Below are 46,424 nucleotides of genomic sequence, written 5' to 3'. Positions count from 1 at the left end.
GAGAGTTTCTTCCTGGATCCGGTGCTGGCGGGGGAGTTGGCGTTGCCGGTGGGGGGTGCGGTGGAGCCGTTCGTGGATGCGGAGGACATCGCGGATGTGGCGGTGGCGGCGTTGACGCGGGCGGGGCATGCGGGGGAGGTGTACGAGTTGACGGGGCCGCGGTTGCTGTCGTTCGCGGATGTGGCGGTGGAGTTGTCGCGGGCGACGGGTCGTGAGGTGCGGTTCGAGGCGGTGTCGGAGGCGGCGTACCGGGGGGTGTTGGAGGAGGCGGGTCTGCCGGGGGACTTCGCGGAGTTGTTCTCGGTGATCCTGGACGGTCGTAACGCTTCGTTGGGGGACGGGGTGCGGCGGGCGTTGGGGCGTGAGCCGCGGGACTTCGCCGACTTCGCCCGCGAGGCCGCCGCGTCCGGGGTCTGGGACGTGTGAGCCGCCCACCGTGCCGCACAACCAGCAGTCCAGTCAGTCTCGTTGATCGTCGGTGCCGGGCCTCGCCGACTTCCTGACCGTCCATCCGGGTCGAACCCGGGAGCGGTACGGAAGCCGGTGCCCGGGCACCGTGGTGGCCCCCGCGCTGGGCGGGGGCCGGGGAGAAATCGAAGGATTACCGATGCGCTCGAACCAGACCGCGACTCCAGCTTCCTACTCCGCTCCATCCTCCTTCGGCGGCCTCGCGCCGGGCGCCTCGGCGGCCCCCGCCGCACGGAGCAAGGCCGCCGGGCCCGTCCTGGCGGGCGCCACCATCGCGATGGGCCTGATGGCGGGCCTGTTCTTCGCCTTCGACGTGTCCGTGATGCCGGGCCTCGCGGCGGGTGACGACCGGACGTACGTGACGGCGATGCAGCACATCAACAAGTCGATCGAGAACGGGATGTTCGGCCTGGTCTTCGTCGGCGCCTTCGTGGCGACGGGCGTGGCGGCCTGGCTCCAGCACAAGGCCGGGCGCCGGCAGGCGGCGCTGTGGGCCGCCGGGGCGACGGTGCTCTACGTGGTGGCCCTGATGGTCACCATGGGCGTCAACATCCCGCTCAACGACCAGCTGGCGCAGGCCGGTGACCCGTCCCAGATCACCGACTTCGCGGGCGTGCGCGCCAAGTTCGAGGGCACCTGGGTGGCCACCAACATGCTCCGCACGCTGCTCTGCACGGGCGGCCTGGCGGCCCTGACCCGGGCGCTGGTCCTGCATGGCCGCGCCTCGCGCTGAACGGCCTGCCCCCGCAACGGGGTTGCCGCCCCTGGTGGATCCCCACCGGGGGCGGTCGCCGTGCCCGGCCCGTTCCCGCTGCTGGTCAACCCACCGAGCGGCTGGCCGAATTCACCCCCGGCCGGTCGCGGCCGCGGCGCCCTCCGGCGCAGACTGGTCGGTACAGGGCGGTTCCGGCACCAGGGGCAGGGGGCAGGCATGGCCGTACATTCCGGCAGGCGCAGGGCGGTTGGGCGGATTCGGACCGCGATCGGTGCACTCGCCGTCGCCTTGGTGGCGGGAGCGGCGGTCGGGGTGCCGGCCGCGCCCGCCGAGGCGGCGGGCGCCAAGGCCGACAAAGGAGGAAAGGTCGTCTACCTCACCTTCGATGACGGCCCCAGCCCCACGTACACGCCGAGGATCCTCGGGATCCTCGCCCGCTACGGCGTGCGCGCGACGTTCTTCGAGATCGGGCAGAACGTCGCCGCCCATCCGGCGCTCACCGGGCAGGTCGCCCGGGCCGGCCACAGCGTGCAGAACCACTCCTGGTCGCACCCGGACCTGCGCCGGCTCTCCGCCTCCGCCGTCAACGCCCAGGTGGCGAACACGGACAAGGCGATCCGGGCCCAGACCGGCCGCACCCCGAGCTGCCTGCGCCCGCCCTACGGTTCGGTCAACGGCGCGGTGCGCTCGCGCGCGGCGGCGCTCGGCAAGCAGGTCGTGCTGTGGTCGGTGGACCCGACCGACTGGTCCCGGCCGGGAACGGCGGCCATCCAGTCCCGGGTGCTGAAGAACGTCCGCCCGGGCTCGGTGATCCTGCTGCACGACGGCGGCGGAGACCGCAGCCAGACCGCCGCCGCGCTTCCGACGATCCTCTCCACCCTCAAGGCGCGCGGGTACACCTTCGGGGCCCTCTGCGGCTAGGGCGTGACCCGCCCCGGATACGCCTTCGAACTCCCGCGCGCGTCGCGGGAGTTCGAAGGCGTATCCGGGGGCCCGGCCGGGCGCGGGGTCAGGACTGGCCGTGCAGGATCAGCGCCCAGGCGAGGCAGGCGACGGCGGCGGTGCAGAGCAGGGCGCGCAGCACGTTGAAGCGGACCCAGCGGGCTTCGAAGCGCCCCCGGACCGCGGCCGGGTCGGTGATGCGCCTGGGCTCGCCGCCGGCGGCGAGTTCGTCGTTGAGCGGGATGTTGACGGAGCGGGTGACGCCGATCGCGGCGATGTAGAGCACCAGGGCGGCGACGGTGGCGGGAAGCGCGCGGTGGCCGTCGGAGGGCAGGTGGAGGGCGACGGCGGCGCCGGTGGTGAGGAGGGCGCCGACGAAGCCGAGGACGAACCAGCCGTTCAGGATGGCCACGTTGATGCGCTGCATGACCTCGATGAAGGTGCGGTCCTCGACCCGCGCGAGCGCGGGCATGACCGAGCACGCGAACGCGTAGAACAACCCGGCGGTCAGTCCACAGGTGACGGTGGCCGCCACCAGTGCGAGTGTGCGTGCCAGTTCCATCTTCGTAGCCCCTCACTGTCTCTGCGTATCTGCGTATCGGTTCGTCCCCCGTGCGCCGATCATCCGGCATCCGGGCCGCTCGGGCCACCTCGACCACTCAAGACCCTCTCAAATGACGAACCGTCAAATGATGTCTTGCCGTCTACACTTGGGCCCATGGACACTCTGACGGGACTCCTCGACGGCCCCAAGGCCCGCGGCGCGTTCCTGCTGCGCTCGATCCTCACCCCGCCGTGGTCACTGCGGATCGAGGACCGGGCCCCGCTGTCGGTGGTGACGATGGTCCGCGGCGAGGCCTGGATCCTGCCCGAGCGCGGCACGCCGCTGCTGCTGCACCCCGGCGACGTGGCGATCGTCCGCGGCCCGGAGCCGTACACGGTGGCGGACGACCCCGACACCCCCGTGGACGTGATCGTCGGCCCCGGCCAGGTCTGCACGCGCGGCGGTGTGGACGTCTCCGAGGTGATGTCGCTCGGCGTCCGGACCTGGGGGCAGGGCCGGGAGGGCGACCAGGCGTCCTCGGTGGTCCTGTCCGGCACCTACCAGGCCGAGCACGAGATCGGCCAGCGCCTGCTCGCCTGCCTGCCCGCCCTGCTGGTCCGCCCGGCGGGCACCGGCGCCGACGACACCCTGGTGCACCTGCTGGCCGCCGAGATAGGGCGCAACGAGCCCGGTCAGGAACTGGTCCTGGACCGCATCCTGGACCTGCTGGTCGTCTCCGTCCTGCGCTCCTGGCTCGCCGCCCCCGACTCCGGCGCCCCGGCCTGGTACCGCGCCCAGCACGACGCCGTCGTCGGGCCGGTGCTGCGGCTGATGCACGACGACCCGGCCACCGCCTGGACGGTCGCCGACCTCGCCCAGCGGGTCGGGGTGTCGCGGGCCGGCCTGGCCCGCCGCTTCACCGGCCTGGTCGGTGAACCGCCGATGGCCTACCTGGCGGGTTGGCGGCTGGCCGTCGCCGCCGACCTGCTGCGCGAACCCGAGTGCACCGTCGCCTTCGCGGCCCGCAAGGTCGGTTACAGCAACGCCTTCGCCCTCTCGGCGGCCTTCAAGCGCGTCCGCGGCGTCAGCCCGCAGGAGCACCGCCGCCTCGCCGCGACCGGCGCCCCGGCCCAGCAGGCCGGCTTCTCCGGCCCGGCGGAGACGGTCATCCTGGCGGGCTGACGCTGTGGCCGCGGCCGCCGCCGACAGCCACGACCTGGGAATCCGGGACGGGGAATCCAATGCCGTAATCCCATTTGCCTAAACTCATTAGGCAATCCCATACTGGTTATAGCCGGACGGCAGAAAGCACATGGCACGGGCAGGGCCCGCACGGAACGCGATGGAACAGCGATGAACACCTCTTTCACCACCCCCGTCACCGAGGCCCTGCTGCACGGCCACCTCGACGTCGAGCACACCGGACGCGGCCTGCTGCCGCACCGCCTGCCCGCTCGGGCCCGCCGGCAGATCCCCGACGAGCAACTCGCGATCGCCGAGTCCCAGCCCACCGGCGTCCGGCTGGCCTTCCGCACCCGGGCCACCGCGATCGACCTGCACACCGTCCCGACCAAGCGGGCCTACGTGGGCGTGCCCACCCCGCCCGACGGGGTGTACGACCTCCTCGTCGACGGGCAGTTGGCGGCGCAGACCACGGTGTCCGGCGGCAACCTGCGCACCATCGACATGGTCACCGGCCGCGTCGAGCTGACCCAGGGCCCGCCCGGCACCGCCCGGTTCACCGGTCTGCCCGCACGGGACAAGACCGTCGAGATCTGGCTCCCGCACACCGAGACCACCGAACTCCTCGCCCTCGACACCGACGCCCCCGTCACCCCGGTCCCGGCCGGTACCCGCCGTCGCTGGCTGCACCACGGCAGCTCGATCAGCCACGGCTCCAACGCCACCCACCCGACCGGTACCTGGCCCGCCCTGGCGGCGGCCGCGGCCGGCGTCGACCTGGTCAACCTCGGCTTCGGCGGCAGCGCCCTGCTCGACCCGTTCACCGCCCGCGCCATCCGCGACGCCCCCGCCGACCTGATCAGCCTGAAGATCGGCATCAACCTCGTCAACGCCGACGTGATGCGCCTGCGCGCCTTCGTCCCGGCGGTGCACGGCTTCCTCGACACCGTCCGCGAAGGGCACCCGGCCACGCCGCTGCTCGTCGTCTCCCCGATCCTCTGCCCGATCCAGGAGGACACCCCGGGGCCCCTCGTCGTCGACTTCAGCACCGGGGCGCTGCGCTTCCGGGCCACCGGCGACCCGGCCGAGACCGCGGCGGGCCGCCTCACCCTCACCGTCATCCGGACCGAACTCGCCCGCACCGTCGCCGCCCGCGCCGCCGACGGCGACCTCAACCTGCACTACCTGGACGGCTGTTCGCTCTACGGCCAGGCCGACCACGACGACCACCCGCTCCCCGACGACCTGCACCCGGACCAGGCCGGCCACCACCGCATCGCCGAGCACTTCACCCGCCTCGCCTTCGGAGACACCGGCCCGTTCGCGGACTGACCCGCCCGCCGCCGCCCTCGTGCGCGACAATCATCCAATGATCGCGGGGCAACGGGCCGAGGGCCAACGACCGAGGGGGAGAAGGCAGATGAGGCACACCTGGAGCAGGACGGCCACCGGCCTGGCGGCGGCCGTGACGGCGCTGGCGCTCGCCGGCTGCGGATCGACGAGCGCACCGAGCAACGCATCACACACCGAATCCCGCGCGCCCGGCCAGGCCGGGGCCGAGGCCCTGGCCCGTCACGACCGGCTCTTCCCCGAGGTCGCGGCGAAATGCGCGGGCGTCGCCGCCACACCGCCGTCCGCCCCGGCCGCCGCCCCCACGGGCGACGGCGGTACCTGGGCCGACAAGTACGCGGAGAACCACGCCTACAAACAGACCGTCAGGCTCCTCGCCGACGCCCAGTGCCGCGGCGAGGCCCACGCGGCACGGATCGCGGACGCCCTGCGGCCCGCCGGCACGTCGGCCGTCCTCGACGAAGCCGGCCTCCGCGCGGCCCTCCAGCGCCTCGGCTACCCCGCCGAGCTGGTCAACGTCCGCACCTCCACCGGCGCCCCCGGATTCGACCTCGAAATCCCCGAAGCCATCTTGTGCGTCAGTGGCCTGCTGACCTCCCCGCCCGACGTCCACCCGCACGGCATGTACCTGGACGGCGGCTGCACCGAACCCAAGGGCGGCCACTGACCCGGCAGCAGAAGTCGGGCGGGGAGCAGCGGCCCGCGGGGGACGTTCCCCGGGCGTTCACCGTGCGGAGGCCGGCCGTCCGGTCGGTGGTCCGCGTCGTGCCCCTAACGTCGCGATCACCGCGCACGGCCCGAGGAGCTGCCCCGATGAACCACCATCAGAACGACCTGCCCCACGACGACCACGGGCCGAGCTGCCCGCGGACCGTCGGGTTCGACTCCGACGCGCCGGCGGCGGCCGGACGCCGCGCCTTCCTGCGCGCGACGGGTCTGGTCGGCGCCGGGCTGGCGGTCCTCGGGGCGGGCTCCACGGCGACGGCGGCGGCGGACGAGCCCGCCACGGCCGACGCCTTCGGCGCGCCCGCCGCCGCGGACGACGGCCGGGGCGCCTGGGATCCCGACCCGGACGGCCCCCGCTTCTCCCTGGCGGTGATGCCCGACACCCAGTACCTCTTCGACGACGACCGGATCCACCCCGCCCCGCTGGAGGCCTCGCTGCGCCACGTGCTGGACGGCAGCGACGAGAACTTCGTCTTCCTCGCGCACCTGGGCGACGTCACCCAGAACGGCAAGGCCGAGGAGTTCGCCGCCGCGGGCAAGGCCTTCACCCTCCTCGACCGCCACGGCGCGGCCTACAGCGTCCTGGCCGGAAACCACGACGTCGGCTCGGGCAGCGACGACCAGCGCGGCCGGACGGCCTACCTGGACACCTTCAACCCGGCCCGGTTCGCCCGCTCGGCGACCTTCAAGGGCGCCAGCCCGGACGGCTACAACACCTGCCACCTGTTCCGGGGAGCAGGCCGGGACTGGATGGTGCTCTCGCTGGACTGGCGGCTGTCCGACCGCGGCTTCGCCTGGGCGAACTCGGTCATCGCCCGGCACCCGACCGTGCCGGTCATCCTCACCACCCACGACCTCGCCTACGCCGACGACGGCGGCGCCGCCCAGCTGTCCGACCACGGGCACGCCCTCTGGGACAGGCTGATCAGCGGCAACGACCAGATCTTCCTCACCCTGAACGGCCACTACTGGCCGCCCGGCAGCACCACGCTGACCAACAAGGCCGGCCACGACGTCCACGTCCACATCACCAACTACCAGAACCGCTACTACGGCGGCGCGGCGATGATCCGCGCCTACCGCTTCGACCTGGACCGCAACACCATCGACGTGCGGACGTACTCGCCCTGGATCCAGCAGCTGGCCGCCGAGAAGGTCAACCGCCTCGCCAGCGAGGAGATCGAGCTGACCGGCCCGGTGGACAGCTTCTCGGTGCAGGTGGACTTCGCGCGGCGGTTCGCCGGCTTCGCCCCGGTCCCGGCCCGCCCGGCGCGCCCCGCGCGTCAGCTGACGATCCCGGGCACGGTCGCCTACTGGCGCTTCGACGGCGGACGGCCGGACGGCAGCGCCGTCGCCGACTCCCAGGTCGTCAAGGACCTGAGCGGTCACGGCAACGACCTCGTCAAGCAGACCGCCCCGGGCAGCCCGGCCGGGACGCTCACCTGGTCCACCGAGTCGCACCCCGACCAGCCCGGCCGCGGCAGCCTCTGCTTCGCGGGCCGGGGCAAGCCGGTCCAGGGCGCCTACCTGCAGACCGTCGCCAAGGCCCCGATGAACGCCGACACCTTCCAGCAGGGCTACACCTTCGAGGCGTTCTTCAAGCTGCCGGCCGACTGGGACGCGGGCCGCAACGCCTGGACGGCGCTGCTCAGCCGCTGGGGCACGAGCGGGGAGGCGGGCAAGAACGGCCCCGACACCGACCCGCAGGAGCCGGTCGCCACGCTCAGCCTGTCCGGCGGGCGGGAACTGCAGTGGTGCGTCTACCCGACCAACCTGAGCGGTCCCGTCACCAACTGGGGCCACGAACTCCCGCTCGGCGCCTGGTGGCACGTCGCGGTCGTCAACAACAGGCGGCTCACCCGGATGTACGTGAACGGCTGCGAGGTCGTCCGCAACCCCTCGACGCCGTCCGAGGGCCTCAGCACCCTCGGCCACCCCTGGCTGCTCGGCGGCTACGGGTACGGCGGCGCGCTCAACCAGGTCTTCCACGGCTGGATCGGCGACGTCCGCGTGGTCAACCGCCCCCTGCCGGTCCGGGACTTCATGATCTCCTGACACCCCCGCGCTCCGGGGCGTCCGTCCGACGGGCGCCCCGCCCGTCAGCTTCCCAGGGCCCGCAGCGACACCCACAGCGCCAGAACGGACAGCACCAGCGCCGGCGGGACGGTGAGCAGGCCGAGGCGGGTGAACTCGCCCAGCCGGACGGTGCTCCCGTGCTGCTGGACGATCTTGCGCCACAGCAGGGTGGCCAGGGATCCGGCGTAGGTGAGGTTGGGGCCGATGTTCACGCCGAGCAGCATCGCCAGCACCGCACCCGGGCCGGAGGCCGCCGTCAGCGGCAGGAGGACCAGGACGGCGGGCAGGTTGTTGATCACGTTCGCGAGGACGGCGGCCAGCACGGCGACCGCGAGCAGGGACGGCAGTCCGGTGCCGGCGGGGACCACGTGGCCGAGCGCGGCGGCGAGGCCGTTGTCGACCACGGCGCGGACGACGATCGCGAGGGCGACGACGAAGGCGAGGAACGGAACGTTCGCGGCCCGGACGACCGCCGTGGGCGTGATGCGGCGCCGGGCGAGCGCCCGGCCGGCCAGCACGAGGGCCCCCGCCGCGGCCGCCCACGCCGGATTGACGCCCAGCGCGGAGGTGAGGACGAACCCGCCGAGCGTGCAGGCCACCACGACGAGCGCGAACAGCGGCAGCTCGGGGGCCGCCTCGTCCGGTGGCGGCGGGGCCCCGCTGTCCAGGTCGGCGGCGAAGAACCGGCGGAAGACCACGTACTCGGCACCGATCGCCACCAGCCACGGCAGGGCCATCAGCGCGGCGAACCGGGTGAAGCTCAGGCCGCTGGCCGCGAACGCCAGCAGGTTGGTCAGGTTGGACACCGGAAGCAGCAGCGACGCGGTGTTCGACAGGTGCGCGCAGGCGTAGACGTGCGGCTTCGGCCGGGCGCCGAGCCGGGTGGCGGTGGCGAACACCACCGGGGTCAGCAGCACCACCGTCGCGTCCAGGCTCAGCACCGCGGTGATCACCGAGGACAGGGCGAACACCTGCACCAGCAGCCGTCCGGGCCGCGCGGCGGTCCGGGCCATCCACGCCCCGCAGGCGTGGAACAGCCCCTCCTCGTCGCACAGCTGCGCCAGCACCAGCACCGCGGCCAGGAACCCGACCACCGGCCCCAGCCGTTCGGCCTCCTCCAGCGCGTGCGCGGGCGATATGGCGCCGGTGGCGACCAGCAGGGCGGCGGCGGGCACCGCGACGGCGGCCTCGGGCCAGCCCCACGGCCGGACGACGGCGCAGGCCAGCACGGCCAGCAGCAGTACCAGTGCCAGGCCCTCCGCGAGCGGGGTGTTCAGTGCGGGCTCCCTTCGAGACCAGCCGAGTCCGGCTGACGGCCACCCGGACGGGTGCGCCGGCTTGCGTCCCTTCGAGCGACCTGCCCGGATCTCTGGACCGGCGGCCGGACTGAACTGCTGCTATGAATTTTTTGAGCCTATCTGTTCGGCTCCCGTTTTTTTGAGGAGGCATCCTCATGGGTGCGGTTGCAACAACTTCAGCCGACGCCGCCGTGGTGCACATTCTCTGGATCAATGCCGGTCTGAGCTGCGACGGGGACTCGGTGTCCCTGACCGCGGCGATGCAGCCCAGCATCGAGGAGATCGTCACCGGCGCGCTCCCCGGCCTGCCGAAGGTCGCCGTCCACTGGCCGCTGATCGACTTCGAGTGCGGTCCGGTCCAGGGCGCGGACAACTTCGTGGAGTGGTTCTTCAAGGCGGACCGCGGCGAGCTCGACCCCTTCGTCCTGGTCGTCGAGGGTTCCATCCCGAACGAGACGATCAAGGAGGAGGGCTACTGGTGCGGTTTCGGCGACAACCCGGACACCGGCCAGCCGATCACCACCAGTGAGTGGCTGGACCGCCTCACCCCCAAGGCCACCGCGGTGGTCGCCATCGGGACCTGCGCCACCTACGGCGGCATCCACGCGATGGCCGGCAACCCGACCGGTGCCATGGGCGTGCCCGACTACCTGGGCTGGGACTGGAAGTCCAAGGCGGGCCTGCCGATCGTCTGCGTGCCGGGCTGCCCGATCCAGCCCGACAACTTCGCCGAGACGCTGACCTACCTGCTGTACCAGCTGGCCGGTTCCGCGCCGATGATCCCGTTGGACGACAAGCTGCGTCCGGCCTGGCTGTTCGGCGCGACCGTGCACGAGGGCTGCGACCGCGGCGGGTACTACGAACAGGGCCAGTTCGCCACCGACTACGGCACGCCCGAGTGCCTGGTGCGCCTCGGCTGCTGGGGCCCGGTCGTCAAGTGCAACGTCGCCAAACGCGGCTGGATCAACGGCATCGGCGGCTGCCCCAACGTCGGCGGCATCTGCATCGCCTGCACCATGCCGGGCTTCCCCGACAAGTTCATGCCGTTCATGGACCCGCCGCCCGGCTCCCGGGTCTCGACGGGCGCCAGCTCGGCGTACGGGGCGGTGATCCGCCGCCTGCGCACGATCACGGGCCGGACGGTCGACCAGGAGCCCAAGTGGCGGCACACGGGGCGCCGCCTGACCACCGGTTACCGCCCGCCGTGGTGACCCCTTTCCCCCTTCGGCCCGCCCGCCCCACCCGGGGCGGGCGGGCCGTTGCAGAGCCTCCTCCCGCTGACAGAAGGGCATGACAGACGATGGCACCGACGACCAGGACGGCCGGCGACGGCAGCGGTCTGGTGGAGATGTCCTGGGACCCGATCACCCGGATCGTGGGCAGCCTGGGCATCCACACGAAGATCGACTTCAAGCAGAAGAAGGTTGCGGAGTGCTACAGCACCTCCTCGGTCTTCCGCGGCTACAGCGTCTTCATGCGCGGCAAGGACCCGCGCGACGCGCACTTCATCACCAGCCGGATCTGCGGCATCTGCGGCGACAACCACGCCACCTGTTCGGTCTACACGCAGAACATGGCCTACGGGGTCAAGCCCCCGCACCTCGGCGAGTGGATCATCAACCTCGGCGAGGCCGCCGAGTACATGTTCGACCACAACATCTTCCAGGAGAACCTGGTCGGGGTCGACTACTGCGAGAAGATGGTCCGCGAGACCAACCCCGGCGTCCTGGAACTGGCCGAACGCACCGAGGCACCGCACGCCGGCGACCACGGGTACCGCACCATCGCCGACATCATGCGCTCGCTGAACCCCATCGAGGGCGAGTTCTACCGCGAGGCGCTCCAGGTCAGCCGCTACACCCGGGAGATGTTCTGCCTGATGGAGGGCCGCCACGTGCACCCCTCCACCCTCTACCCCGGCGGCGTCGGCACCGTGGCCACCGTCCAGCTGTTCACCGACTACCTCACCCGGCTGATGCGCTACGTGGAGTTCATGAAGAAGGTCGTGCCGCTGCACGACGACCTCTTCGACTTCTTCTACGAGGCCCTGCCCGGCTACGAGGAGGTCGGCCGGCGCCGCGTCATGCTCGGCTGCTGGGGCAGCCTCAACGACCCGGACCACTGCGACTTCACCTACCGCAACATGACGGACTGGGGCCGGCGGATGTTCGTCACCCCGGGCATCGTGGTGGACGGCAAACTCGTCACCAACGACCTCACCGAGATCAACCTCGGCATCCGCATCCTGCTCGGCAGCTCCTACTACCAGGACTGGCAGGGCAAGGAGCTCTTCGTCACCCACGACCCGCTGGGCAACCCCGTCGACCCCCGCCACCCCTGGAACCAGCACACCATCCCGGCCCCGCAGAAACGCGACTTCGACGACAAGTACAGCTGGGTGATGTCCCCCCGCTGGTTCGACGGCAAGGACTACCTCGCCCTCGACACCGGCGGCGGTCCGATCGCCCGCCTGTGGTCCACCGCGCTGTCCGGACTGGTCGACATCGGCTACATCAAGGCCACCGGACACAGCGTGCAGATCAACCTGCCGCGCTCCATGACCAAGCCGGAGACCACCTTCGAGTGGAAGATCCCGCAGTGGAGCAACGCCATCGAACGCAACCGCGCCCGCACCTACTTCCAGGCCTACGCGGCCGCCGCGGCCCTGCACTTCGCCGAGAAGGCGCTCGACGAGGTCCGGGCCGGGCGCAGCCAGACCTGGGAGCGCTTCGAGGTGCCGGACGAGTCGATCGGCTGCGGCTTCACCGAGGCCGTACGCGGCGTGCTGTCCCACCACATGGTGATCCGGGACGGCAAGATCGCCAACTACCACCCCTACCCGCCGACCCCGTGGAACGCCAGCGTCCGCGACAGCTTCGGCACCCCCGGCCCCTACGAGGACGCCGTCCAGAACACCCCGATCTTCGAGGAGAACCCCCCGGAGACCTTCAAGGGCATCGACATCATGCGCGCCGTGCGCAGCTTCGACCCCTGCCTGCCCTGCGGCGTCCACATGTACCTGGGCGACGGCAGGACGGTGCAGACCATGCACGTGCCCACCGGGCTGAGCGGACTCACCGCATGACCCCGGAACAGGCGGGGGCCCGCATCCAGGAGGCCCTGGACCACCTGGCCGGCGCCGACGCGCAGGAGGCCGGCGAGCACCTCGTCCGCGAACTGATGGCCCTCTACGGCGACGCCCTGGCCCGCCTCGTCCAGGCCCTGCCGCCGGTCGCGCTGGCCCGGCTGCTGGACGAACCGTCACTGGCCGGGCTGCTCGTCCTGCACGACCTGCACCCCGAGGACGTCACCGCCCGCATCACCCGCGCACTCGCCACCCTGCCCGAACCGGTCGACCTGGCCGCCTTCGACCCCGCCACCGGCACCGCCCGGCTGCGCCGCACCCGCAGCGGCTGCGGGTGCGGCGAACAAGACATCGAGAACGCCCTGGCCTGCCACGCCCCCGAGGTCACCGCGGTCGAGCTCGAACGCCCCGCGGAACTGCTGCAGATCGGCGCCCGGCCCCCGGCGGACCCGCGATGACCTTCCGCCAGCTCGACCGGCCCGGCACCGCGCTGCTGCGCCGGCTGCGGGAGCCCGCACCCCCGCAGCCGCAACGCTGCGAGTTCTGCGGCCGGCACCTGCCCGCCGAGCACCGCCACCTGGCGGACACCGACCAGCAGGCGCTCACCTGCGCCTGCACCGCCTGCGCCCTGCTGTTCCAGCAGCCCGGCGCGGCCGACGGCCGCTACCGCGCCGTCCCCGACCGCTACCTGACCGACCCGGCCCACCCCCTCGGCGAGGACGCCTGGGCAGCCCTCGGCATCCCGGTCGCCACCGCGTTCCTGCTGCGCACCACACGCCTGCAGCGGTCCGTCCTGCTCTACCCCGGCCCGGGCGGCGCGACCGAGGCCGAACCCGACGAGGCCGCCTGGCAGGCCGCACTCGGCGCCAGCCGCCTCCACGCCGAACTGCGGCCGGACGTGGAGGCGCTGCTGCTGCGCCGCGACACCGACGGCATCCAGTGCTACCTGGTGCCGGTCGACGTCTGCTACGAACTCGTCGGCCGACTGCGGCGCTGCTGGAAGGGCTTCGACGGCGGGGCCGAGGCGCGCGCCGAACAGACCGCCTTCTTCGACCGCCTGGCCGCCCGGTCCCGCGTCCTCCCCGAAGGCGGCGCCCGGTGACCTCGATCTCCTTCGCCTGCACCGGAGTGCGGGCCGATCCCTACGCCGCCGGGCCCGCCCTGGTCTTCCGGCTGCGCATCACCGCCCCCGCCGACGTGCGGGTGCACGCGCTGGCACTGCGCTGCCAACTGCGGATCGAACCGGCCCGGCGCCGCTACGGCGACGCCGAGGGCGGGCGGCTGACCGACCTGTTCGGCGAGCGCTCACGCTGGGCCGGCACCCTCCACCCGGTCCAGTTCGCCCAGGTCCCGCTGCTGGTCGGCGCGTTCACCGGCGAGACCGAGACCGACCTGGTGGTGCCCTGCACCTACGACATGGACGTCTCCGCCGCCCGCTACCTCGCCGCACTGGACGACGGGGACGTACCGCTGCTGCTGCTCTTCTCGGGCACCGCCTTCGCCGGCCCCGGCGGCTTCCAGGTCACCCCGGTGGCCTGGGACCAGGAAGCCGCCGTGCGGATGCCGGTCAAGGTCTGGCGGGAGGCGATCGACGCGCACTTTCCGGGCTGCGGCTGGCTCCGGCTGCCCGCCGACCTGATGGCCGAACTGCTCGCCTACCGCTCCCGGCACGCCCTGCCGTCCTGGGAGGCCACCGTGCGCGAGCTGCTCGGCACGGCCCAGGCCGTGAAGCCGCCCCAGGCCGCAGTGACGACCGAGGCCGCAGCGACGACCCAGGCCGTGAAGCCACCCCAGGCCGTCAAGGCGGCCCAGACCGCGAAGGGGGAGCGGTGACCGCGCCCGCCCACGAGAGCGAGAACAGGTTCGCCCACGCCCGCCAGATCGCCGACGCCGTCCTCTTCGAGGGCTACGTGCTCTACCCCTACCGGGCGTCAGCGGCCAAGAACCGGCTGCGCTGGCAGTTCGGCGTCCTGACCCCGCCGCGCTACGGCGCCGACAGCGGCGAGCACTCCCACCAGCGCACCGAATGCGTGATGGAAGCGCGCCAGGGCGACCAGCTGGCCGTCGAGCTGCGGTTCCTGCGCCTCCAGCGGCGGACGGTCCAGGAGGCCGGCCGACAGGGCGGATTCCGGACCGTCGACGAGCTGGAGCTCGCCGACCGGGTGCTCGTCCCCTGGGACGAAGGGGTCGAGGAGCGGATCGAACTCCTCGTCCCGGTCGAGGAACTGGCGGCCGGTGAAGCCGTCCGCGGCTTCGAACTCGACGCGGCCGAGGACGAGGAACCGCTCGTCGAGGACGGTGCACTGGCCGGGCGGCTCCTGCGCCGCCGCGAACGGGTCCGGGGCCGACTGCGGATCACCGCCCAGGACGTACCCGGCCCCTACCGGGCGCAGCGGCTGACCGTCCTGGTGGAGAACACCTCCGACTGGGACCCGACGCCCGGCACCCGGCGCGAGGCCGCACTGGCACACGCCCTCGTCTCGGCCCACCTGCTGCTCGGCCTCGACCGCGGCTCCTTCCTCTCGGCGACCGACCCGCCCGAGTGGGCGGGCGAGGCCGTGCGAGCGTGCCGCAACGAACACACCTGGCCCGTGCTGGCAGGCCCGCCCGGCAGCGGCAAGGTGCTGCTCTCCTCGCCGATCATCCTGGAGGACCACCCGCACATCGCGCCCGAGAGCCCCGGCGCTCTCTACGACGCCACCGAGATCGACGAGATCCTCGCGCTGCGCACCGCGGCCCTGACCGAGCGGGAGAAGCGCGAGGCCCGGGGCACCGACGACCGGGCCGGCGCGGTGATCGACCTCGCCGACTCGATGCCCCCCGAGATCCTGGAGCGCCTGCACGGTGCCGTCCGGGGGCTGCGCGAACTCACCGACCCCGAAGCCGGGGCGGACCGGCCCTGGTGGGATCCGGGCAACGACCCGCAGACGGACCCCGGACGGGACCAGGTGGTGATCGACGGCCGCCCGGTCGCCGCCGGCAGCCGGGTGCGGCTCCGGCCCGGGCGCCGCCGCACCGACGCCCAGGACCTGTTCCTGCACGGGCGCACCGCGCTGGTGGAGGCGGTGCTGCACGACGTCGACGGTTCGGTCCACCTGGCCGTCACCGTGGACGACGACCCGGGCGCCGACCTGTGGCGGGCGCAGGGCCGCTTCCGGTACTTCCAGCCCGACGAGGTCACCCCGGTGGAAGGGCCGTGAGCGCCGACCGGACCGGGCGGGTCCTGGTCGCCGGGGTCGGCAACATCTTCCTCGGCGACGACGGCTTCGGGGTCGAGACCGTCCGGCGCCTCGCCGCCCGGGAGCTGCCCGCCGGCGTCGAGCTCCTCGACGTCGGCGTGCGCGGCGTGCACCTGGCCTACCAACTCCTGGACGGCTACCGGATGCTGGTGCTCGTCGACGCCACCGCGCGCGGCGGCGAGCCGGGGACGGTGTACCTGATCGAAGCGGACGCCGGACCGGTGGAATCGATGGTCCTGGACGGCCACCGGATGGGCCCGGACGCCGTGCTGGCCCTGCTCGCCACCCTGGCCGCCGGAACGGGCGGCACCGCGCCCGGGCGGGTCCTGGTGGTCGGCTGCGAACCCGCCTCGCTGGAGGAGGGCATCGGACTGAGCGCCCCGGTGGCCGCCGCCGTCGACGAGGCGGTCGCCGTGATCCTGCGCGTCCTCACCGCGGACGCCCACACCCACAGAGAGGCGGCACCATGCTGAAGAACCTCGCCGTCGCCGCCGCCGCGGCCGTCCTGGCCGCAGCCGCGGCGCTGATCTGGCAGAGCCTTCCCGACCTGAGGCGCTACCTGCGGATCCGGCGGATGTAGGAGCGGACGCGGTGGCGGAGCAGTACGCGCGGCGGGCACCATCGGCGTGCTGCGAACAGGTAGTCACGGATGCGGCGGCGGCGCGGCTTCGAGCCGTTCCCGCCGCCGCACCCTGTAATGGGGCCTGTTGCTCACGGGGCCTGTTGCTCACGGGGCCTGTTGCTCACGGGGCCCGGACCCCGGGCCCGCGCCCCCAGCGAGCCGGCGCCTCCAACGCGGGAAACGAGACAGATGCACGAGATGTCGATCGCGACGGCCGTCGTCGACCAGGTGGACCGGGCCGCCCGCGCACACGGGGAGAGCGCCGTGGCCAGAGTCCGGCTGCAGATCGGCGAACTGGCCGGAGTCGTCCCGTCGGCACTCGACTTCTGCTTCGAACTGGCCTGCGCCGGAACGCTGTTGGAAGGTGCGGTGCTGGAGACCGAGGCCGTCGCCGCACGGGCGAAGTGCACACCCTGCGGGGTCGAGTGGAGCGTCGGCATGCCGCCCGACCTGGGCTGCCCGCGCTGCGCCGGCGCCAGGGTCGAACTGCTGGCCGGGCGTGAGCTGCAGATCCTCGGCGTCGAGTGGTCCGAGCCCCCGGCGGGCGCCCGGACCGATCAAGGAGGCTGAAACCGATGTGTCGCACCGTCGATCTCCGGCAGGCGGTTCTCGCCCGCAACGACGACGACGCCCGGCGGCTGCGGGCGGAACTGGCCGCCCGGGGCACCGTCGTGGTGAACCTGCTGTCCAGCCCGGGCAGCGGCAAGACGGCGCTCCTGGAGGCCGAACTCGGCCTGGCCCGGGAGCGCGAGGTGCCCGTGGCGGCCCTCACCGCCGACCTCGCCACCGAGAACGACGCGCGCCGGCTGGCCCGTTCGGGCGCGCCGGTGAAGCAGGTCCTCACCGACGGCCTGTGCCACCTGGAGACGGCGATGCTGCGCGGGCACCTGGCCGGCTGGCTGCCGCCGGACACCCGGCTGCTGTTCGTCGAGAACGTCGGCAACCTGGTCTGCCCCGCCTCCTACGACCTCGGCGAATCGCTGCGGGTCGTTCTCGCCTCGGTCACCGAGGGGGAGGACAAGCCGCTCAAGTACCCGACCGCCTTCGGACTGGCCAACCTGGTTCTGGTCACCAAGGCGGACCTCGCGGTAGCGGCAGAGTTCGACGAAGCGGCCTTCCTCGCGAGCGTCGCGAGGGTCAACCCGGGGGTGGAGGTGGTCTTCACCTCGGCCCGCACCGGGCAGGGCGCCGGGGCGCTGCTGGACCGGGCGCTCGCGGTGCTGGCCGGCGCGCAGGTCCACCGGCCGGTGATGGCCGGCGCGCACGACCACGACCACGGCAATCACCACCACGGCAATCACCACCACGACCACGACCACGACCACGCGGGGGCCCACTCCCACCCGCACCCGGCCGTGGACCTGCCGTGACCACGGATCAGCAGCCGCCCCTGCTCCAGCGCCGCCGGGTAGCCGTGCGCGGACTCGTCCAGGGCGTCGGCTTCCGGCCGTTCGTCTTCACCCTCGCCACCGAACTCGGGCTGTCCGGCAGCGTCACCAACACCGGCGAGGGCGTGCTCGCCGAGATCGAGGGCACCGGCGAGGCGGTGACCGCGTTCTGCCGGCGGATCGCCAGCGACGCGCCCCCGCTCGCCGACGTCGCCTCGGTGGACCACCAGCCGCTGGCCGTCACCGGCACACCGGGCTTCGCCATCACACCCTCCCGCGCCGACGGACCGCACCGCACCCAGATCCCCCCGGACACCGCCACCTGCGCCGACTGCCTCGCCGAACTGGCCGACCCCGCCGACCGCCGCTACCGGCACCCGTTCATCAGCTGCACCAACTGCGGGCCCCGCCACACCATCGTCACCGCCCTGCCGTACGACCGGGCCAACACCACGATGGCGGCCTTCGCGATGTGCCCCGACTGCGCCCGCGAGTACGCCGACCCGGCCGACCGGCGCTTCCACGCCCAGCCCGTCGCCTGCCACACCTGCGGCCCGACCCTCACCCTGTCCGTCCCCGGGCTCCCCGTACTCGACGGCGAGCAGGCGCTCACCGAGGCCCGGCGCCTGATCACCTGCGGAGCGGTCCTGGCCGTCAAGGGCATCGGCGGCTACCACCTGGCCTGCGACGGCACCGACGCGGACACCGTCGCCCTGCTGCGCCGGCGCAAGCGGCGCGGCGACAAGCCCTTCGCCCTGATGGCCCGCGACCTCGACCAGCTCAGGGCCCTGGCGGCGGCCGGGGTGATGGAGCTCGGGCCCGTCGAGGAAGAACTGCTCACCGGCCCGGTGCGGCCGATCGTCCTGCTGCGCCGGGGGGCACACCGGCTCGCGGAGCTGGAAGCCGCCGCTCCGCGCAGCCCCGACCTCGGCGTGCTGCTGCCGTACACCCCGCTGCACCACCTCCTGCTCGCTTCTCCCGGCCCCGGGCTGCTGGTCATGACCAGTGCCAACCTGTCCGGCGAGCCCATCGTGACGGACGACCGGGAGGCCCTCGCCCGCCTCGCTCCGCTGGTCGACGGCTGGCTCACCCACGACCGCCCCATCCACGTGCCCTGCGAGGACTCCGTGGTGCGGGTGGTGGACGGGCAGCCGCTGCCGGTACGGCGCTCGCGCGGCTACGTGCCGCTCCCGGTGCCCCTGCCGGTGCCGGTGCGGCCCGCGCTGGCCGCGGGCGGCGACCTCAAGAACACCTTCGCGCTGGCCCGGGACGGCTACGCCTGGCTGTCCGGCCACCTCGGCGACATGGACGACCTCGCCACCCTCCGGGCCTTCGACCGCGCGGTGGACCACCTCGGCGCCGTCACCGGCGTGCAGCCCGACGTGCTCGTCGTCGACCGCCACCCCGGCTACCGCTCCGCCCGGCACGTGCGCAGGTCGGCCCGGGGCCGTGAGGTACGGGACGTCCAGCACCATCACGCGCACATCGCCTCGGTGATGGCCGAGCACGGCCTCGACGGCACCCGGCCCGTGATCGGGATCGCCTTCGACGGCACCGGTTACGGAGTGGACGGCGCGGTGTGGGGCGGAGAGGCGCTGCTGGCGGACTACCGGGGCTTTCGGCGTCTCGCCGGGCTCGACTACGTTCCGCTGCCGGGGGGCGACGCGGCCGTGGTGCGCCCGTACCGGATGGCGCTGGCCCACCTGCGGGCGGCAGGGCTCCCGTGGGCGGCCGGCCTGCCGCCGGTGCGCTCCTGCCCTGCTGAAGAACTCCGACTGCTGTCACAGCAGTTGGATCGATCGGTGAACTGCGTGCCGACCTCCAGCATGGGCCGGCTGTTCGATGCCGTGTCCTCGCTGGCCGGGGTCTGCCAGAACGCCGGGTACGAGGCACAGGCGGCGATCGAGCTGGAGGCGGCCGCCCTCGCGCACGGGCCGGCGACCGGCCCGGGGGAGGGCTACGCGTTCCAACTCGTCGACGAGGGCGGGATGGTGACCGCCCGACCGGGGCCGGTGCTGGCTGCGGTGGTGGCGGACCTGGCGGCAGGGGCGCCGCCCGGGCTGATCGCAGCCCGGTTCCACGCGGCGGTGGCCGCGCTGGTGCGGGCGGTCTGCGCCGGGATCAGGCAGCGGCACGGCACCGGGACGGTCGCGCTGAGCGGCGGCGTCTTCGCCAACGCGCTGCTGTCCTCGGCGTGCGCGCGGGGTCTGGCGGAGGACGGGTTCACCGTGCTCCGGCACCGCCGGGTGCCGCCCAACGACGCGGGGCTCGCGCTCGGCCAGTTGATGGTGGCGGCGCGGGCCGACGGCTGAGTGGCCGCACGCACGGAGTTCGGCAGGTTCGGAGGAACCGGAGAGAGGAGGGAGACCGCGATGTGCCTGGCGGTACCCGGAAGAGTGTTGGAGATCGCGGAACGCGACGGGACCAGGATGGCGGTCGTCGACTTCGGCGGGGTCGTCAAGGACGTGTGCCTGGAGTACCTGCCGGACCTGAAGGTGGGCGAGTACGCCATCGTCCATGTCGGGTTCGCGCTGCAGCGGCTGGACGAGGAATCGGCCCGCCGGACCTTGCAGCTGTTCGAGGAACTCGGCCTGCTCCAGGAGGAGTTCGGCGACCCCTGGGAGGCGGCGGCCGCAGCGGCCCCGGCCGTCTCGGCGAAGCGGGAGGAGGAGCGGTGAGATACCTGGAGGAGTTCCAGAACCCCGAGCTGGCCGGCGGTCTGCTCGCCGACATCAGGGCGACGGTCACCCGGCCGTGGGCGCTGATGGAGGTGTGCGGCGGTCAGACGCACAGCATCATCCGACACGGGATCGACCAACTGCTGCCGCCCGAGGTCGAGTTGATTCACGGCCCCGGCTGCCCGGTGTGCGTCACCCCGCTGGAGGTGATCGACAAGGCGCTGGAGATCGCGGCCCGGCCCGAGGTGATCTTCTGCTCCTTCGGCGACATGCTGCGCGTGCCCGGCACCGGCCGTGACCTCTTCCGGGTGCGCGGTGAGGGCGGCGACGTCCGGGTGGTGTACTCCCCGCTGGACGCGCTGCGGATCGCCGAGGAGAACCCGCACCGGGAGGTCGTCTTCTTCGGCATCGGCTTCGAGACCACCGCACCACCCAACGCCATGGCGGTGCACCAGGCCAGGAAGCGGGGCATCGGCAACTTCAGCATGCTGGTCTCGCACGTACGGGTGCCACCCGCCATCGAGGCCATCATGAACTCGCCGCAGTGCCGGGTCCAGGGCTTCCTCGCCGCCGGACACGTGTGCAGCGTGATGGGCACCGACGAATACCCCGCGCTCGCCGATCGCCACCGGGTGCCGATCGTCGTCACCGGCTTCGAACCGCTGGACATCCTGGAGGGAATCCGGCGCACCGTACGGCAGTTGGAGAACGGCGAGCACACCGTCGACAACGCCTACGCGCGGGCCGTACGCCCGGAGGGCAACCCGGCGGCCCGGGCCATGCTGGAGGACGTCTTCGAGGTGACCGACCGGGCCTGGCGCGGCATCGGCGTCATCCCGGACAGCGGCTGGCGGCTCTCCCCGCGCTACCGCGACCACGATGCCGAGCACCGCTTCGACGTCGCGCGGATCACCACCGTCGAACCCGCGCAGTGCCGCAGCGGGGAAGTCCTCCAGGGGTTGCTCAAGCCGCACCAGTGCGAGGCCTTCGGCACCGCCTGCACCCCGCGCACCCCGCTCGGCGCCACCATGGTCTCCAGCGAGGGCGCCTGCGCCGCCTACTACCTCTACCGGCGGCTCGACGCGCCGGGCCCTGCCCGGGAGGCGAGCCCCGTTGGCTGACACCCAGACCCGGACCCAGACCCGGATCGGCGCCGGCGGCGCCCCGGACCTCCTCGGCTGGAGCTGCCCACTGCCGCTGCGCGACCACCCCCGGGTGGTGATGGGGCACGGCGGAGGCGGGGTGCTGTCGGCCGAACTGGTGGCGAACCTGTTCGCCCCGGCCTTCGGCGGGCCGGTGCTCGCCGGGCTCGCGGACTCGGCGGTCGTCGAACTCGGCGGTGCCCGAATCGCCTTCTCCACCGATTCCTACGTCGTGCGGCCGCTCTTCTTCCCCGGCGGCAGCATCGGCGACCTCGCGGTCAACGGCACCGTCAACGACCTGGCCATGAGCGGGGCCCAGGCGGCCTATCTGTCCTGCGGCTTCATCCTGGAGGAGGGCGTGGAGACGGCCGTGGTCGCGCACGTCGCCCAGGCGCTGGGCGCCGCCGCCCGGGCGGCCGGGGTGGAGGTGGTCGCCGGCGACACCAAGGTCGTCGAAGCCGGGCACGGCGACGGCGTGTACCTGAACACCGCGGGCATCGGGCTCGTCCCGGCCGGAGTCGACATCCGGCCGCAGCGCGCCGCCCCCGGTGACGTGGTGATCGTCAGCGGTGAGATCGGCCTGCATGGCGTCGCCATCATGAGCGTGCGCGAGGGCCTGGAATTCGGCGTCGAGATCGAGAGCGACTGCGCGGCCCTCGGCGGACTGGTGGCCGCGATGCTGGCCGTCACACCCGACCTGCACGTGCTGCGCGACCCCACCCGGGGCGGCCTCGCGGCGGCGCTCGGCGAGATCGCCGAGGCCGCCCGGGTGGGCGTCGTGGTGAACGAGCGGGCGGTCCCCGTGCCCGCGCAGGTCGCCAACGCCTGCGCGATCCTCGGCCTCGACCCGTTCTACGTCGCCAACGAGGGCAAGCTGGTCGCCTTCGTCCCGCGCGAGCACGCCGACGCCGTCCTCGCCGCGATGCGGGCGCACCCGCTGGGCGCGCGCTCGGCGGTGATCGGTGAGTGCGTGGTGGACCACCCCGGCATGGTCGTCTGTCGCACCCCCTTCGGCGGCACCCGCGTCATCGACCTGCCGATGGGGGAGCAACTCCCGCGGATCTGCTGAGGGTTCCGCCCGCCTCGTGCGGGCGAGGGAACAGGATCGGGGCTCGTACCGGCTTCACCGGTACGAGCCCCGGTCCTTGTCCAGGGCCTGCGATCAGTCCAGGGGCACCAGGGGCACCAGGGGCACCAGGGCCGCCAGGGCAGGCGCGACCGGGATTCTGCCGGTCCCAGGTGTGCCCGGGACCGGCAGGACGGCGGTCGGTGGCGGGTCCGGCGGAGCGTCAGCAGCAGGCCGCCCGCGGCGAGCATCGCGAAGGCGGTTCCGGCGGGCCGGCCCGCCCGGGCGACGGGCGAGCCGAACGGGCTGTCCTCGCCCGGATCCCCGTCAGGGGGTGAGTCGGAACTCCTCCAACTCCATGCCGTACCAGCGGGTGGTGCGGCCCAGCGCGGTCATGCCGAGCCGGTGGCAGACGGCCAGCGACGGCCGGTTGTCCGGCCGGACAACCGAGTGGATCTCGGCCAGGCCGTCCGCGAATCCCTTGGCCACGGCGCCCTGCGCGGCCTCGGTGGCGAAGCCCTGCCCCCAGCTGTCCGGGTGGAAGTGCCAGCCGACCTCCACCTCTCCGTCGCCGTCCGGGATCGGGACGAGCAGGACGGAGCCGGCGACCACGCCGGTGTCCTTCCGTTCCGCCGCCCAGATGCCGAAGCGCGGGTCGGCCGAGTGGGAGCGGAAGCGTTCGATCGTCGCCTCGGCGTCGGTGAGGTTTTCCAGGGTGCGGGGATCGCGGCCCAGCCACTGCGTCACCTCCCAGCGGGAGTAGATGTCGAGTGCCCGCTCGCGGTCCTCGGGCTGCCACTGGCGTATCGTCAGGCGATTGGTCGTGAACATGGACGTGATTCTGCTCCGACCGACCTGCGGGTGCCAGGCGCAGGTGCTTCCGGCATCGACCGCGTGGCAGCGACCGCGTGGCATCGACCTCGCGGCTTCCCTCGCAGGGCTTCCCCCTCCCGCAGCTTCCACCGCCCTGGCCGGACGGGCCCCGTGCGCAGGGCGACTTTGGGCCAAGATTGCCTGTTCATGCGATCGGCACATGTCGTGCACACCTCCTCCCCGTAGGGTGTGGCCGTTCCATCCCGGGCGGCACAACCTCGCGCGCGTCGGCCTGTGGACCTGCCCGGGCTCGCCCATCCCGGCCGGCTTCCGCGCCACCACGTACAGTTCCGGCGGGTGCAGCGGCCTCGGCGCCTGGGCCCTGATGCGCGCCTGACCCCACCCGCCCGGCCCGGAGGCACCGCGCACTCGTCGTGCCGGTGCCTCCGGCACGCTCCCACAAAGGCAGCTGGTCGAAGCCGTCGCCGTTCGTGCGCAGAGCGTCGAGACCCGCGCCGGCCCAGCGTGTCCACACAACGGATGGTTGTGCCTTCCCGGCGGATCGGTTGTTTGATCCCGTCATTCGCCATCCGCTTTGATGCCGGTGGTCAGCGGGTGGTTGTTCGGGTCGGCGAAAGGCGTACGGGCATGAACGGGCGGCGGGCACTGGGGCGACGGTTCGGATGGCTGTGGGCGGCGTTCGCGGTCAGCTCCTACGGCTCGGGGCTCGGATTCGGCACGTTCCCCCTCCTTGCGATCCTCGTGCTGCACTCCGGGCCGACCCAGGTGGCGCTGCTGTCCGCCGCGGGGCGGGCGGTGGGGGCCCTGGTCGCCGTGCCGCTCGGTCCGTGGATGGAGTTCCGGCGCAAACGGCCGGTCATGATGGCGATGGACCTGACCCGGTTCGCGGTGCTGCTGAGCGTCCCCGTCGCGTTCGCGCTCGGCCGGCTCAGCTTCGCCCAACTCCTGGTCGTCTCCGTCGTCACCGCCGCGGCCGACATCGCCTTCAAGGCCGCCAGTGGCGCGTACCTCAAGACGCTCGTGCCACCCCAGGACCTGCTCGTCGCGAACAGCCGGTTCGAATCGACGACGTGGACCGCAACCACCGTCGGGCCACCGCTCGGCGGGGCCGCCATCGGACTGTTCGGCCCGGTGGTGACCGTGGTCGCCGACGCCCTCAGCTACCTGCTCTCGGCCCTCGGCATCCGTGCCATCGGCGGCACCGAACCTCGCCCCGCGCCGACCGGCGCACCGCGGCTGCGCGCCGGGAACCTGCTCGAAGGGTGGCGCCACATCCTCGCCCACCCCACACTGCGCCCGCTGTTCCTCAACACGATCGTGGTCAACGGCCTGATCATGACCGCCGAACCGCTGATGGCCGTACTCCTCCTCGGCCACCTCGGCTACGCACCCTGGCAGTACGGCCTCGTGTTCGCCTCCCCCTGCGTCGGCGGCCTGCTCGGCTCACGCCTCGCCCGCCCGCTCGCGACGCGCTTCGGACAGCACCGGACGCTGCTCACCGCCGGAGCGCTGCGCGCGTGCTGGCCCATCGGGCTGGCGTTCGTCCAGCCCGGAGCCCCCGGGATCGTCCTCATCGTCACCGTCCAGCTCGGGCTGGTCACGTGCTGCGGTCTGTTCAATCCGCTGCTGGCCACCCACCGGCTCGAACAGATCGACCCCGACAAGCTCTCCCGCACCCTCGCCGCATGGTCGATCAGCAGCAGTGCCGCCATCGCGGCCCTCACCGCCCTGTGGGGCCTGCTGGCCGCCACCACCAGCCCCCGCACCGCCATCGCCGCCGCCGGAATCCTCCTCCTCGCGACCCCGCTGCTGCTCCCGCGCCGCGAGAGGACCCCCCGGAAGGCAGGGGAACAGGCCGCGAGCCTGACCTGAGGCGCGGGAGCCCGGACGGCTGCCGGTCGAATGTCTCGGACGTCTCGGATGTCAGTGTGGCCCACGCCGGTCGTCGAGCTGGATCTCCAACTGCGGCCAGGTCGCGGCCAGGCGTGTCAGGGCGTCCGCCGTCGGGGCGGGGCGCGGGCCCACTGGTGTGCCCGGCTTGAAGTGGACCAGTGTCCCGGTCGTGCCGTCCACCTCGACGGGCTCCAGGTCGGTGACGGGGACGCCGAGTTCGTAGCGCTGGGTCCAGGCTCCGTTGAGACGGCGGTTGGTGTGGACGAGCCAGTCGCTGAGCGCCGCGACGACGGACATGCCGCGCCGGGGGTGGCCGTCGGGCAGCACCTCGGCCTGCGGGGAGTCGAAGAACCGAAGGTCCTTCGTCGCCATGACGGGCTTCTTCACGCTCCGGCCCTGCTCGTCCACCCGGGTGTCGGTGCCCCGCCCGTCGTCCCTGACGGACAGGGAGCCGTCGGCGTGGAGAACGAGGACGCAGCGCCCGCCGCCGTTGCCTGATGCTTCGTCGGCCGCATAGCCGAGGACTTCCAGGACGAGGTGCCACGGTCCGCCCGGAGCGAACTTCTCCGGGTTCTGTCGAATGTGCGCCAGATGGCCCGTATCGACGGCGCTCGACCAGTCATGTGTCGTGTTGACCCACTGGGCCCTCGGTTTATTCATAGGGCCAGGATGCCGCAGGCCGACGACGGCTCCGGGACCGGCTCCGCGACCGACCACGGTACGCGGCATCCGTGCCGGTCGAGGCCGGGTGATGGCCGTTGGGTGTCAGAGCAGGAGTGCTCCCGCGACCGCCGCCGACGCCGTGACGAGAACGCCCACGATGCCGCTGGTGACTCCGCTCCTCCAGGACCGCTGTGCGGCTGCGAGGTCCGGGGTGAAGTCGGCCGGGTCGGCGGGGGAGTAGTGGATCGTGATGTTCCGGCCGTACGAGTTGGTGGGGTCCGGCAGGCCTGAGAAGCAGTAGGCGGTGACGGCCGCGCCCTCGTGGGTGGTGAAGGCGACCACCGGCGTCTGGCTGGTGGACGTGTAGCCGTCCTCGTCGGTGCGGACGCTCCTCACGACGGCGACCACACGGCCCGGAACGGGAACCATCGCGGCCAGGGTGTCGAACCGGCTCCGCGCCTGGCGGACGTCCTGGGGCAGGGAGCACGCGAGGAACACGCTCCACGGCGTGCCGACACCGATCAGGGCCCATGGCCAGCCCCAGTCGACCGCGGCGACGACCACCAGACCGACGTAGATCAGGAACACCGCGAAGTTCGGCCAGCCGAGCCCGTGGCGGCCGGCCCAGAGGTCGTCGGTGAACCGGAAGGCGTGCGGTCTCCCGGGCGGATAGCGGATTCCGATCTCCCGGCCCGTCCAGGCCGTGTTGATCCTGTCGCCGCAGTCACCGTCGTTCGTCACGGTGAACTCCTGCCCGGTGGAGGAGTCCTGGAAGGAGACGACGACCGCTATGCCGTCCCCCTCGGAACCTCCGTGCCGGGGCTCCTGCACCCGCTCGATCCGCCCCATCACCCGGACCGTCCGCTGGGCGCCGGTCACCCCCGCCAGCGACCGCCCGTACCCGAGCAGTGCGATCGTGCCGAACACCCCGCACCAGAGCGCCAGATAGTCGTGCCAGCCCATGCGTCCTCCTCCTGTCCCTCCGGGTACGGTCCGCCGGGGTTTCTTCGCTGCCTGCCGTGGCAACCCGTCACGTGCAAGATCTACCACGGTCGGGCGGCCAGGGAGCCGTGGCGGATGGCTCAAGTCGGCTGGTGGAAAGCAGCCTTGATGTCGAAGTGCGTCGAGAGCGCGGGTGAAGCGCGGGTGATCAGCGTGCCGGGGCGCGTCGCACCACCTGGCCCTCACCGTTCGCCTCCAGCGAGGCACTGCCCTCGGGCCCGGTCACGCCGACCCTGATCGTGAGGGAGCCGGCGAGATGGTCGGCGGTGATCTGCCAGGACGTCGGGGAGTGGACACCGAGCGTCGTTTCGGCCTCCTTGACCAGGGCAGGGAACCGCTCGTAGGGCAGGGACAGCGGATCGAACTGGGGGGCCTTCGTGCCGCTCGGGGAGAACACGACCGACAGCACGCGTTCCTGCGCGAAGACGGTGATCGCCTGGCGCGAATCCTTCCCCTCGGTAAGGGAGTTGATGGCCTTGCGCAGTTCGCCGTCGTCGAGGAACGACTGGTCCGGCCCGAGCGAGACCGTCCCGGTCCCGGACGACACGACCGTGGTCGACCACGTCGAAGTGACCGTCGGTGCCGGGGTAGCGGAGTCCTGCTGTTCGAACAGGTCCACGTGGAACAGGAAGACCACGGCAGCCGCGGCGAGCAGCAGCCCGAAGAGCCCGACGAAGCCGATCGAACGGCCCTGGTGAGGCTCGGTCACCATGGTCGACTCGGGAGCCGAATCCAGCTGAGCGCCAGCCGCCCGCTCCTCCCACTCCGGGGTCGGCCGCTTCACGATCCTCACCCGCCACGGCCTGTCCTGCGGATACTTCACCACCAGGACGCCGCGCGGCCGGTAGTCGGGGAGGTCGACCAGGTTGATGTCCTGAGTGATCCCGACACGGTAGGCCGGCTCGTCGTCCGGTGCGACGGTGAGATCGAACCGCACCGGCACGTCGCTCGTCTCACCCCCAATGGCGCGCAGGCTCTCGATCACCGCGAGCGCCGTCCGGGGCAGGACCTCCGCCTCCCGAGCCCGCCGCGGCGCGCCGGCGAGGAAGAACAACAGGCCGTAGACGATGGGCAGTCCCAAACCCCCGATGAACAAGGGCGCCTTCTCGACGACCACGCCGACGACGAGCGCGGCCAGCGAGCCCCCGATCACGGCCCCCGTCAGAAAACTGCGGGCTAGGGCGATCGGGGTGCTGCGCAGAGGCGGCGCGCTCGTGGTGATCGTCATACGGGTGATTGTGCCGGGACGGGGTGACAGCCGGTAGGCCTGGGGCGGGCGTTGTTCGCGCGGGGCCGGCCGGGGTGCGGAGTGGGCGACGGCTGTCAGAAGTAGCCGGAGCGACGGGCGGAAGGCAGGTCCGGGGTCGCGCCTATCGCGGGGGCGGTTTCGACGGGTGGCCCGGTTCCTTGGCTCCCGCGGTCGACTTCACGGGAGTTGGCGGTGAGCAGGTGGTCTGTGCGCGAGTCGCGGGTCGGACACGAGGGGCCGCGGGTGGCTATCGGGTGTCTGTGTTTGTGTTTGTGGTGTTGTTGGTTTGTGTGAGTTGGTGGTTGAGGTTGGTGAGGGCGTTGTGGGTGGCTTTGGTGTGTTGGTTGGGGATGGTGTGTTTGGGGAGGAGGGTGGGCCAGCCGTGGGGGGTGGTGGTGAAGGTGATGGTGAGTTTGGTGTGTTGGTTGTCGTGGGTGGGGGTGAGGGTGTAGGTGGTGGTGCCGGTGAAGTGGCCGGTGTGGGTGGTGGTGAGGGTGTGTGGGGGTGTGATGTGGGTGGTGGTGGCGGTGAAGTGGATTTTGGGTCCGGGTTTGGTGTGGCCGTTGGGGTGGACGGTGATGTGGGTGGTGCCGCCGGGGTGTTCGGGGGTGGGGTTGCCGGGTCGGTGGGTGTTGTGGGGGGTCCACCAGGTGGTGGTGCCGTTGAGTTCGGCGATGAGGTGGTTCCAGACCTGGTGGGTGGGGGCGTGGATGACGGCTTCGTTGACGAGGTCGTAGGTGTGGATGGTGGGTCCTCCTGTTCCTTTTCCGGGTTCCCGGTGTTCCGGGTGTCTGGTGTTCCGGGTGCGTGTTTCACGGTTTCCGGCGGGTATTTCTTTCTGCCGCTTACCGCTTACCGCTTACCGTTTGCCGTTTGCCGTTTGCCGTTTGCCGTTTGCCGTTTGTCGTTTGTTGCTTTGGTTCTGTGTTTTGGGTGTTTGTGTGTGTGTGGGTTCTGTTGGTGGTGTTAGGGGAAGATGTTTTGGCCGGGGGTGAGGGTGTGGGTGGGGTCGTATTTGTGTTTGGTGTTGGTGAGGTTGTTCCATTGGGGGCCGTAGTGGGTTTTCCAGTCGGTGGGGGTCATGTGGGGGATGGCGCCGACGAGGTAGCGTTTGGCGCCGAGGGTGGTGGCGTGGTCGTAGAGGGTGCGGTTGTGGGTGAGTTGGGTGGTGGGGTCGGTGTCGGGGTGGGGGAAGGTGAGGAGGTCGAAGAGGTAGGTGGTGGGTTCGTTGGGGGTGATGGCGTAGGGGTGGGTGAGTTTGTGGGTGGGGAAGGGGTAGAAGAGGAGGAGGCCTTGGCCGAGGGTTTCGGGGGTGAGGAGGGGGGTGGCGTAGGTGATGAAGTTGGCGGCTTGGGTGGCGGGGAGGAAGAGGCTGAGCCAGGGTTTGGGTTGGTTCCAGTAGCCGAGGTTTTTGAGGTTCTGGGTCCAGGTGTCGGCGCGGTAGGTGTATTCGCGGTAGGTCTGGTCGGTGATGGTGGTCTGGCCGGGGTCGGGGTTGAGTCCGGTGAGGAGGGGGGTGGGGTTGGGGGGTGTGGTGCCGTTGTAGTAGGCGGCGGTTTCGATTTTGTAGTGGGGGGTGGTGTTGTGGCGGGGGATGATTTCGCCGACTTGGGTGTGGAAGCGGCCGTCGTTGAGGATGGTCTGTTGGTCGGTGAGGTAGGTGGTGAGGTTGTTGTAGTAGAGGGTGAAGACGAGGGCGCGTTGGGGGGCGGGGACGAGTTTGACGGTGGCGCGGACGATGATGCCGAATTGTCCGGCGCCGGCGAGGGCGGCGTGGAAGAGGTCGCGGTTTTTGGTGGGGGTGGCGGTGAGGAGGCGGCCGGTGCCGGTGATGATGTCGATGGATTCGACGGTGTCGGCTTGGAGGCCGTGTTTTTGGACGGTGTTGCCGATGCCGCCGATGCTGATGGTGCCGCCGATGGAGAGGTGGAGGTAGTCGGTGAGGCAGGGTGGGGTGAGGCCTTGGTCGAGGGCGGCGTCGGTGAGTTGGGCCCAGGTGACGCCGGCGTCGACGGTGGCGTTGGTGGGGGTGATTTTGTGGATGCGGTTGAGGGTGCGGGCGTCGATGCTGATGCCGCCGGCGGGGGAGGCCTGGCCGTAGTTGGAGTGTGATTCGAGGTCGTTGTCGGTGCCGCTGCGGCCGTTCATGGCGACTTTGAGGCCGTTGCAGCGGGCGTAGTTGATGATTTTGATGATGTCCTGGTCGGAGCCGGGTTTGAGGACGGCGTGGGGGGTGCTGGTCCGCAGGCGGCCGAAGTCGTGGCTGAATTCGGTGAGGGTGGCGGTGTCGGTGGTGAGGGTGCCGTCGAGGGTGGGGACGGGGGAGAGGCGGCCGTGGGTGGTGGGGGTGTTGGTGGTGGCCCAGGTGCGGGTGGTGGTGTTGTAGGCGGTGATGAGGGCGGTGGCGGCGGTGGTGGTGAGGATGGTGCGCCTGGTGGGGTTGGGGTTGGTCATGCGGGGGTTTCCTGTTCCGGGGTAGGGGCGGGTGTGGCGGGGTGTGTGGGTGTTCGTGGGTCGGGTGCCTGTTCGTGGGTCGGGTGCCTGATGGTGTGAGGGCCGCGGGTTGGGCTGTGGGTGGTTTTCGGGGCGGGTAGCCTGCCTGGGTGTGGTGGGTGGTTTCTGGGTGGTGGGCGGTCTGCTGGGTCCGTGTGTGTGTTTGGTTGTCGGTTGTTTGGTCGGTTCCGGTGGGGTGTGCCGGGGGTGTGGGCCGGCCGGGCGGCGGGGTCCGTGGGTGGGCGGGTGCCGCCCGGCCGTGTTGGGTGTGCCTGTGTGTCTGTGCCGCCACGTTCTGCCCGGGGCTGTGACGGATCCGGTTGTACCCGTGTACCCGTGTGCCCGTGTGCCCGTGTGCCCGTGTGCGGGTGTGCGGGTGTGCGGGTGTGCGGGTGTGCGGGTGTGCGGGTGTGCGGGTGTGCGGGTCGGGGGTGGGGGTCGGGGGTGGGGGTCGGGGGTGGGGGTCAGGGGGTGGTGTGGGTGGTGGTGGCGCGTTGGTAGTTGAGGAGGTCGAAGTGGCGGGTCTGGCGGCGGAAGCGGTAGGTGTAGGTGGGCCAGATGGAGGGGTTGTTGCCGTGGTGGTCGGTGTACCAGCTCTGGCAGCCGCCGGTGTTCCAGACGGTGTTCTTGAGGCGGTTGGTGAGGGTCTGGTTGTAGGTGTCCTGGGCTTCGGGGCGGACTTCGACGGAGGTGATGCCGTGGGTGTCGATGGTTTTGAGGGCGTCGATGATGTAGGCGATCTGGGCTTCGATCATGACGGTCTGGGAGGAGTGGCCCAGGGTGGTGTTGGGGCCCAGGAGCATGAAGAGGTTGGGGAAGCCGTGGATGGTGGTGCCGCGGTGGGCTTTCATGCCGTGGGTGTGCCAGGTGTCGCGCAGGGTGGTTCCGTCGCGGCCGTGGATGCGGCGGGCGATGGGGCGGTCGGTGGCGGTGAAGCCGGTGGCGAGGATGATGGTGTCGATGGTGCGGGTGGTGCCGTCGGTGGTGGTGATGTGGGTGGGGCCGATGTTGGTGATGGTGTCGGAGATGATGTCGACGTTGGGTTGTTGGATGGCGGGGTACCAGGTGTTGGAGAAGAGGAGGCGTTTGCAGCCGACGGTGTAGTCGGGGGTCAGGCGTTGGCGGAGGGCGGGGTCGGGGACGGATTTCTTGAGGTGGCCGGCGGCCATGTTCTTCATGCCGGTGGTGCGGGTGGGGCGGGACATGAAGAACGCGACGATCTCGCGGCCGTTCTTGTTGAAGGCGCGGCGGAAGCGCTGGTAGCCGGGTAGGTGGCGCAGCATCCAGGTGTGGCGTGTGGTGTTGGGTTTGTCGGGTTTGTGGGCGACCCAGGGTGGGGTGCGCTGGTAGAGGTCGAGGCGGGCGACCTGGTTCTGGATGGCGGGGACGAACTGGATGGCGGAGGCGCCGGTGCCGATGACGGCGACGTTGCGGCCGGTGAGGTCGTGGTCGTGGCGCCAGCGGGCGGAGTGGAAGAGGGTGCCGGTGAAGGTGGACAGGCCCGGCAGGTCGGGCAGGGCGGGTTCGGAGAGGTAGCCGGTGCCGGTGACGAGGATCTGTGCGGTGTAGTGGCCGTGGGTGGTGTGGATGCGCCAGTGGCGGTGGTCGGTGTCCCAGTGGGCGTCGAGGAGTTCGTGGCCGTAGCGCAGGTGGGGTTCGACGCCGAAGCGGTGGGCGGTGTCTTTGAGGTAGGTGTGGACTTCGCTCTGGGTGGCGAAGGTGGACTTCCAGTGCGGGTTGCGGGCGAAGGAGAAGGAGTAGAGGTGGGCCTGGACGTCGCAGGCGCAGCCGGGGTAGGTGTTGTCGCGCCAGGTGCCGCCGAGGTCGGTGGCGCGTTCGAAGACGAGGAAGTCGTCGGTGCCGGTCTGCAGGAGGCGGATCGCGGTGCCCAGGCCGGAGATGCCGGCGCCGATGATGGCGACTTTGAGGTGGCGTACGGCGGTGGTGGCGCCGAGGTGGGTGGCGTCGGCGGGTTCGGGGTGTCCGGGGCCGGTGGGTTCGGGGTGTTCGGGGCCGGAGGGGGTGGGGTGTTCGGCGGTGGTGGTCATGGCCGGGGTGTCCCCTTTCAGGCGCGGCGGGTGAGGGTGACGCGGAAGTTGTTGAAGATGTGGTCTTCGAGGGTGTAGGCGAAGATGTCGAGGTAGCGCTCGAAGCGTTGGACGGTGGTTTCGTCGGCCATGGCGACGGCTTCGTCGCGGCGGGCGGCCAGGAGTTGGAGCCAGGCGCGGCAGGCGCGGGCGAAGGACTCGGGTTCGTTGCGGATCTCGGTGACTTCGAAGAGGCCGTCGAGGCCGGCGGCGAGTTCGGGCAGGCGCGGGATGTGGCAGCCTTCGAACTCTTCGCGCTGGAGGAACTTGAGGTCGTCCAGGAGCTGGCGGCGCAGCGGGGGGTTCTCGACGGTCATGGTGTGCAGGACGAAGCGGGCGCCGGGCTTGAGGAGGGAGTGGACCTGCTTGAAGAAGACGCGGTAGCGCTGGGTGCGCTCCTTGGGGGTGAGGGAGGAGAGTACGAAGTGTTCGAGGGCGTTGATGCAGAACGCGGCGTCGTAGGGCTCGCCTTCGGCTTTGTGGTCCTCCCAGCTCTCGACGCGGGCGTGGATGGCGGGGTTGTCGAGGGCGGTGACGAAGTCGGCCTGGGTGCGGGAGAGGGTGACGCCGACGGCCTGCTGGACGCCGTGGACGGTGGTGAGGCGGTTGAGCATGGTGCCCCAGCCGCAGCCGATGTCCAGGACCTTGGTCTTGCCGGCGGCCTGGGCGAGGTCGGTGAAGACGTCGAGCTTGCGTTCCTGGGCCTCGTCGAGGGTGGCGACGAGGTCCTCGCCGTCTTCCCAGTAGCCGCCGGAGTACATCATGGTGGGGCCGAGGATGAGGCGGTAGAGGTCGTTGCCGACCTCGTAGTGGTGGCGGATCGCGTCGACGTCGGGGTTGATGGAGCGGGTCTCGGCGGTGGTCATGCGGGTGTGCCCCTGTTCTGGTGGCGGATCGGGTGGACTGGACTGGGATCGGCCGGGATCGGCCGGGCCGGACTGGACTGGGCCGGACTAGGCGCGATGCCACTGACTTAAGCGGGCCCCGTAGGGTGCTGACCTGCGAAAACCTGCCCTGGAAGCCGTCAAGGTCACCGGCATTGGGACTAGGCGGGACTGGGCCGGACCGGACTGGACTGGGTGGGACTGGGCCGGACCGGACTGGACTGGGTGGGACTGGACTGGACTGGGTGGGACTGGGCCGGGCCGGGTGGTGCGGGTGTCCGGTGGTGCGCGGCGGCGGCGCGGTGGGCCGGGGCGGCCTTCCTCGCGCGGACGGCCGTGTCGGTGACGGTGGTGGGTCCCGTGCGGTGCGGGCGTTCGCGTGGGTGAGGGCGGTGGGTGTGGGGCGCGGTGCGTTGGGATCGGCCGGGCCGGGCCGGGCCGGGCCGGACTGGACTGGGATCGGCGTGGCCCCGGTGTGGTGTGTCCCGGTGCGGTGGCCGGCGGCGTTGTGCGGGTGCGGTGTCCGCGCCGCGGTACTGGCCGGTGCGGTGCGGTGCGGTGCGGTGCGGGCGGGTGCGGTGCGTCGCGGTGCGGGTCGGTGCGGTGCGGTGCGGTGCGGGTCGGTGCGGTGTGGTGCGTCGCGTCGCGGTGTGGGGTGGTGGGTGTCGTGCGTGTGGGTGCGGTGTCTCGGGTCAGGTAAGCGTGTGTCTCGCAAGTGGTGCGCAAGCGTGGGTGGGGGGCCGGGGTTGCGGGGCGTTTGCGTGGGGGTGGGTTTCATGCGGTTTCGACAAGACACGCGGCCCCCACGGCCTTCCCGGGTTTTTCCTTGGTGGGGTTTGCGGGTTCCGTTGCGGTGCGTCCTGCGGCCTGTGGGCGGTGGGGGGTGTGGTGGCGGTGTCCGTGGCCTTTTCCGGGGTGTCCGGGTCTGTTCTGCCTCATCACGTGTTGGCGCCTGTTTCGGGCGTCCAGGAAGGAACGATCACTCATGTCCGACATCCCCACCATCGAGGACCTGGCCGCGCAGTTGCAGGCGGTGTCCGGGGCGCAGGAGATCGACGCGGACGCGGCGTTGCAGCACATCGCGGATGTGGACTCGCTGGATCTGATGGAGTGGCTGTACGGGTTCCAGAACCAGTACCCGCACATTCCGGCGGATGAGTCGTTGTTCGCGGACATCGACGACACGACGACGTTGCGGGTGGTGCACGAGCGGATCCTGGCGCTCGTGGCCCAGGCCGGCGTCTGAGCGCGGGGCACTGCTCGATGAGCGGTTTCGACGTCACCGGGTGGGGGATGTCCGTCCCCGAGCGTGTGGTGACCAGTGTGGAGCTGGCGGAGCGTTTCGGTGTGGACGAGCACTGGATCGTCTCCAGGTGCGGGATCCGGGAGCGGCGGGCGGTCGGGGCGGGGCAGAGCACCGCGTCGATGGCGGTGGAGGCCGGGCGCCGGGCGTTGGAGCGGGCGGGGCTGTCGGGTGCGGACATCGCGCATCTGATCGTGGCGACGGCGACGCCGGAGCAGCCCTCGCCGGCGACGTCGGCGTTCGTCCACGACGAGTTGGGGATCGCGGGCAGCGCGCATGACGTGAATTCCGAGTGCGCGGGGTTCGTGTACGCGCTGGTGACGGCGGTGGGTCTGCTGCACATGGATCCGCGGCCGATCCTGGTGATCGGTTCGGACACGCACACGTTGACCGCGAACCCGGCGGACCGGGACCTGTCGATCCTGGTGGGTGACGGGGCCGGTGCGGTGGTCCTGCAGCCCGGTCCGGTGGAGCGGGTGCTGGCGTGGAATCTGGGTGCGGACGGCTCGTGCAAGGACAGTCTGAAGGTCCTGGCGGGGGGTTCGCGGATGCCCACGAGCGAGGAGACGGTGCGCCGGGGTCTGCATTACGCGCAGATCAACGGCAACGAGATCTATCTGAACGCGGTGCGCTATACGGTGCGTACGATCCGCGAGACGCTGGAGCAGGCGAAGCTGACGCCGGCGGACGTGGACCATGTGGTGCCGCACCAGGCGAACATCCGGATCATCAACTCGGTGCTCGCCCATACCGGGATTCCCGCGGACCGTCTGGTGGCGAATCTGGACCGGTACGGCAACACCGCGTCGGCGTCGATTCCGATCGCGTTGGCGGAGGCGTTGGACGCCGGGCGTATCCGGGACGGGGACACGGTGCTGCTGGCCGGGTTCGGTGCCGGGATGACGTGGGGTTCGGTCCTGTTGACGTGGGGAGGGGCGCGGTGAGCGGCAAGGGCGTCTTCGGGCAGCGGCCCGCTTCCCCGGTGGCGTTGGTGACCGGTGCGTCGGGGGGTCTGGGCCGGGAGTTGGCGCTGGCGCTGGACGCGGCGGGGTGCCGGGTCGCGGTGCACTACAACAGTGCCCGCCGGGGTGCGGAGGAGGTGGCGGGCGAGCTGGCCGGCGATCACGTCCTGGTCACCGGGGATGTCGCGGACTATGCGCAGGTCACCGCGATGTACGAGCGGATCACCGAGGCGCTCGGCCCGGTGGACGTGCTCGTCAACAACGGGGCGGTGCGCAGGGACGCGCTGATGGCCATGCAGGATCCGGCGCAGTGGCGGCAGGTGATCGACACGAACCTGGTCGGTTCCTTCCACACCGCGCGGGTGTGTGTGCCGGCGATGCTGCGGGCCCGTTGGGGCAGGGTGGTCAACATCGTCTCGCCGTCCGCGTTGATCGCCACCGCCGGGCAGACCGCCTACGCGGCGTCCAAGGCGGGGCTGATCGGGCTGACCCGCACGCTGGCGGCGGAGTGCGGGCGCCGGGGGGTGACGGTGAACGCGCTGTCGCCCGGGTTCATGATCACGGGGATGACGGACACCCTGCCCGAGCACGTGGTCGCCGGGATGCGGGAGAAGGTGCCGGTGCCGCGGTTCGTCACCCCGCGGGAGGTCGCCCGTTCCATCGGGCTCTTCCTCGACCAGGACTGTATGACCGGGCAGGTCGTCAGTATCGACTCGGGGGCCTCCATCACCTGACCCGCCCCCCTTGTTCCCGGGCCTGGCCCGCCCGGCGCCCTTCCCGGCCCGCCGCCCTTTGGTGAAGACCTGAGGGGGCGGGCCGGGCGGCGTTGCGCGGGCGGGCCGGGCGGGGTGGTGCGGGGGTCCTAGGCGAGGACGGCGAGCGCGGCCTCGTAGTTCGGCTCGTCGGCGATCTCCGCGACCAGTTCGGTGTGCAGGACGGTGTCGTTCTCGTCCAGGACGACGACGGCGCGGGCGGTCAGCCCCGCCAGCGGGCCGTCGGCCAGGGCGACGCCGTAGTTCTCGTGGAAGTCGCGTCCGCGCAGGGTGGACAGGGTGCGGACGCTGTCCAGGCCCTCGGCGCCGCAGAAGCGGGCCTGGGCGAACGGCAGGTCGGCGGAGATGCACAGCACCACGGTGTTGGCCAGCGAGCCGGCCTGGGCGTTGAAGGTGCGTACCGAGGTGGCGCAGGTGGGGGTGTCGATGCTGGGGAAGATGTTGAGGACCTTGCGCTTGCCGGCGAAGTCCTGCAGCGAGGTGTCGGCGAGCCCCTCGCCGACCAGCGTGAACGCCGGGGCCTGGCTGCCGGCCTGGGGCAGCGCGCCGCCGACCTGGACCGGGTTCCCCTTCAGCGTGACCTGAGCCATGAAAAGCCTCCTACCAGCGGTGGAATGTGGTGACAACGCCGCCGATCCTACTGCGCGCGCCCGGTCCCGGATGCCGGGCGGCCGTCCCTTGGACGCGGGAGGGCGTGCGGGTGGCGCCGGCGGGTCTGCCGGTGGGCCTGCCAGTGCGCCTGCAGGCGGGGCCGCCGGTGGGTCTGCCGGTGGGTCTGGCGGTGTGCTCACCGGCGGGTCTGGCGGTGGGTCTGGCGGTGTGCTCACCGGTGCGCCTGGCGGCGGGTCCGGTGGCGGGTCCGGTGGTGGGTCCGGTGGTGGGGCTGGTGGTGCCGCTGGCCGGCGGGTCCGGCGGTGGGGCTGGCGGTGGGTCTGGTGTTCAGGTGGACCAGAACGGGTCGTCGTGGCGGGGCAGGATGTCCAGGGTGCCGTCGGGCAGGGTCGGTTCGGGCACGTAGGTGCCGAAGGGGTCGCGGTCGCGGATGACGGGGATGGGGCCGACGGTGGCCTGGAAGGTGATGTTCCCGGCGGCGCCGAACAGGACGGCGACGCCGTATCCGGTGGGTGTGGTGGCGAACATGGCGGGCTGGCGGGGGTTGACGGCGGTGATCCGGTAGCCGCGGGCGTGCCAGCCGCGTTCGGTGACGCCCAGCAGTGCCCCGTACTTGGCGGGGGCGACCCTGGTGGTGACGTGCCGTTCGCGGGTGGCGGTGGCGTAGCCCAGGGGGCGGTCCTGGAGGCCGCCGGTGGTCTGTTCGGTGGAGCGCGGCCAGCCGTCCCAGTGGCGCAGCGGGGGGCGGATGGCGGACATCGCCTCGTCGAGGAGCGCGTCGAGGGTGTGGACGGCCTGTTCGGGGGTCATGGCGGGGGCTTTCGGCTGGTGCGGGGTCACGCGGCTGGTGCGGGGTCACGCGGTGGGGGCGGGGCGGGTGCTGGGGGGCGGGTGGGGTGAGGGGTTCGTGCCGGTCCTGGGGCGGGTGGGGGTCGGCGGTGATCGGGCGGACGTGGCCGGGTCTGGGGAGGGCGAGCACGGTGTCGCCCGGGCCGGTGTTCACGCCGAGGGGGATCTGCCGGGGGGGATCTGCCGGGGGTCAGGTGGACCAGTAGGGGTCGTCGTAGGCGGGGAGGGTGTCGGGGTCGTCGTTGGCCGGGGTGGGTTCGGGGGTGGGGGTGGCGAAGGGGTCGGTGCCGTGGGGGAGCGGGATGGGTCCCGCGCTCGCGCTGATGTCGATGTTGCCGGCGTAGGGGTGGATGGTGATGCCGACGCTTGCGCCGTCGGCGGTGGTGGCGGCCACGGTGTCGGGGCCGGTGGTGAGGTGGTAGCCCTTGGTCTGCCAGGTGCCGCGTACCGCGTCCAGGAGGGCGCCGTACTTGGCGGGGGCGACCTTGGTCGTGATGGTGCGCTGGCGTGAGGCCCGGGCGTAGCCCAGGGAGTGTTCGTCCAGGCCTTTGGAGTACTGCTCGCGCCAGTCGGGCCGGGCGTCGCGGTAGCGCAGTGCGGGCTGGATGCCGCTGGTCGCTTCCTGGAGCAGGTCGTCGAGTCGGTGCAGGGCCTGTGCGGGCTGCATGAGGGGGCCGGGTGTCGTGCCGGTGTCCGCGCCCCGGTCGCCGGTGGCGGCGCAGCCGGCGGCGGTCAGGGCGAGGGCGAGGGCGGCGCAGGCCGCGGCCGGAGGGGACACGGGCCGCGACACGGGCCGCGACACGGGCCGGGGTGCGGGTCGGGGTGCGGGGTGGGGGTCGGGGTGGGGGGTGTGGTTCATCGCCGGCCCTGGGTTTTGACGTTGTCGTACCGGCCGGCCACGATCTGGCCGATGTTGTTGACCGATTCCAGGGTTTTGGAGTCCTTCTCGCCGGGGTCGGTCATGTAGTCGGAGTGGGACTGGAAGGAGTTCTCCGGTCCGTCGGCGACGGTGAACCGGTTGGCGCCGAACTCCTGGCTGGCGGGGTCCTGGCCGAACCAGAGCTGGTTGTCGGGGCCGAACCAGTCGTACATCTTGTCGGCGATGTAGCCGCCGCCGAGTATGCCGAGCGGGCCGGCGGGGGCGCCGCTCAGGGCGCCGCCGAGGTCGTTGGAGACGCGGCTTTTGGAGGGCAGGTGGCTGACCGGGTCGTTCTCGGCGTCGCCGACCCACACGTGGTGGGGGTCGATGTGCAGTTGGGAGGCGGTGGTGGCGCCGGTGCCGGGGGAGCCGACCAGGATGATGTCGTCGGCGCCGGTGCCGCCGGGGCGTTGTGCGCCCAGGCCCACGGTGGTGGAGCCGTAGCTGTGGGCGAGGGCGACCAGGTGCGCGGGGGTGCCCTCGTGGGTGGCGCGCAGTGCGGCCATGAACGTGTCGTAGGCGGCGCCGCCCTTGGCGGCGCGGTCGGTGTCCGTGACGTCCAGGGGCCGGGTGTCGCCGTCGGCGAGTTTCTCCAGTCCGGGTGGCGGGTCGTAGCCGAGCCAGACCATGGAGGCGGTCGCGCTGGTGGGGTCGGCGTTGTGTGCGGCGTTCCACACGTTCAGGGCGCGGTCGGCGTCCTTGCCGCCGACGGCGGACAGTGTGGTGCCAAGTCCCGGCACGTAGGCGCTGACGTTCTTCGCGGTGTCGGGGTTGCCGAAGGACAGGATGCCGCGGCCCTGGCCCTGTTCGCCGACGCCCAGCAGGAAGGCGGGCGGGACCATGTTCCGGCGTTCCTGGAGTTTCTGGCGGATCGCGCGGAAGCCGTCCAGTTTCTGCTTGTCGTCGTCCGACGGGTTCGGTTTGTGCTCGTAGGTGTCGATCAGGTGGGCCAGGTTGAGGCGGTTGGCCTGGTCGCGGGCGGTGGCGGGGATGCCGTCGCGCATGCCCAGCAGGTCGGGGTGGGCCTGGATCAGGCGTTGCTGCCCGTCCGGGGTCAGGCCCTTCCACCAGGAGTTGACCTCGGTGGGGGCGGCGCCGGCGGGTGGCCAGCCGGCGGCGCTCAGGCCGGTGGCGAGCTCGTCGGCGGACCTGCGGTCGGCGGCGGCCTGCGTTGGGTCCAGTCCGGTGCCGGTGCGGGCCCGGGCGGTCAGGTCGTCCAGCAGTTCGGCGATCTTCTGGTCGGCGCCGTCGGCCTCGGTGACGGCGTGGCAGATGCGTTCCGCCAGGGCCCTGGCCCGTTGCGGGGTGTCGTAGTCGGGGTCGTGGCGTTCGGCCTGCGAGGGCGCCGGCCAGCTGACCGTGCCGTCCTCGGCGACCGTCAGCCCGGCGCCCTGGGCCTCCTGGAGGGCCTCCTGCAGCTTGGACTGCGCCAGCTGGAAGGCCTCCGAGGCCTGGCGCAGCAGTCCCGAGACCGCGGACATCTCGGTGTGCGCGGCGTCCAGGCGCCCGCTGGTGCGCTGCAGGCAGGCGTTGGCGGCGCCGGCCGCGGTGCCGACCCACGTGCTGTTGAGGACGTGCTTGGTGACCTCGGTGTCCATGGCCTGGACGTGCTGGCCGAACGCGCCGGCCAGGGTGTCGTAGGCGCCGGCGGCGCCGGTCAGGGCGGACAGGTCCGTGTCGCGCAGCTGGGCGAGGGTGACCATCAGTTCACCGCCGGCGCGTAGGGCCGGGCGCTGGGCGGTGGGAGGGTGGCGGCGGTGCCCGTGTCGGTGCCGCGGTAGTTGCCGGCGCTCTGGCTCAGTTTCAGGCTCACGCCGTCCACCTCGGCGGCCAGCTTGTTCAGGCACTCCTCCCACGCCGCCGTGCAGGCGTGCAGCGACGCGCCGGTGCGCCAGCCCGACAGCGCCGCGACCGCGGTGTCGGAGGGCTCGTGGACGTGCTTGAGCTCGCCCGGCATCGCCTCGCCGGTGTCCTTGGCGACCTTCGCCGCCGCGTCCAGGTCCGCCGGGTTCACCCCGAACAGCGGCCCGCCCGCCGGCGGCCCGTACGGCCCGTACGGGCCCGGCCCGTCGGAGCCCGCGTACGCGTTCATGGATCCCGTCCCCCCGCTGGTCGACCTACCGCTGTGCCCGCCCCGGTCCCGCCCCGGGGCCCGCTTCGGGGTCCGCGGCCGGGCTCGCGGCCAAGGTCCCGTGCGGGCATGCGAAAGCGCACGCTTGTACGGTTCGCGTCGAAGCATGGCGAAAATAGCAGATCAGCCCGCCGGCGCCGACCCGGCCGCGACCCGGCGCCCGTCTGGTGACGGTCCGGCACCCGGGCCCGGGTGCCGGGGCTGTGGCGGCCGGGCGGTGGTGCGGGCGCGGTCCGCGGCCGCGGCGGCCGGGTGGCTCAGGGGCCGGGCCAGGGGTAGGCGGGGTCCTCGGTGATCCGCACCTGCTGCGGGGCGTCGCGGGGGAAGGTCCAGATCCGTCCCAGGGTGCTGGTGGCGGTCACCGCGGTGTCGTCCAGGGTGACGTCGGCGAACGGGTTGGAGGAGCAGGAGAGCGCGAGCCACTCCAGGGTGTTCTCGTCGTCGTCGCGGGTCAGCGCGACCCAGCCGATGCTGCCGTGCTCGGACGCCTCGCCCGCGAGGGCGCGGCTGCCGGCGTGGGTGCTGGTGGCGAACGTCGTGTCGACGTCCGTCCAGTCGGTGGGGGTCCACGCGGTGGCCCGCAGCAGTTCCCACCAGCTCCACTGCTGGGCCCGCAGGTCGTGGAGCCGGCCGGAGGGGGAGAACCGCATGAGCCGCATCACCGACAGCGACCCGTCGCCGAACACGATGAAGTCCCCGTGGGGCGCCTGGCGGGCACGCCAGCGCTCATGGACCAGGCCGGCCAGGGGTCGTGCGTCGTTGGAAGCCACGCCCGCCATGATCGCACCCGGCGGCGCCCCGGCCGCGGCGCCCCGGCCGGGCCCGAACTCCCCCGCACCGCACGGCCGGTGCGGCACCGCCCCGCGGCGGGCGGACCGGGCCACCCCCTCCACATACTCGGATCCGAGTAGTATGATCCGAGTATCACCGGCCCGGGGCCCGAATCCCGGGTCCCGGGCCCCACGTGCGACCACGGAGCGCCATGACCGCCAAACGACCCGCCAACCCCCTGGCCCTCGCCCTGCTCGGCCTGCTCCTCGAACAGCCCCTGCACCCCCACGCCATGGCCACCACCCTGCGCGAACGCCACCTCGACCAGGCCTTCAAACTGACCACCGGTTCGCTCTACGACACGGTGCGCGCCCTGGCCCGCGACGGCTGGATCGAGGCCACCGACACCGAACAGGTCGGCGCGCGCCCCGCCCGCACCGTCTACCGCCACACCCCCCAGGGCCGCGAGTACTTCACCCAGTGGCTGGACGAACTCATCCGCGAACCCTCCCGCGAATACCCGAGATTCCTGTCGGCCGTCAGCTACCTCGGCGCCCTGGGACCCCACCGCGCCGCCCAGGCCCTGCGCGAACGGGCCGCCGCCCTGCAGACCCGCATCACCGAGAGCGAACACGCCCACCACCGCGCCACCCGTGAACACCACGCCCCCCGACTGTTCGTCATCGAGGCCGAGTACGGCAACGCCATGCTGCGAGCCGAACGCCGATGGGTGCTGCGCACCGCCGAGGAGATCGAACAGGGCACCCTGGCCTGGCCGGAGGCCGCCCCCGATGCCTGACACCCCCGCACCCGCACCCGCACCCGCCGGCACGCCCGTCCCCGTCCCCGTCCCCGCGCAGGTCCCCGCCGCACGGCGCTTACCCGCCGCCGGGCCCGCCGGAGCCGCCGGGCCCGCCGGGGCCGCGGACGCGGACGTCCTGGTCGTCGGCGCCGGCCCCGCCGGCCTGATGCTGGCCTGCGAACTGGCCCTGGCCCGCGTGCGCACCGTGCTCCTGGAACGCGACCCGTCCCCGCCCGGCTTCTGCCGCGGCTTCAACCTCAACGCCCGCAGCCTGGAACTGCTGGAGCGCCGCGCCCTGTCCGAACGCCTCCTCGCCGAAGGCCCCACCGCGGCGAGCACCGCGTTCACCGCACAGGCCCGCCTCGACCTCGCCGCCATGCGCACCCGCCACCCCTACGTCCTGGGCATCGCCCAGACCAGGGTGGAGGAGATCCTCACCGAACACGCCCACCACCTGGGCGTACGCATCCTGCGCGGCCACCGCCTGAACGCCCTCGACCTCGACGACGACGGCGTCCACGCCCACACCGACACCCCCGACGGCCCCGCACTGCTGCACGCCGCCTGGCTGGCCGGCTGCGACGGCGCCCGCAGCACCGTACGCAAACTCGCCGCCATCGCCTTCCCCGGCACCCCCGCCCGCCGCTTCACCCTGCTCGCGGACGTGGTCCTGGCCGACCCCCGGCAGATCCCCTTCGGCGTGAACACCGGCCCGGGCGGCACCGTGTTCGCCATCCCCAGGCCCGGCTACGTCCGCCTGATCACCGCCGACCCCCACCCGCCCCGGGACCGGCACGAACCCCTCACCCCGCCCCGCTTCCAACAGGCACTCGACCACGCCCTGGGACACCGCGTCCCGATCACCCGCACCCACTGGCTGACCCGCTTCGGCGACGCCGCCCGCCTGGCCGAACGGCTGCGCCAGGGCCGGGTACTGCTGGCGGGAGACGCCGCCCACATCCACCCGCCCGCCGGCGCCATCGGCGTCAACGCCGCCATCGACGACGCGATGAACCTCGGCTGGAAACTCGCCCTCGTCGCCCGCGGACAAGCCCCCGAAACCCTCCTGGACACCTACCACGGCGAACGCCACGCGGCCGGCGCCAGACTGCTGCGCAACACCCGCGCCCAGGCACTGCTCGCCGGCGACGACGAGGAACTCGCGCCCGTGCGCGACCTGCTCGCCGACCTCGCACAGGCCAAGGACACGGCCGGCCCCCTCGCCGAGGAGATCACCGGCATCGCCACCCGCTACCCGGCCCCCCACGGCAGCGGCCACCCCTGGGAAGGCGCGATGGTCCCGGACATCCCCCTCCAGCACGACACCCTCCACGACGCCACCCTCCAACACGGCGCCCTGATACCGCTGCTGGCCCACACCGGCGCCGGCGCCCTGCTCCTGGAGGACACCACCGCCACCGACGCACTGCGCACGGCGGCCGCCCCCTGGACGGACCGGGTGAGCACGGCGACGGTGCGCCCCGCAGCCCTGCCCGGCACGTCCGCGGTCCTGGTGCGCCCGGACGGCCACGCCGCCTGGACCGCACCACCCACCCAGGCGCCCCAGAGCGCCGCCGAACACCTGCGCGCGGCCCTGCACCTGTGGTTCGGGCCGCCGGCACCGGGGCCGGGGGCGCCCGGCCTCCCGTAACACGGCCCCGGGTGCCGCGCGGGGTCCGGGTGCTCCGGCGCTCCGGCCGGGTGCCGCCGGTGTGCCGCCGGGTGAATCGGCGGTGGTGCGCGAGGCGTTGGCGGCGCCCGCGGCTCAGGGGTCCGCTGTGCCGCGAGGCCCGTCCCGCCCGCCGTCCCGCCCGCCCGCCGTCCCGCCCGCCCGCCGTCCCGCCCGCCGGGCGGGGCAGCTCCCGCGGCCGCCCGGGGCGGCGGGTTGCCCGGGCCCGGGTACGGCCTGCGCGCGGTGCGGCCCCCGCTGCGGCCGCTACAGGTTGACGCCGCCGGTGACGTCGATCTTGGTGCCGGTGATCCAGCGGGCGTCGTCGGAGGCGAGGAAGGCGACCGCGTCGGCGATGTCCGGGATCTCGCCGATCCGGCCGAGGGCGGTCAGGGCGAGGTTGCGTTCCAGGTTCGCCGGGTCGGCCAGCACGTCGGCGGTCATGTCGGTGCGGGTGAACCCGACGACGACGGAGTTGACGGTGATGTTGCGGGGCCCGAGGTGCTTGGCCAGGGTGTGGCCGAACACCTCCAGGGCGCCCTTGGTGAGCGGGTAGCCGATGCCGTGGGCGGAGGCGATACGGGTGGAGACGGAGGAGATGTTGATGATCCGGCCGCCGTCGTGCAGCCGTGGCAGCAGCCGCTGGGTGAGGAAGAACGGCGCCTTGACGTTGACCGCGACCATCTCGTCGAACTCCTCGGGAGTGAGGACCTCGATCGGGCGCCCCATGAGATTGAGCCCGGCGTTGTGGACCAGGATGTCGAGCGCCGCTTCCCCGTGCGCGCGCAGCCCGGCCTCCAGCCCGCCCACGAGGGTGTCCACGTCGCCGGGAACACCCAGTTCGGCGCCCACGGTGAACGCCCGGCCACCGGCCCCGGCGATCGCCGCGACGCACTCCTTCGCCGCCGCCTCGTTGCTGCCGTAGTGCACGGCGACCAGGGCGCCGTCCCGGGCCAGGCGTTCGGCGATGCCCCGCCCGATGCCCCGGCCGGCGCCGGTGACCAGCGCGACCTTCCCGCTGAGGTTTCCCATGTCCACCCTTTCGACCGTGTTCCGCCGAGATCCCGCCGTCCGACCCCCAAAGGTCAGCCTCAGCCGAGTTTGACGTCCACTCAGGTACTGCGGGGTGTGGTGCCCGGCCACGGCCACGCCACGGCCGCGCACGCCTGGGCCCGGGCCCGGGCCGCTCCCGCCGCCGCCGGTCCCGCCGGGCTCAGGCGGCCAGGCCCGGGAGGACCTCGGCGCCGGGCAGCCGGGCCGCCGCCCAGCCGGGGAGGATCAGCTTGCCCCGCCGCCGCCCGCTGCCGATGAGCACGTGATCGGCGGCGGCCACCGCCTCGTCGACCAGCAGCGGCCAGCCGCCCGGCAGGCCGACGGCGGTGATGCCGCCGTACTCCATGCCGGTGGCGGCGACGGCGACGTCCACCGGCGCGAAGGAGGCCTTGCGCGCGCCCAGGTGCCTGCGCACGGCGGTGTTGACGTCCAGACGGGTGTCGGCGCGCACCAGGCAGGCGGCCAGGGTGACGTCGCCGCCGCGTTTGGCGGCGACCACCACGCAGTTCGCGGAGAGCTCCAGCGGCACGTCGTAGGCCTGGCAGAACACCGCGGTGTCCGCCTTGTCGGGGGCGGTGTCCACGTACAGCACGGATCCGGCCCACCGTTGCGCGTCCGCGTTCTTCAACGCGTCGGCGACGGGGGCGGCGAGGTCGTCGCAGACCTCGACCGCCGCGCGGACGAGGGTGAAGTTCCCGAACGGGGCGCGCACGTTCTCGTTCATGAAACGGACTGTACCGCGCACCCCGGCAGACCCGGCACGGTCCCGCCGCGGCCCCCGGGGCGGCGAAAACCGGCGCCGGCCCGAGTCGGTGGCGCCGGGCGCGGGAAAGGGGCCCGCCATGGAAGATCCTGCGCAGAACACCGATGAGGCGGCCGCCGGACAGGACGCTCCGCCGCCGCACCTGCTCCCCGGCCCGGCGGCCCACGCGGTGCGCCTGGCCGGCGGCGCCG

General features: G+C 72.3%; 45 protein-coding genes and 1 pseudogene (1 of these 46 cut by a window edge). 28 read left to right on the top strand and 18 right to left on the bottom strand.

From position 1 onward, the window contains the following. The 3 genes and pseudogenes from ACIQVZ_RS15280 to ACIQVZ_RS15270 form a co-directional block, all read left to right on the top strand. Window positions 1–426 (top strand): annotated as a pseudogene (locus ACIQVZ_RS15280) (NmrA family transcriptional regulator); the annotation flags it as partial. 181 nt (window positions 427–607) lie between these two features. Then, entirely contained in the window at window positions 608–1,201 is a 594-nt protein-coding gene (locus tag ACIQVZ_RS15275; RefSeq protein WP_402450280.1) for a DUF1772 domain-containing protein, read from the top strand. 273 nt (window positions 1,202–1,474) lie between these two features. Further along, a complete protein-coding gene (locus ACIQVZ_RS15270) occupies window positions 1,475–2,104 on the top strand; it encodes a polysaccharide deacetylase family protein (protein ID WP_402450278.1) in 630 nt (209 codons plus the stop codon). A gap of 88 nt (window positions 2,105–2,192) precedes the next feature. On the opposite strand, the gene ACIQVZ_RS15265 is transcribed toward ACIQVZ_RS15270, so the two are convergent. After that, window positions 2,193–2,687 (bottom strand): DUF1772 domain-containing protein, encoded by a 495-nt coding sequence (locus ACIQVZ_RS15265; protein WP_402450277.1) that lies wholly within the window; start codon window positions 2,685–2,687, stop codon window positions 2,193–2,195. Window positions 2,688–2,843: 156 nt separating this feature from the next. Between ACIQVZ_RS15265 and ACIQVZ_RS15260 the strand changes: the two genes are divergently transcribed. The 4 genes from ACIQVZ_RS15260 (at window position 2,844) to ACIQVZ_RS15245 (ending at window position 7,982) form a co-directional block, all read left to right on the top strand. Further along, on the top strand, window positions 2,844–3,851 hold the full coding sequence (locus ACIQVZ_RS15260; protein ID WP_350886904.1) for an AraC family transcriptional regulator: 1,008 nt from the start codon (window positions 2,844–2,846) through the stop codon (window positions 3,849–3,851). Between the two features lie 171 nt (window positions 3,852–4,022). Next, a complete protein-coding gene (locus ACIQVZ_RS15255; protein ID WP_402450273.1) occupies window positions 4,023–5,183 on the top strand; it encodes a GDSL-type esterase/lipase family protein in 1,161 nt (386 codons plus the stop codon). A gap of 88 nt (window positions 5,184–5,271) precedes the next feature. Further along, window positions 5,272–5,868 (top strand): hypothetical protein, encoded by a 597-nt coding sequence (locus ACIQVZ_RS15250; protein ID WP_402450272.1) that lies wholly within the window; start codon window positions 5,272–5,274, stop codon window positions 5,866–5,868. A gap of 146 nt (window positions 5,869–6,014) precedes the next feature. After that, the gene (locus tag ACIQVZ_RS15245) at window positions 6,015–7,982 is read left to right on the top strand and encodes a LamG-like jellyroll fold domain-containing protein (protein WP_402450270.1); all 1,968 of its coding nucleotides are present in this window, start codon (window positions 6,015–6,017) and stop codon (window positions 7,980–7,982) included. Window positions 7,983–8,026: 44 nt separating this feature from the next. Here ACIQVZ_RS15245 and ACIQVZ_RS15240 read toward each other — a convergent pair whose 3' ends face one another. After that, the gene (locus ACIQVZ_RS15240) at window positions 8,027–9,280 is read right to left on the bottom strand and encodes an SLC13 family permease (protein ID WP_402450298.1); all 1,254 of its coding nucleotides are present in this window, start codon (window positions 9,278–9,280) and stop codon (window positions 8,027–8,029) included. Window positions 9,281–9,456: 176 nt separating this feature from the next. On the opposite strand from ACIQVZ_RS15240, the gene ACIQVZ_RS15235 reads away from it, so the two are divergent. The 14 genes from ACIQVZ_RS15235 to hypE all read left to right on the top strand — a co-directional run bounded on the left by ACIQVZ_RS15235 (window position 9,457) and on the right by hypE (window position 22,524). Next, the gene (locus ACIQVZ_RS15235) at window positions 9,457–10,512 is read left to right on the top strand and encodes a hydrogenase expression protein HypE (RefSeq protein WP_350886892.1); all 1,056 of its coding nucleotides are present in this window, start codon (window positions 9,457–9,459) and stop codon (window positions 10,510–10,512) included. 89 nt (window positions 10,513–10,601) lie between these two features. After that, on the top strand, window positions 10,602–12,386 hold the full coding sequence (locus ACIQVZ_RS15230) for a nickel-dependent hydrogenase large subunit (RefSeq protein WP_350886889.1): 1,785 nt from the start codon (window positions 10,602–10,604) through the stop codon (window positions 12,384–12,386). Continuing rightward, window positions 12,383–12,844 (top strand): thioredoxin, encoded by a 462-nt coding sequence (locus ACIQVZ_RS15225; RefSeq protein WP_350886886.1) that lies wholly within the window; start codon window positions 12,383–12,385, stop codon window positions 12,842–12,844. Before ACIQVZ_RS15230 ends, ACIQVZ_RS15225 begins: the two co-directional genes overlap by 4 nt. Beyond that, the gene (locus tag ACIQVZ_RS15220) at window positions 12,841–13,488 is read left to right on the top strand and encodes a DUF5947 family protein (RefSeq protein WP_402450268.1); all 648 of its coding nucleotides are present in this window, start codon (window positions 12,841–12,843) and stop codon (window positions 13,486–13,488) included. Before ACIQVZ_RS15225 ends, ACIQVZ_RS15220 begins: the two co-directional genes overlap by 4 nt. After that, window positions 13,485–14,219, top strand: coding sequence for a DUF6084 family protein (locus tag ACIQVZ_RS15215; RefSeq protein ID WP_402450265.1), 735 nt, complete (start codon window positions 13,485–13,487; stop codon window positions 14,217–14,219). The genes ACIQVZ_RS15220 and ACIQVZ_RS15215 overlap by 4 nt, the downstream gene beginning before the upstream one ends. Further along, window positions 14,216–15,586 (top strand): hypothetical protein, encoded by a 1,371-nt coding sequence (locus ACIQVZ_RS15210; RefSeq protein ID WP_402450262.1) that lies wholly within the window; start codon window positions 14,216–14,218, stop codon window positions 15,584–15,586. The genes ACIQVZ_RS15215 and ACIQVZ_RS15210 overlap by 4 nt, the downstream gene beginning before the upstream one ends. Then, window positions 15,583–16,098: a hydrogenase maturation protease gene (locus ACIQVZ_RS15205; RefSeq protein ID WP_402450260.1), complete on the top strand. Its 516-nt coding sequence runs from the start codon at window positions 15,583–15,585 to the stop codon at window positions 16,096–16,098. Before ACIQVZ_RS15210 ends, ACIQVZ_RS15205 begins: the two co-directional genes overlap by 4 nt. Further along, a complete protein-coding gene (locus ACIQVZ_RS15200; RefSeq protein WP_380345916.1) occupies window positions 16,092–16,205 on the top strand; it encodes a DUF6893 family small protein in 114 nt (37 codons plus the stop codon). The genes ACIQVZ_RS15205 and ACIQVZ_RS15200 overlap by 7 nt, the downstream gene beginning before the upstream one ends. A 231-nt stretch (window positions 16,206–16,436) precedes the next feature. Next, complete coding sequence (gene hypA / locus ACIQVZ_RS15195; RefSeq protein ID WP_063350769.1) at window positions 16,437–16,817, top strand: hydrogenase maturation nickel metallochaperone HypA; 381 nt, start codon at window positions 16,437–16,439, stop codon at window positions 16,815–16,817. A gap of 5 nt (window positions 16,818–16,822) precedes the next feature. Next, entirely contained in the window at window positions 16,823–17,617 is a 795-nt protein-coding gene (hypB, locus tag ACIQVZ_RS15190) for a hydrogenase nickel incorporation protein HypB (RefSeq protein ID WP_402450257.1), read from the top strand. Next, window positions 17,614–19,947 carry a carbamoyltransferase HypF gene (gene hypF / locus ACIQVZ_RS15185; RefSeq protein WP_402450256.1) on the top strand — a complete coding sequence of 778 codons (2,334 nt, stop codon included), beginning with the start codon at window positions 17,614–17,616 and terminating at the stop codon, window positions 19,945–19,947. Before hypB ends, hypF begins: the two co-directional genes overlap by 4 nt. Window positions 19,948–20,007: 60 nt before the next feature. After that, window positions 20,008–20,313 (top strand): HypC/HybG/HupF family hydrogenase formation chaperone, encoded by a 306-nt coding sequence (locus ACIQVZ_RS15180; protein ID WP_350886867.1) that lies wholly within the window; start codon window positions 20,008–20,010, stop codon window positions 20,311–20,313. Then, window positions 20,310–21,434 (top strand): hydrogenase formation protein HypD, encoded by a 1,125-nt coding sequence (gene hypD / locus ACIQVZ_RS15175; RefSeq protein WP_402450254.1) that lies wholly within the window; start codon window positions 20,310–20,312, stop codon window positions 21,432–21,434. Before ACIQVZ_RS15180 ends, hypD begins: the two co-directional genes overlap by 4 nt. After that, window positions 21,427–22,524, top strand: coding sequence for a hydrogenase expression/formation protein HypE (gene hypE, locus ACIQVZ_RS15170; RefSeq protein WP_402450252.1), 1,098 nt, complete (start codon window positions 21,427–21,429; stop codon window positions 22,522–22,524). The genes hypD and hypE overlap by 8 nt, the downstream gene beginning before the upstream one ends. Before the next feature lie 324 nt (window positions 22,525–22,848). On the opposite strand, the gene ACIQVZ_RS15165 is transcribed toward hypE, so the two are convergent. Then, window positions 22,849–23,352 carry a GNAT family N-acetyltransferase gene (locus ACIQVZ_RS15165; protein ID WP_350886862.1) on the bottom strand — a complete coding sequence of 168 codons (504 nt, stop codon included), beginning with the start codon at window positions 23,350–23,352 and terminating at the stop codon, window positions 22,849–22,851. Between the two features lie 630 nt (window positions 23,353–23,982). Here ACIQVZ_RS15165 and ACIQVZ_RS15160 point away from each other — a divergent pair. Further along, entirely contained in the window at window positions 23,983–25,227 is a 1,245-nt protein-coding gene (locus tag ACIQVZ_RS15160; protein WP_402450250.1) for an MFS transporter, read from the top strand. A gap of 51 nt (window positions 25,228–25,278) precedes the next feature. On the opposite strand, the gene ACIQVZ_RS15155 is transcribed toward ACIQVZ_RS15160, so the two are convergent. The 7 genes from ACIQVZ_RS15155 to ACIQVZ_RS15125 all read right to left on the bottom strand — a co-directional run bounded on the left by ACIQVZ_RS15155 (window position 25,279) and on the right by ACIQVZ_RS15125 (window position 33,608). Beyond that, window positions 25,279–25,908, bottom strand: coding sequence for an ATP-binding protein (locus tag ACIQVZ_RS15155; protein ID WP_402450247.1), 630 nt, complete (start codon window positions 25,906–25,908; stop codon window positions 25,279–25,281). A 105-nt stretch (window positions 25,909–26,013) separates the two neighbouring features. Beyond that, complete coding sequence (locus ACIQVZ_RS15150; protein WP_402450244.1) at window positions 26,014–26,874, bottom strand: DUF3592 domain-containing protein; 861 nt, start codon at window positions 26,872–26,874, stop codon at window positions 26,014–26,016. Between the two features lie 187 nt (window positions 26,875–27,061). After that, window positions 27,062–28,141, bottom strand: coding sequence for a hypothetical protein (locus tag ACIQVZ_RS15145; RefSeq protein WP_402450242.1), 1,080 nt, complete (start codon window positions 28,139–28,141; stop codon window positions 27,062–27,064). 268 nt (window positions 28,142–28,409) lie between these two features. Next, window positions 28,410–28,874: an SRPBCC family protein gene (locus tag ACIQVZ_RS15140; protein WP_402450295.1), complete on the bottom strand. Its 465-nt coding sequence runs from the start codon at window positions 28,872–28,874 to the stop codon at window positions 28,410–28,412. A 254-nt stretch (window positions 28,875–29,128) separates the two neighbouring features. Beyond that, on the bottom strand, window positions 29,129–30,616 hold the full coding sequence (locus tag ACIQVZ_RS15135) for an FAD-binding protein (protein WP_402450239.1): 1,488 nt from the start codon (window positions 30,614–30,616) through the stop codon (window positions 29,129–29,131). A gap of 503 nt (window positions 30,617–31,119) precedes the next feature. Then, window positions 31,120–32,703, bottom strand: a complete 1,584-nt coding sequence (locus ACIQVZ_RS15130) for a flavin-containing monooxygenase (RefSeq protein ID WP_402450238.1) — start codon at window positions 32,701–32,703, stop codon at window positions 31,120–31,122. 17 nt (window positions 32,704–32,720) lie between these two features. Next, a complete protein-coding gene (locus ACIQVZ_RS15125; protein WP_350887346.1) occupies window positions 32,721–33,608 on the bottom strand; it encodes a class I SAM-dependent methyltransferase in 888 nt (295 codons plus the stop codon). Window positions 33,609–34,611: 1,003 nt separating this feature from the next. Between ACIQVZ_RS15125 and ACIQVZ_RS15120 the strand changes: the two genes are divergently transcribed. The 3 genes from ACIQVZ_RS15120 to ACIQVZ_RS15110 are packed head-to-tail and all read left to right on the top strand — an operon-like array spanning window position 34,612 to window position 36,625. Further along, window positions 34,612–34,872: a hypothetical protein gene (locus ACIQVZ_RS15120; RefSeq protein WP_350887349.1), complete on the top strand. Its 261-nt coding sequence runs from the start codon at window positions 34,612–34,614 to the stop codon at window positions 34,870–34,872. Between the two features lie 17 nt (window positions 34,873–34,889). After that, window positions 34,890–35,873, top strand: a complete 984-nt coding sequence (locus ACIQVZ_RS15115) for a 3-oxoacyl-ACP synthase III family protein (protein WP_402450235.1) — start codon at window positions 34,890–34,892, stop codon at window positions 35,871–35,873. Then, window positions 35,870–36,625, top strand: a complete 756-nt coding sequence (locus tag ACIQVZ_RS15110; RefSeq protein WP_402450233.1) for an SDR family oxidoreductase — start codon at window positions 35,870–35,872, stop codon at window positions 36,623–36,625. Before ACIQVZ_RS15115 ends, ACIQVZ_RS15110 begins: the two co-directional genes overlap by 4 nt. A 128-nt stretch (window positions 36,626–36,753) precedes the next feature. Here the strand turns inward: ACIQVZ_RS15110 and tpx are convergent, their stop codons facing one another. From tpx to ACIQVZ_RS15080, 6 genes are all read right to left on the bottom strand, one after another. Beyond that, the gene (gene tpx / locus ACIQVZ_RS15105; RefSeq protein WP_350887358.1) at window positions 36,754–37,254 is read right to left on the bottom strand and encodes a thiol peroxidase; all 501 of its coding nucleotides are present in this window, start codon (window positions 37,252–37,254) and stop codon (window positions 36,754–36,756) included. A 349-nt stretch (window positions 37,255–37,603) separates the two neighbouring features. Then, complete coding sequence (locus ACIQVZ_RS15100; RefSeq protein WP_350887361.1) at window positions 37,604–38,086, bottom strand: hypothetical protein; 483 nt, start codon at window positions 38,084–38,086, stop codon at window positions 37,604–37,606. A 229-nt stretch (window positions 38,087–38,315) separates the two neighbouring features. After that, window positions 38,316–38,903, bottom strand: a complete 588-nt coding sequence (locus tag ACIQVZ_RS15095) for a hypothetical protein (protein WP_402450231.1) — start codon at window positions 38,901–38,903, stop codon at window positions 38,316–38,318. Between the two features lie 77 nt (window positions 38,904–38,980). Beyond that, a complete protein-coding gene (locus ACIQVZ_RS15090; protein ID WP_402450229.1) occupies window positions 38,981–40,747 on the bottom strand; it encodes an alpha/beta hydrolase in 1,767 nt (588 codons plus the stop codon). Beyond that, a complete protein-coding gene (locus tag ACIQVZ_RS15085; RefSeq protein ID WP_402450227.1) occupies window positions 40,747–41,136 on the bottom strand; it encodes a hypothetical protein in 390 nt (129 codons plus the stop codon). The genes ACIQVZ_RS15090 and ACIQVZ_RS15085 overlap by 1 nt, the downstream gene beginning before the upstream one ends. 296 nt (window positions 41,137–41,432) lie before the next feature. After that, a complete protein-coding gene (locus tag ACIQVZ_RS15080; protein ID WP_402450224.1) occupies window positions 41,433–41,945 on the bottom strand; it encodes a hypothetical protein in 513 nt (170 codons plus the stop codon). Between the two features lie 212 nt (window positions 41,946–42,157). Between ACIQVZ_RS15080 and ACIQVZ_RS15075 the strand changes: the two genes are divergently transcribed. Together ACIQVZ_RS15075 and ACIQVZ_RS15070 are read left to right on the top strand one after the other, a co-directional pair. Next, window positions 42,158–42,745, top strand: a complete 588-nt coding sequence (locus tag ACIQVZ_RS15075; RefSeq protein WP_350887375.1) for a PadR family transcriptional regulator — start codon at window positions 42,158–42,160, stop codon at window positions 42,743–42,745. Further along, the gene (locus ACIQVZ_RS15070) at window positions 42,738–44,399 is read left to right on the top strand and encodes an FAD-dependent monooxygenase (protein ID WP_402450222.1); all 1,662 of its coding nucleotides are present in this window, start codon (window positions 42,738–42,740) and stop codon (window positions 44,397–44,399) included. The genes ACIQVZ_RS15075 and ACIQVZ_RS15070 overlap by 8 nt, the downstream gene beginning before the upstream one ends. Window positions 44,400–44,684: 285 nt before the next feature. On the opposite strand, the gene ACIQVZ_RS15065 is transcribed toward ACIQVZ_RS15070, so the two are convergent. Together ACIQVZ_RS15065 and ACIQVZ_RS15060 are read right to left on the bottom strand one after the other, a co-directional pair. Next, window positions 44,685–45,449 (bottom strand): SDR family oxidoreductase, encoded by a 765-nt coding sequence (locus tag ACIQVZ_RS15065; RefSeq protein WP_402450291.1) that lies wholly within the window; start codon window positions 45,447–45,449, stop codon window positions 44,685–44,687. Between the two features lie 181 nt (window positions 45,450–45,630). Then, complete coding sequence (locus ACIQVZ_RS15060) at window positions 45,631–46,194, bottom strand: YbaK/EbsC family protein (RefSeq protein WP_350887380.1); 564 nt, start codon at window positions 46,192–46,194, stop codon at window positions 45,631–45,633. Between the two features lie 118 nt (window positions 46,195–46,312). Here ACIQVZ_RS15060 and ACIQVZ_RS15055 point away from each other — a divergent pair, with 118 nt between their 5' ends. After that, a protein-coding gene (locus ACIQVZ_RS15055; protein WP_350887383.1) for a fructosamine kinase family protein crosses the window boundary here: on the top strand, window positions 46,313–46,424 show its 5' portion. 788 nt of this gene lie beyond the right edge of the window; 112 of the gene's 900 nt are visible here — the first part of the coding sequence; it begins with the start codon at window positions 46,313–46,315; its stop codon lies off the right edge, out of view.

Origin of the sequence: Kitasatospora sp. NPDC098663, assembly GCF_044760075.1 — a bacterium.
Taxonomy (GTDB): domain Bacteria; phylum Actinomycetota; class Actinomycetes; order Streptomycetales; family Streptomycetaceae; genus Kitasatospora.
Note: the sequence above shows the minus strand (reverse complement) of the source record. Positions and strands in the feature narration are given on the sequence as shown.

Excerpts from the sequence above, each read along its gene's own strand:
- ACIQVZ_RS15265 (WP_402450277.1), bottom strand. The coding sequence starts at position 2,687 with ATGGAACTGGCACGCACACTCGCACTGGTGGCGGCCACCGTCACCTGT.
- ACIQVZ_RS15235 (WP_350886892.1), top strand. The coding sequence starts at position 9,457 with ATGGGTGCGGTTGCAACAACTTCAGCCGACGCCGCCGTGGTGCACATT.
- ACIQVZ_RS15200 (WP_380345916.1), top strand. The coding sequence starts at position 16,092 with ATGCTGAAGAACCTCGCCGTCGCCGCCGCCGCGGCCGTCCTGGCCGCA.
- ACIQVZ_RS15065 (WP_402450291.1), bottom strand. The coding sequence starts at position 45,449 with ATGGGAAACCTCAGCGGGAAGGTCGCGCTGGTCACCGGCGCCGGCCGG.
- ACIQVZ_RS15160 (WP_402450250.1), top strand. The coding sequence starts at position 23,983 with ATGAACGGGCGGCGGGCACTGGGGCGACGGTTCGGATGGCTGTGGGCG.
- ACIQVZ_RS15135 (WP_402450239.1), bottom strand. The coding sequence starts at position 30,616 with ATGACCAACCCCAACCCCACCAGGCGCACCATCCTCACCACCACCGCC.
- ACIQVZ_RS15115 (WP_402450235.1), top strand. The coding sequence starts at position 34,890 with ATGAGCGGTTTCGACGTCACCGGGTGGGGGATGTCCGTCCCCGAGCGT.
- ACIQVZ_RS15250 (WP_402450272.1), top strand. The coding sequence starts at position 5,272 with ATGAGGCACACCTGGAGCAGGACGGCCACCGGCCTGGCGGCGGCCGTG.
- ACIQVZ_RS15100 (WP_350887361.1), bottom strand. The coding sequence starts at position 38,086 with ATGACCCCCGAACAGGCCGTCCACACCCTCGACGCGCTCCTCGACGAG.
- ACIQVZ_RS15245 (WP_402450270.1), top strand. The coding sequence starts at position 6,015 with ATGAACCACCATCAGAACGACCTGCCCCACGACGACCACGGGCCGAGC.
- ACIQVZ_RS15150 (WP_402450244.1), bottom strand. The coding sequence starts at position 26,874 with ATGGGCTGGCACGACTATCTGGCGCTCTGGTGCGGGGTGTTCGGCACG.
- ACIQVZ_RS15180 (WP_350886867.1), top strand. The coding sequence starts at position 20,008 with ATGTGCCTGGCGGTACCCGGAAGAGTGTTGGAGATCGCGGAACGCGAC.
- hypA (WP_063350769.1), top strand. The coding sequence starts at position 16,437 with ATGCACGAGATGTCGATCGCGACGGCCGTCGTCGACCAGGTGGACCGG.
- ACIQVZ_RS15125 (WP_350887346.1), bottom strand. The coding sequence starts at position 33,608 with ATGACCACCGCCGAGACCCGCTCCATCAACCCCGACGTCGACGCGATC.
- ACIQVZ_RS15260 (WP_350886904.1), top strand. The coding sequence starts at position 2,844 with ATGGACACTCTGACGGGACTCCTCGACGGCCCCAAGGCCCGCGGCGCG.
- tpx (WP_350887358.1), bottom strand. The coding sequence starts at position 37,254 with ATGGCTCAGGTCACGCTGAAGGGGAACCCGGTCCAGGTCGGCGGCGCG.
- ACIQVZ_RS15075 (WP_350887375.1), top strand. The coding sequence starts at position 42,158 with ATGACCGCCAAACGACCCGCCAACCCCCTGGCCCTCGCCCTGCTCGGC.
- ACIQVZ_RS15120 (WP_350887349.1), top strand. The coding sequence starts at position 34,612 with ATGTCCGACATCCCCACCATCGAGGACCTGGCCGCGCAGTTGCAGGCG.
- ACIQVZ_RS15090 (WP_402450229.1), bottom strand. The coding sequence starts at position 40,747 with ATGGTCACCCTCGCCCAGCTGCGCGACACGGACCTGTCCGCCCTGACC.
- ACIQVZ_RS15275 (WP_402450280.1), top strand. The coding sequence starts at position 608 with ATGCGCTCGAACCAGACCGCGACTCCAGCTTCCTACTCCGCTCCATCC.
- ACIQVZ_RS15255 (WP_402450273.1), top strand. The coding sequence starts at position 4,023 with ATGAACACCTCTTTCACCACCCCCGTCACCGAGGCCCTGCTGCACGGC.
- ACIQVZ_RS15155 (WP_402450247.1), bottom strand. The coding sequence starts at position 25,908 with ATGAATAAACCGAGGGCCCAGTGGGTCAACACGACACATGACTGGTCG.
- ACIQVZ_RS15085 (WP_402450227.1), bottom strand. The coding sequence starts at position 41,136 with ATGAACGCGTACGCGGGCTCCGACGGGCCGGGCCCGTACGGGCCGTAC.
- ACIQVZ_RS15225 (WP_350886886.1), top strand. The coding sequence starts at position 12,383 with ATGACCCCGGAACAGGCGGGGGCCCGCATCCAGGAGGCCCTGGACCAC.
- hypB (WP_402450257.1), top strand. The coding sequence starts at position 16,823 with ATGTGTCGCACCGTCGATCTCCGGCAGGCGGTTCTCGCCCGCAACGAC.
- ACIQVZ_RS15230 (WP_350886889.1), top strand. The coding sequence starts at position 10,602 with ATGGCACCGACGACCAGGACGGCCGGCGACGGCAGCGGTCTGGTGGAG.
- ACIQVZ_RS15145 (WP_402450242.1), bottom strand. The coding sequence starts at position 28,141 with ATGACGATCACCACGAGCGCGCCGCCTCTGCGCAGCACCCCGATCGCC.
- ACIQVZ_RS15220 (WP_402450268.1), top strand. The coding sequence starts at position 12,841 with ATGACCTTCCGCCAGCTCGACCGGCCCGGCACCGCGCTGCTGCGCCGG.
- ACIQVZ_RS15060 (WP_350887380.1), bottom strand. The coding sequence starts at position 46,194 with ATGAACGAGAACGTGCGCGCCCCGTTCGGGAACTTCACCCTCGTCCGC.
- ACIQVZ_RS15130 (WP_402450238.1), bottom strand. The coding sequence starts at position 32,703 with ATGACCACCACCGCCGAACACCCCACCCCCTCCGGCCCCGAACACCCC.
- ACIQVZ_RS15165 (WP_350886862.1), bottom strand. The coding sequence starts at position 23,352 with ATGTTCACGACCAATCGCCTGACGATACGCCAGTGGCAGCCCGAGGAC.
- ACIQVZ_RS15070 (WP_402450222.1), top strand. The coding sequence starts at position 42,738 with ATGCCTGACACCCCCGCACCCGCACCCGCACCCGCCGGCACGCCCGTC.